The sequence below is a fragment of the Nonlabens sp. MB-3u-79 genome, assembly GCF_002831625.1.
In the GTDB taxonomy this organism is placed as follows: domain Bacteria; phylum Bacteroidota; class Bacteroidia; order Flavobacteriales; family Flavobacteriaceae; genus Nonlabens.
In genome coordinates, this window is the sequence record NZ_CP025116.1 from 2095172 (window position 1) to 2152842 (window position 57671).

Annotated in this window: 58 protein-coding genes (2 of these 58 running past the window's edge); 28 read left to right on the forward strand and 30 right to left on the reverse strand. The window is 36.6% G+C overall.

What is annotated here, in order from left to right; genetic code table 11:
• The 14 genes from CW736_RS09250 to CW736_RS09310 form a co-directional block, all read left to right on the forward strand.
• Positions 1-352, forward strand: partial view of a glycosyltransferase family 4 protein gene (locus CW736_RS09250; protein WP_101013676.1) — the final stretch only. The gene continues 758 nt to the left of window position 1, outside the view; 352 of the gene's 1110 nt are visible here — the last part of the coding sequence; the start codon falls outside the window, past its left edge; it ends in the stop codon at positions 350-352.
• A complete protein-coding gene (locus CW736_RS09255; protein ID WP_101013677.1) occupies positions 349-1497 on the forward strand; it encodes an O-antigen ligase family protein in 1149 nt (382 codons plus the stop codon). The genes CW736_RS09250 and CW736_RS09255 overlap by 4 nt, the downstream gene beginning before the upstream one ends.
• Positions 1487-2593 carry a glycosyltransferase family 4 protein gene (locus CW736_RS09260; protein WP_101013678.1) on the forward strand — a complete coding sequence of 369 codons (1107 nt, stop codon included), beginning with the start codon at positions 1487-1489 and terminating at the stop codon, positions 2591-2593. Before CW736_RS09255 ends, CW736_RS09260 begins: the two co-directional genes overlap by 11 nt.
• Positions 2594-2595: 2 nt before the next feature.
• Positions 2596-3069, forward strand: a complete 474-nt coding sequence (locus CW736_RS09265) for a serine O-acetyltransferase (RefSeq protein WP_101013679.1) — start codon at positions 2596-2598, stop codon at positions 3067-3069.
• A gap of 6 nt (positions 3070-3075) precedes the next feature.
• Positions 3076-4944: an alginate lyase family protein gene (locus CW736_RS09270; RefSeq protein WP_157810920.1), complete on the forward strand. Its 1869-nt coding sequence runs from the start codon at positions 3076-3078 to the stop codon at positions 4942-4944.
• A complete protein-coding gene (locus tag CW736_RS09275; protein ID WP_101013681.1) occupies positions 4945-6183 on the forward strand; it encodes a glycosyltransferase family 4 protein in 1239 nt (412 codons plus the stop codon).
• Positions 6183-6794, forward strand: coding sequence for a sugar transferase (locus tag CW736_RS09280; RefSeq protein ID WP_101013682.1), 612 nt, complete (start codon positions 6183-6185; stop codon positions 6792-6794). The genes CW736_RS09275 and CW736_RS09280 overlap by 1 nt, the downstream gene beginning before the upstream one ends.
• A complete protein-coding gene (locus CW736_RS09285; protein WP_157810921.1) occupies positions 6787-7383 on the forward strand; it encodes an acetyltransferase in 597 nt (198 codons plus the stop codon). The genes CW736_RS09280 and CW736_RS09285 overlap by 8 nt, the downstream gene beginning before the upstream one ends.
• A complete protein-coding gene (locus CW736_RS09290) occupies positions 7383-7928 on the forward strand; it encodes a sugar transferase (protein ID WP_101013683.1) in 546 nt (181 codons plus the stop codon). Before CW736_RS09285 ends, CW736_RS09290 begins: the two co-directional genes overlap by 1 nt.
• 37 nt (positions 7929-7965) lie before the next feature.
• Entirely contained in the window at positions 7966-9108 is a 1143-nt protein-coding gene (locus CW736_RS09295) for a DegT/DnrJ/EryC1/StrS family aminotransferase (protein ID WP_101013684.1), read from the forward strand.
• A 291-nt stretch (positions 9109-9399) separates the two neighbouring features.
• Entirely contained in the window at positions 9400-9576 is a 177-nt protein-coding gene (locus CW736_RS14060; RefSeq protein WP_157810922.1) for a hypothetical protein, read from the forward strand.
• A gap of 68 nt (positions 9577-9644) precedes the next feature.
• Positions 9645-11594, forward strand: coding sequence for a polysaccharide biosynthesis protein (locus CW736_RS09300; RefSeq protein ID WP_101013685.1), 1950 nt, complete (start codon positions 9645-9647; stop codon positions 11592-11594).
• Between the two features lie 20 nt (positions 11595-11614).
• A complete protein-coding gene (locus CW736_RS09305) occupies positions 11615-12397 on the forward strand; it encodes a polysaccharide biosynthesis/export family protein (protein ID WP_232735332.1) in 783 nt (260 codons plus the stop codon).
• Between the two features lie 8 nt (positions 12398-12405).
• Positions 12406-14799: a GumC family protein gene (locus CW736_RS09310; RefSeq protein WP_101013686.1), complete on the forward strand. Its 2394-nt coding sequence runs from the start codon at positions 12406-12408 to the stop codon at positions 14797-14799.
• A 12-nt stretch (positions 14800-14811) separates the two neighbouring features.
• Here the strand turns inward: CW736_RS09310 and CW736_RS09315 are convergent, their stop codons facing one another.
• From CW736_RS09315 to CW736_RS09380, 14 genes are all read right to left on the reverse strand, one after another.
• On the reverse strand, positions 14812-15549 hold the full coding sequence (locus CW736_RS09315) for a tyrosine-protein phosphatase (protein ID WP_101013687.1): 738 nt from the start codon (positions 15547-15549) through the stop codon (positions 14812-14814).
• A 3-nt stretch (positions 15550-15552) separates the two neighbouring features.
• Entirely contained in the window at positions 15553-16935 is a 1383-nt protein-coding gene (locus CW736_RS09320) for a tetratricopeptide repeat protein (protein ID WP_101013688.1), read from the reverse strand.
• 102 nt (positions 16936-17037) lie between these two features.
• Positions 17038-18228 (reverse strand): aspartate aminotransferase family protein, encoded by a 1191-nt coding sequence (locus CW736_RS09325; RefSeq protein ID WP_101013689.1) that lies wholly within the window; start codon positions 18226-18228, stop codon positions 17038-17040.
• On the reverse strand, positions 18218-19927 hold the full coding sequence (locus tag CW736_RS09330; RefSeq protein WP_232735333.1) for an OstA-like protein: 1710 nt from the start codon (positions 19925-19927) through the stop codon (positions 18218-18220). The genes CW736_RS09325 and CW736_RS09330 overlap by 11 nt, the downstream gene beginning before the upstream one ends.
• Before the next feature lie 170 nt (positions 19928-20097).
• The gene (locus tag CW736_RS09335; protein WP_101013690.1) at positions 20098-20868 is read right to left on the reverse strand and encodes a hypothetical protein; all 771 of its coding nucleotides are present in this window, start codon (positions 20866-20868) and stop codon (positions 20098-20100) included.
• Positions 20868-21101, reverse strand: coding sequence for a DUF6095 family protein (locus CW736_RS09340; protein WP_101013691.1), 234 nt, complete (start codon positions 21099-21101; stop codon positions 20868-20870). The genes CW736_RS09335 and CW736_RS09340 overlap by 1 nt, the downstream gene beginning before the upstream one ends.
• Before the next feature lie 2 nt (positions 21102-21103).
• Entirely contained in the window at positions 21104-21919 is an 816-nt protein-coding gene (gene murQ, locus CW736_RS09345; protein ID WP_101013692.1) for an N-acetylmuramic acid 6-phosphate etherase, read from the reverse strand.
• An 87-nt stretch (positions 21920-22006) separates the two neighbouring features.
• Positions 22007-23155: a 3,4-dihydroxy-2-butanone-4-phosphate synthase gene (gene ribB, locus CW736_RS09350; protein ID WP_101013693.1), complete on the reverse strand. Its 1149-nt coding sequence runs from the start codon at positions 23153-23155 to the stop codon at positions 22007-22009.
• A gap of 31 nt (positions 23156-23186) precedes the next feature.
• Complete coding sequence (locus tag CW736_RS09355) at positions 23187-24629, reverse strand: LptF/LptG family permease (RefSeq protein WP_232735334.1); 1443 nt, start codon at positions 24627-24629, stop codon at positions 23187-23189.
• A 46-nt stretch (positions 24630-24675) separates the two neighbouring features.
• Positions 24676-25320: a LolA family protein gene (locus CW736_RS09360; protein WP_101013695.1), complete on the reverse strand. Its 645-nt coding sequence runs from the start codon at positions 25318-25320 to the stop codon at positions 24676-24678.
• Positions 25321-25329: 9 nt separating this feature from the next.
• Positions 25330-27765 carry a DNA translocase FtsK gene (locus tag CW736_RS09365; RefSeq protein WP_101013696.1) on the reverse strand — a complete coding sequence of 812 codons (2436 nt, stop codon included), beginning with the start codon at positions 27763-27765 and terminating at the stop codon, positions 25330-25332.
• Between the two features lie 635 nt (positions 27766-28400).
• Positions 28401-28778, reverse strand: a complete 378-nt coding sequence (locus CW736_RS09370) for a diacylglycerol kinase (protein ID WP_232735335.1) — start codon at positions 28776-28778, stop codon at positions 28401-28403.
• The gene (tpx, locus tag CW736_RS09375) at positions 28779-29279 is read right to left on the reverse strand and encodes a thiol peroxidase (protein ID WP_101013698.1); all 501 of its coding nucleotides are present in this window, start codon (positions 29277-29279) and stop codon (positions 28779-28781) included.
• A gap of 69 nt (positions 29280-29348) precedes the next feature.
• The gene (locus CW736_RS09380; RefSeq protein ID WP_232735336.1) at positions 29349-29795 is read right to left on the reverse strand and encodes a c-type cytochrome; all 447 of its coding nucleotides are present in this window, start codon (positions 29793-29795) and stop codon (positions 29349-29351) included.
• 163 nt (positions 29796-29958) lie between these two features.
• On the opposite strand from CW736_RS09380, the gene CW736_RS09385 reads away from it, so the two are divergent.
• Entirely contained in the window at positions 29959-30897 is a 939-nt protein-coding gene (locus tag CW736_RS09385; RefSeq protein ID WP_101013699.1) for a LysR family transcriptional regulator, read from the forward strand.
• 202 nt (positions 30898-31099) lie between these two features.
• Here CW736_RS09385 and CW736_RS09390 read toward each other — a convergent pair whose 3' ends face one another.
• From CW736_RS09390 to holA, 3 genes are all read right to left on the reverse strand, one after another.
• On the reverse strand, positions 31100-31297 hold the full coding sequence (locus tag CW736_RS09390; protein WP_101013700.1) for a hypothetical protein: 198 nt from the start codon (positions 31295-31297) through the stop codon (positions 31100-31102).
• Between the two features lie 264 nt (positions 31298-31561).
• On the reverse strand, positions 31562-32629 hold the full coding sequence (gene menA / locus CW736_RS09395; protein ID WP_101013701.1) for a 1,4-dihydroxy-2-naphthoate octaprenyltransferase: 1068 nt from the start codon (positions 32627-32629) through the stop codon (positions 31562-31564).
• A 1-nt stretch (position 32630) separates the two neighbouring features.
• Positions 32631-33638, reverse strand: a complete 1008-nt coding sequence (gene holA, locus CW736_RS09400; protein WP_101013702.1) for a DNA polymerase III subunit delta — start codon at positions 33636-33638, stop codon at positions 32631-32633.
• Between the two features lie 33 nt (positions 33639-33671).
• Here holA and CW736_RS09405 point away from each other — a divergent pair, with 33 nt between their 5' ends.
• The 4 genes from CW736_RS09405 to CW736_RS09420 all read left to right on the forward strand — a co-directional run bounded on the left by CW736_RS09405 (position 33672) and on the right by CW736_RS09420 (position 36738).
• Positions 33672-34118 (forward strand): type I restriction enzyme HsdR N-terminal domain-containing protein, encoded by a 447-nt coding sequence (locus CW736_RS09405; protein ID WP_101013703.1) that lies wholly within the window; start codon positions 33672-33674, stop codon positions 34116-34118.
• Positions 34115-35131 carry a glycosyltransferase family 2 protein gene (locus tag CW736_RS09410; RefSeq protein ID WP_101013704.1) on the forward strand — a complete coding sequence of 339 codons (1017 nt, stop codon included), beginning with the start codon at positions 34115-34117 and terminating at the stop codon, positions 35129-35131. Before CW736_RS09405 ends, CW736_RS09410 begins: the two co-directional genes overlap by 4 nt.
• An 81-nt stretch (positions 35132-35212) precedes the next feature.
• Positions 35213-36100: a flagellar motor protein MotB gene (locus CW736_RS09415; RefSeq protein ID WP_101013705.1), complete on the forward strand. Its 888-nt coding sequence runs from the start codon at positions 35213-35215 to the stop codon at positions 36098-36100.
• Between the two features lie 275 nt (positions 36101-36375).
• The gene (locus CW736_RS09420) at positions 36376-36738 is read left to right on the forward strand and encodes a hypothetical protein (RefSeq protein WP_101013706.1); all 363 of its coding nucleotides are present in this window, start codon (positions 36376-36378) and stop codon (positions 36736-36738) included.
• A gap of 182 nt (positions 36739-36920) precedes the next feature.
• Here the strand turns inward: CW736_RS09420 and CW736_RS09425 are convergent, their stop codons facing one another.
• Entirely contained in the window at positions 36921-37544 is a 624-nt protein-coding gene (locus CW736_RS09425; RefSeq protein WP_101013707.1) for a YqaA family protein, read from the reverse strand.
• 164 nt (positions 37545-37708) lie between these two features.
• Between CW736_RS09425 and CW736_RS09430 the strand changes: the two genes are divergently transcribed.
• On the forward strand, positions 37709-39223 hold the full coding sequence (locus tag CW736_RS09430) for a DEAD/DEAH box helicase (protein WP_101013708.1): 1515 nt from the start codon (positions 37709-37711) through the stop codon (positions 39221-39223).
• Positions 39224-39372: 149 nt separating this feature from the next.
• On the opposite strand, the gene CW736_RS09435 is transcribed toward CW736_RS09430, so the two are convergent.
• Genes CW736_RS09435 through CW736_RS09450 form a run of 4 tightly spaced genes read right to left on the reverse strand, consistent with a single transcriptional unit; the run spans position 39373 to position 42543 of the window.
• Positions 39373-40401 (reverse strand): M28 family metallopeptidase, encoded by a 1029-nt coding sequence (locus CW736_RS09435; RefSeq protein ID WP_101013709.1) that lies wholly within the window; start codon positions 40399-40401, stop codon positions 39373-39375.
• A gap of 47 nt (positions 40402-40448) precedes the next feature.
• Positions 40449-41267 (reverse strand): carboxypeptidase-like regulatory domain-containing protein, encoded by an 819-nt coding sequence (locus CW736_RS09440; RefSeq protein ID WP_101013710.1) that lies wholly within the window; start codon positions 41265-41267, stop codon positions 40449-40451.
• 50 nt (positions 41268-41317) lie between these two features.
• Positions 41318-41896, reverse strand: a complete 579-nt coding sequence (locus tag CW736_RS09445) for a non-canonical purine NTP diphosphatase (protein WP_101013711.1) — start codon at positions 41894-41896, stop codon at positions 41318-41320.
• A gap of 2 nt (positions 41897-41898) precedes the next feature.
• Positions 41899-42543, reverse strand: coding sequence for an alpha/beta hydrolase (locus CW736_RS09450; RefSeq protein WP_101013712.1), 645 nt, complete (start codon positions 42541-42543; stop codon positions 41899-41901).
• A gap of 197 nt (positions 42544-42740) precedes the next feature.
• Between CW736_RS09450 and CW736_RS09455 the strand changes: the two genes are divergently transcribed.
• On the forward strand, positions 42741-43154 hold the full coding sequence (locus tag CW736_RS09455; RefSeq protein WP_101013713.1) for a hotdog fold thioesterase: 414 nt from the start codon (positions 42741-42743) through the stop codon (positions 43152-43154).
• A gap of 30 nt (positions 43155-43184) precedes the next feature.
• Positions 43185-44228, forward strand: a complete 1044-nt coding sequence (locus tag CW736_RS09460; protein WP_101013714.1) for a chorismate-binding protein — start codon at positions 43185-43187, stop codon at positions 44226-44228.
• 6 nt (positions 44229-44234) lie between these two features.
• On the opposite strand, the gene CW736_RS09465 is transcribed toward CW736_RS09460, so the two are convergent.
• Positions 44235-44423 (reverse strand): hypothetical protein, encoded by a 189-nt coding sequence (locus tag CW736_RS09465; RefSeq protein ID WP_157810923.1) that lies wholly within the window; start codon positions 44421-44423, stop codon positions 44235-44237.
• Positions 44424-44986: 563 nt separating this feature from the next.
• Here CW736_RS09465 and menD point away from each other — a divergent pair.
• Positions 44987-46657 carry a 2-succinyl-5-enolpyruvyl-6-hydroxy-3-cyclohexene-1-carboxylic-acid synthase gene (gene menD / locus CW736_RS09470; RefSeq protein ID WP_101013716.1) on the forward strand — a complete coding sequence of 557 codons (1671 nt, stop codon included), beginning with the start codon at positions 44987-44989 and terminating at the stop codon, positions 46655-46657.
• A 64-nt stretch (positions 46658-46721) separates the two neighbouring features.
• Positions 46722-47057, forward strand: a complete 336-nt coding sequence (locus CW736_RS09475; protein ID WP_101013717.1) for a DUF2853 family protein — start codon at positions 46722-46724, stop codon at positions 47055-47057.
• A gap of 59 nt (positions 47058-47116) precedes the next feature.
• Here CW736_RS09475 and CW736_RS09480 read toward each other — a convergent pair whose 3' ends face one another.
• From CW736_RS09480 to CW736_RS09500, 5 genes are all read right to left on the reverse strand, one after another.
• Positions 47117-47566: a hypothetical protein gene (locus tag CW736_RS09480; RefSeq protein WP_101013718.1), complete on the reverse strand. Its 450-nt coding sequence runs from the start codon at positions 47564-47566 to the stop codon at positions 47117-47119.
• Between the two features lie 21 nt (positions 47567-47587).
• Entirely contained in the window at positions 47588-48022 is a 435-nt protein-coding gene (locus CW736_RS09485; protein ID WP_101013719.1) for a c-type cytochrome, read from the reverse strand.
• 1203 nt (positions 48023-49225) lie between these two features.
• Positions 49226-50419: a PQQ-dependent sugar dehydrogenase gene (locus tag CW736_RS09495; protein WP_101013721.1), complete on the reverse strand. Its 1194-nt coding sequence runs from the start codon at positions 50417-50419 to the stop codon at positions 49226-49228.
• Positions 50420-50605: 186 nt separating this feature from the next.
• The gene (locus CW736_RS14325; RefSeq protein ID WP_262493797.1) at positions 50606-50734 is read right to left on the reverse strand and encodes a hypothetical protein; all 129 of its coding nucleotides are present in this window, start codon (positions 50732-50734) and stop codon (positions 50606-50608) included.
• Positions 50735-51382: 648 nt separating this feature from the next.
• On the reverse strand, positions 51383-51793 hold the full coding sequence (locus tag CW736_RS09500; protein WP_101013722.1) for a DUF2452 domain-containing protein: 411 nt from the start codon (positions 51791-51793) through the stop codon (positions 51383-51385).
• A gap of 272 nt (positions 51794-52065) precedes the next feature.
• Between CW736_RS09500 and CW736_RS09505 the strand changes: the two genes are divergently transcribed.
• Both CW736_RS09505 and CW736_RS09510 read left to right on the forward strand, forming a co-directional pair.
• Positions 52066-52332: a hypothetical protein gene (locus tag CW736_RS09505; protein WP_101013723.1), complete on the forward strand. Its 267-nt coding sequence runs from the start codon at positions 52066-52068 to the stop codon at positions 52330-52332.
• 33 nt (positions 52333-52365) lie between these two features.
• Entirely contained in the window at positions 52366-53205 is an 840-nt protein-coding gene (locus CW736_RS09510) for a 1,4-dihydroxy-2-naphthoyl-CoA synthase (protein WP_101013724.1), read from the forward strand.
• Positions 53206-53751: 546 nt separating this feature from the next.
• On the opposite strand, the gene CW736_RS09520 is transcribed toward CW736_RS09510, so the two are convergent.
• The gene (locus CW736_RS09520; RefSeq protein WP_101013726.1) at positions 53752-54567 is read right to left on the reverse strand and encodes a sugar nucleotide-binding protein; all 816 of its coding nucleotides are present in this window, start codon (positions 54565-54567) and stop codon (positions 53752-53754) included.
• A 12-nt stretch (positions 54568-54579) separates the two neighbouring features.
• Positions 54580-55662: a glycine cleavage system aminomethyltransferase GcvT gene (gcvT, locus tag CW736_RS09525; RefSeq protein ID WP_101013727.1), complete on the reverse strand. Its 1083-nt coding sequence runs from the start codon at positions 55660-55662 to the stop codon at positions 54580-54582.
• Positions 55663-55806: 144 nt separating this feature from the next.
• Here gcvT and CW736_RS09530 point away from each other — a divergent pair, with 144 nt between their 5' ends.
• Positions 55807-57345, forward strand: a complete 1539-nt coding sequence (locus CW736_RS09530; RefSeq protein WP_101013728.1) for an NAD(P)H-hydrate dehydratase — start codon at positions 55807-55809, stop codon at positions 57343-57345.
• Between the two features lie 187 nt (positions 57346-57532).
• Positions 57533-57671 carry the beginning of an alpha/beta fold hydrolase gene (locus CW736_RS09535; protein WP_101013729.1) on the forward strand. Its footprint extends 647 nt past the window's final position, so the window shows 139 of its 786 coding nt (coding positions 1-139); its start codon is at positions 57533-57535; the stop codon falls past the right edge of the window.

Genomic DNA, 57671 nt, shown 5'->3' on the forward strand with positions numbered 1-57671 from the left:
AAAAGGAAGACAAAAGAAGGAAGAGGTTTACCATACGTTGGCTGAGTCTGATCTTTTCGCCGTTCCGTTTTTATTAGAGGCTTTTGGTCAGATTAATATGGAAGCGTTTCAAGTAGGGGTTCCAACCTTAATTTTGCCTACAGATTATCAAATGTTACTGCATGATGATAGTTATGCCCATATTCCTCTATCTACAAAAGTAAACGATATTTCAGAATCGATTGAATCAATCATCCAGATGCCTGAAATACAAAGAGAACAACTTGCTGTTCATGGAAGAAATACAGTTAGCTCAAAATATGATCGTTCCGTTATGGCAGACTCAATGACCAAAATATTACAAGATTTATGAATAATCTAGATAGGTGGCTGGCAGGAATAGCCGCTACACCTTTATTTATATTATTTTCTGAAGTTCTTGAAGTACCAGCATCAGTTTCAAATGTTTTGTTGCTTGTAGTTCTGGTAATTCCATTTTTTGTGGTTGGTGTTTTTAAAAGAAGATATCATAACTTTGGAAAATATTCTTTTGTAATTTTACTTAGTTTGGTCTTGGTAATCTTCAATATCCTTTTGTCTGAAGATATTAAATTGAGTTTGCAATATTGGATAGTATACCTTGTCTTTACCTATGGATTTTACATCTGGTGGTGCGAAATAGATAGCTCTGAAAACAGAACTTCGATTATTTTAAGACTAACCTCTAGAGTAGGCGTTTATGTTGGAATATCTGCTCTGGTGATTTTAATATTGCTAATGGCTCTTGAAATTAATGACCTAAAGACATTTAACTCATTGGGAATTATATCTGGATCTGCTATTTGTTATTTGTGGTTTGTAAAGGGTATTAAGACCAGATTCAAATGGCTTTTGATAGCTTTTCTAGCGGTCGCTTTGTTTATTAGTCTAAGTAGGAGTAGTCTTGTTTTTACCATCCTAACCATATTTATGGTCGAAATCCTATTATCCAATCAAGGCAAGATTAGAAAGGCGTTCATCGTATTTTCTGGATTAATCTTTGTTTTCTTTTTTTCAGGGAGCTTATTAGACTGGCTTTCACAAAAGGAATTGAGTGGAATTACCTCATTCTCACAAATTCAAAATCTGAATGACGATCGCTCTAGGTTGATTGAAAATTTTATGGAAACCTATGATGATAATTTCTTTACTGGCTATGGAATTAATGTATCTTACCAAGAATTATCATCATGGGATATCGTGGATAACCTTCACGTTCATAACGGTATTCTAGATACCGTACTTCAAGTAGGGATTCCTTTGGCGATAGTTTTCATAGTGTTTTATTTATTGGCTCTGAAACGATCATATCACTTAGCCAGAAATAATAGTTCTTTTGCGGCGATTTTCGGTTTTTTGACCTATTATGCATTCCGAAGCTACGGCGAATCATATTTTATGTTGAACATAGGAAACCCAATGTCAATTTCCGTAATAATATTGGTCTTATTTGTTTTAAACCTAAAAAATGAGAAATAAAAAAATTGCTGTTTTTATGCCGTATGCAAATCCCCATGTAATGGGTTGGCTTATAGAATTGCGAAAGTTTAATCAAGTTATTATTGGAGTTAAAACTTCTGTAAAAGAATTTAGGGAGGGTTATTTTGACAAACAAGACAACTTGGAAAACGTTTTTTACTTTTTTAAAAGAGGTCAAGAAGCACTTTTTTATAAAGAATTAAATCGTATGGATGTATTAATAACCTTAGGGATATTTGATCCATTACTTTTCAAATTACGTCTATCTGCGCCAAGGTTGTCTTCCATATATATACTTTCAGAACCCTATAACCCTATAACTGGGAGGCAGCCGTTATTCATAAGGCGTTTGTTTATTTGTCTGTTCAAGATATTTTATTCTCAGGTAAATATTTTATGCATTGGTGGCGCAGAGGTAAAGAAATACTATTGGAATTTAGGCTTTAAAAACGCTAAATATTTTAATTTTGGTTATTTCCCCGAATTATGTAGTCCCCAAGATTTATTGAAAACAAAAAAAAGAAATTATCACACTACCAATTTTTTATATGTAGGTCAATTAATTGAGCGCAAGGGAATTAATTGCTTAATGAAGGCTATTAATGACTTATCCAATTACACCGAAACAACCGATTGGAGGTTTGATATTATAGGTAATGGTATCTTAGATCAAGAGGTGATTAAGGTAGCCTCATTGTATGAAAATGTCCATTACCATGGTTTAATTTCAGATTTTACTCTGTTAAATGAATTTTACCAAAATGCAGATATTTTAGTCGTACCATCCCTTTTTGATGGTTGGGCTGCTGTTGTCAACGAAGGGATTGCAAATGCTTGCGCTATCATTGCCCGAGACACCGTTTATTCAACTAAATCTTTGGTAGAAAACAAAAAAAACGGTTTTATTTTTGTTGAAGACGATCAATTATTATCATTGCTTTTAATGTATCTGAATGATGATATAGACATTTCTAGTCATCAAACTTACTCTCTTAAAATTTTTGAGGAGTGGAACCACATCAACGCTGCCAGATCGGTAAGCAGATTGATAGATAATCACCCAAATGATAACGATTTACTTTTAAAAGAGCTCTAAACATGCAACCTCAAGTTATATTATATAGGATTGGTAATTTTATTCATAGAAAAGGCCTATTTCGAATTGCGCGTTTGATGGGTTATGTGAATCGTATCATATTTGAGTATTGGCTTCCTAGTTCGGCGAAAATAGGTTACAATGTTAAATTAGGCTATTGGGGAATTGGCGTAGTCGTACATTCTAATTCAGTAATTGTTAATAATGCTACCATAGGGCAAAATGTAACTATAGGGCGTAATTTCGGTGATTCAAAAGTGCCCGTCATAGGTAATGATGTTTACATTGGAACAGGCTCAATGTTGTTTGGAGAAATAATTGTAGGAGATAATGTTATTATCGGTTGTAATTCTGTCGTTAATAAGGACATACCTTCAAATTCAACTGTTGCCGGTAACCCATATAAAATTCTTAAGGAGAACAGAATCGAAAAGTACTATGAATTGGATAAGGTGAGAGCTACAACTTCTAAATAGCTGACGGTGCAAATAAAACTATTTTTCAATTTATTAAACAATATGGGATGGCGCTACATTAACTTCCGTGTAGGGCATTTAATTCAGGTGAAATTAGGATGGTTTCAAAAAAAATTTCCAGCTTCTCCTCCACATAAGAGCTTTATAACTTTGAATGATTGGAAGCAATCCCAAATTCCTTTTCTAATTAATTCCAAAGAGGCTATTGAATTAGATAAAAATCTATCTGAAAGTTTAGAGTCTCGCTTTCGCGAAAGCTTAAAAAACAACATCACCTTTTTTAATAGCCAGCAATTTCAATTGGACAAAGAAACGCAATGGTCTGTTAATCATAGCAATGGGTATAAGTATGATGTAGATAAGCATTGGTCGAAAATACCAGATTTATCTAAGGAAGCAGGAGATATCAAGTTTGTTTGGGAGAAAGCTAGATTCTCCTACCTATATGATATCTTGAGATACGACCACCACAGTGCATCAGATCAATCCAGCTTTGTACTTAGTGAAATAGAAGACTTCATTGATAGCAATCCTATAAATTTAGGACCACAATATAAGTGCAGTCAAGAAATAAGTTTACGTATTCTGAACTGGACCTATGCGATTCATTTTTACAAGCATAGTGAGGCATTAACACCAGTTTTATTTGATAAAATTATTAACTCTATATACTGGCAACTTCATCATGTAAGGCAAAACATTCATTTTTCACGTATTGCCGTACGCAATAATCATGCGATAACAGAGTCATTGATGTTGTATGTATCAGGTTTGCTTTTTCCTTTTATACCAGAGAGCCAAAAATGGAGTAAAGAGGGCTTAAAATGGTTCGAACAGGAAATAGACTACCAGATTTATGAGGATGGTACCTTTTTACAGTATTCTATGAATTACCATCGTGTGGTTGTTCAACTACTGACATGGGCGATACGTTTGAACGATTTAAATGGGTTACGCTTTCGCGAAAGCGTTTACACAAAAGCACAGAAATCACTAGACTTTCTTGATGCCTGCCTTGATGAAAATTCTGGCACCTTACCTAATTATGGCAGCAATGATGGGGCTTTGTTTTTCAAATTTACCGATTTGGATTATCGCGATTATACGAGTCAGTTGGATGATTTAAGAATGGCGATGCACAACGAGGCGGTGCTACCATCAGAAAGTTTTGCTTGGTATGGAATGAGTGATCCTGCAATTATAGATCGTCCACAACCCGAACTAGCCTCTTTTGATATAGGAGGATATTATATTATAAATGAAAATAAGGTAAAGACTTTTATACGTTGTGGAGCTTATAAAGACCGACCAGCACAAGCAGATAATCTACATCTAGATATATGGGTAAATGGGATTAATTATCTATGGGATAATGGTAGTTATAAATACAATACGGAAGATACGTATATCAAACATTTCACTGGTACAGCAGGTCATAATACAGTCACCATAAATGACAACGACCAGATGTTAAAAGGGGGGCGTTTTATATGGTTTCACTGGATTAAAAAAGCACAAGCATCACTAACAAAGAACTCCAACTATATTTTTGACGGTAGTATTGATGCTTATAGACAGCTGGGAACGATCAATCATAACAGAAGAGTTGAAAAAACGCCAGGTATATTAGAATGGAATATTACAGATAAGGTTAGCAGCAATCAAAATCAGGAGATAAAACAACATTGGCATATAAACCCCCTTGTTCAAGAATCTATTACCTTTGTAGCGATAGATGCAGAAGGTAAAGAGTTGCTACCTACTGTTGAAGAAAAATGGCACTCCAGTTATTATGGTATTAAAGAAAAATCAATGGCTCTTTCTTTCTCAACATTGTCAACATCTATTAGTACTCAATTAATAATCAAAGCATAAATGCGCATATTACTTATACATCAGTACTTTTTAGAAAAAAATGATGGTGGAGGATCTAGATTCAATGAGATGACGCGCACATGGGCAATTCAAGGTCATACGGTTACCGTACTAGCAGGAATGGTTCATTATGCAACAGGGGAAAAAGCACCTCAATATAAAGGCAAGTTTACCCTCCATGATTATCAGTTTTATGATGGGGTTGATGTCATGCGGTGTCATGTTTCGGAGACTTATAACAGTAGCTTTCTAGGCAGGCTATGGGCTTATTTTAGTTTTGTTTTTAGTAGTGTTTATGCTGGTTTATTTAAAACAAAAGGGAAGTTTGATGTGATACTGGTTACGTCACCACCATTATTTGTTGGTATTACGGCATATGTTTTATCCATTTTTAAAAGAATTCCTTTTATGTTTGAAGTTCGTGATTTATGGCCAGAAAGTGCTATAGATACCGGCGTCCTTCAAAATAAAATCATTATCAAATTTGCTTATTGGTTTGAAGCATTTATATACAGAAAAGCAAAATTAATTAATGTGCTTACCCCAGCCTTTAGAACGAAACTCATTGAAAAAGGAGTTTCAGAGCAAAAAATTATTTTTATTCCAAATGCAGCTGATTTCTCATTGGCAGAAGCGGTTCAAAAAGATTTTAACGCTCAAGAATTTAAAGAAAGCCTTGGACTTACTGGTAAATTTGTAATTACCTATGTGGGGGCTCATGGAGTGGCTAATCACTTGATACAACTTCTAGATGCAGCGGAATTTCTGAGGGATACAAATGTGGTTTTCCAATTGATAGGTTCTGGGATGCAAAAACAAATGCTGATAGCTGAAAAAGAAAAACGTCAATTAGATAATGTTATATTTAGAGAGCCAGTTGCAAAGGCAGAAGTATTTAAATACATATTAGCGTCAGATATGGGAGCTTCTGTATTAAAGAAGGTGGATACATTCAAGACCATTTATTCTAATAAGACCTTTGATTATATGTCTTGTAAAAAAGCTACCTTACTAGCCATTGACGGAGTAAGTAGGGAACTCATCAATGAGGCTAATTGTGGAGTTTATGTGGAGCCCGAGAACCCTAGCGCGATTGCAGCTGGAATACGCAGGGTTTTAAATGACCCAAATAAACTTATAGAAATGGGAGAAAATGGTTATAACCACGCCTTGCAAAATTTTGACAGGAAAGTCTTAGCATCTCGTTATCTAGATCATATGAAAACAGTTATCAAATAATGTATAGATATTTTTTAAAGCCTCTATTAGATAGTTGTATCGCTTTGGTAGCGTTTATTTTTTTGCTTCCAGTTTTTATGGTGGTCTTTGTTTTTTTATTGATTACAAATTCAGGTTCTTCATTTTTCTATCAATTACGTCCAGGAAAGCACGGAACCATTTTTAAAATAATCAAGTTCAAAACCATGAACGATAAGAAAGATGTAAACGGAAACTTGTTAGCAGATGATCAACGGCTTACTAAAGTCGGTCAAATAATAAGAAAAACTTCCTTTGATGAAATCCCTCAATTACTTAATGTCATTAAAGGCGATATGAGTATTGTAGGTCCCAGACCTTTATTGCCTCAATACCTTAAGCTTTATTCCAAACAGCAAGCAAGACGTCATGAGGTAAAACCTGGTATTACGGGATGGGCACAAGTCAATGGGCGTAATGCCATCAGTTGGGAAGAGAAGTTTCAACTGGACGTATGGTATGTAGAACACCAATCATTTTTATTAGATTTGAAAATCATTTTTAAAACTTTTAAAAAAGTGTTTGTTTCAGAAGGTATAAGTCAAGAAGGTCAAGCTACTACTACATTTTTTAAAGGCTCCTCTAATGAATGATATATATATTTATGGTGCAAGTGGGCATGGAAAGGTAGTACTGGATATAGCACTTAATTTAAATTTAGCAATAGCAGGATTTGTTGACCGTAATCCATTGTTAAGTAAGTTTGAAGGCTATGAAGTAATTAAATCTGTACCCTCAAAAGCCAACTATATAATCGCCATAGGCGATAATTCCATAAGACAAAAGATAGCTCAAACAAGTTCTGGCGATCTTTTACCAGCTTTAATACATAAGCATGCCATCATAGGGGGGAACGTTCTTTTAGGACAAGGAACAATGGTTGCTGCAGGAGCGATAATCAACCCTAGTGTGATAGTGAAGTCAAATTGTATTATTAATACGGCTGCGGTTATAGAACACGATTGTGTTATAGAAGACTTTGTTCATATATCTCCAAACGTTACCTTATGTGGTTCTGTAATTGTCGGGAAAGGAACACATGTAGGAGCAGGTGCTGTCATTATTCCAGGTGTTAAAATAGGAGATTGGTGCACTATAGGAGCAGGTACCGTTGTAATAAAAGATATTCCAAACGGCGCAACCGTTGTTGGTAATCCAGGGCGTATTATAAAATCTATTTGATGCCTATCAAATTAAATAGCATTCTGGCACTTCTTTTATTAATCATCCTATTCCCGTTTTTGTGCTTTGCTACCTTACTTGCAGGAATATCAACAAAATATTTTGGACTATACACTCAACAGCGCATAGGTCAATACGCTAAGCCATTTACCATCTACAAACTCAGAACCATGCAAGATGGTAAAGTGACCAGAATGGGTAGATTTCTTAGAAAGACTAAAATAGACGAGCTGCCGCAATTAATCAACATCCTTTTAGGCGACATGTCTTTTGTAGGGCCACGTCCAGATGTTCCTGGATACTATGATCAACTTATCGGAGATGATAGAAAAGTACTAGAGCTAAAACCAGGCTTAACCAGTCTTGCGGCTATTAAATACCGTAACGAAGAAGAACTCCTTAAAAACCAAAACCATCCTTTACTTTATAATGATCAAATCATTTTTCCAGATAAAGTAAAAATGAATTTAGAATATTTAGATAAGCGCAGCTTTTTTTATGATATGAAAATCATACTTCTTACGGTGAAATCTCTTTTCAGGTAAATAGGTATCAACTACCTTTACCAAATAAATTACAATGATGTCTTTAGATAAAATATGGCTTTCTTCACCTCATATGGGAGGAACGGAGCGGAATTTCGTAACCGAAGCTTTTGATACCAATTGGGTCGCCCCATTAGGGCCAAATGTTACAGGATTTGAGAAGGACCTAGAAGCCTATCAAGCAGAAAACACTCATGTTGCGGCACTATCTAGTGGAACGGCAGCGATACATTTAGCATTGATCCAAGCAGGAGTAGGACCTGGTGATGAGGTGATTTGTCAAAGCTTTACCTTTTGTGGTACGACTAATCCAGTACAATATTTAGGAGCAACCCCTATCATGATAGACAGTGAAGAGCAGACTTGGAACATGTGTCCAGTCGCCTTAAAAGAAGCCGTAGAAGACCGAATCGCAAAAGGTAAAAAACCCAAAGCTATTCTTGCCGTACATTTATATGGGATGCCTTATAAAGTGGAGGAGATCCACGCTTTCGCGAAAGCGAAACAAATACCAGTTATAGAGGATAGTGCCGAGTCTCTAGGCAGCACCTACAAAGGACAGAAGTGTGGGACTTTTGGTGATTATGGAATCTTGAGTTTTAATGGGAATAAGATCATCACGACTAGTGGTGGTGGCGCGATGGTTTGTCCTACTAAAGTGGTAAAGGATAAAACTATATTTTTAGCCACACAGGCACGTGACGAAGCGCCTCATTATCAACATAGCGAACTAGGCTATAATTATCGTTTAAGTAACATATCTGCTGGCATAGGTCGCGGGCAAATGGAAGTACTGGACAAGCATATAGATTTACGTCGAGCAATGAATAGCTTTTATCAAGAGTTGTTTAAAGATATAGCTGGAGTTCGGGTACATGTAGAGCAAAATGCAGCTATTTTTTCCAATCACTGGCTCAGCGCCATATTGGTAGATCCTTCAAAAACGGGAGGCATCACAAGAGAAGATATCAGACTCGCATTAGAAAAAGAAAACATAGAATCCAGACCTTTATGGAAACCTATGCATTTACAACCCCTATGCAAAGACTTTCCTTACTATGGAGGTAAGATTTGTGAGACCCTATTTGAAAACGGATTGTGCCTGCCGTCTGGGTCTAATCTCACCGATCAGGATCGAGGACGTATCGAAAAAGCGATCAAACAACTATTTAAAATTTGACATAATGATTATAATGAGTTACTACCAGTTGATTTGATATACAGTCCTGCACCAAGAAGCAGCAGAAACCGAGGTAGGCCTTCGCATTATTGTTGAAGTCAGAAGTAGCGCACCAACTGGAAACATTGCGGTTGGTAACGACGAATGTGGACTATATTCTTCGTTTATCGATTAAATCGGCTGAAAATCGAAAATAAAATAAATATATTTGATTAATGTTGGTAAGTAGGTTATGTTAGCTGATCTGACAGTCAGGAGGATCTGAATAAAAATTTAAATTAAAAATAAGTTATGCAACTTAAAAAAACGATGTTTGTATTAATTGCCCTTTTGGCATTTGTTAGTTATGCAAATGCACAACCAGGTTTCGATCCAGATGTAGAAGATGTAGCACCCATTCCAGGTTTACTCTTAGCTGCCATAATAGGTCTTGTCATAGGCGCAAGAAAAATATACCATAAGAAATAAAATTATTTTATTTTAAGGGCAATGTACATACATTGCTTTTTTTTTTATGCTACTTTTACATCGGGGAAATGAAAACAGAATACTTCAGAAATAGAGTCGCACAAATATTTTGGAATGGAGATAATTCTCTTCAATTCAAGAACTTAAGGTATCTGCCACGTTGGGTGGTGGTGGCCATAGATTTGTTATTGGTGATGATCTCCTTTTATTTTTCATTTCTGGTAGTTGACAATATCACTTCTACGTTTTATAATGTGCTATCGATTTATCAGCAAGCCGTATTTATAATTCTTGTTTATGTAGCTTCTTTTTTTACGTTCAGCACCTATTCTGGTTTGATCAGGCACAGTACCTTTGTTGATATTTTTAAAATTGTTGTGGCCTGCGCATCAGCCATGTTAGTTTTGATAGCAGTCAATTACAGTTACTATTTTGTTTATGGCCAAAAGGTGTTTTTAATGCCATTTCTGATTGTCAATATGACGATCTCTTTTATCACACTTTTGTCCTTTCGATTGTTTGTAAAAAGGGTTTATTCTTTTGTTTCCAAAGGCAAGCAGAAAAGCTATAACGTTCTTATTGTAGGAGTTAACGATGATAGCATCGCACTTGCTGAGGCATTGACCACATCAAAAAATCAAAACTTCAATCTGGTTGGTTTTATATCTTTTAAAAAAGACCATCAGCGCATCAAGATTCTTGGAAAACCTATCATTAAATACGGGAGCACCTTTTATGATAGAATTGCTCCCATGAAAGTGACAGGAATGATCATTGCTGGTTCTCAATTATCGATCAAGCAAAAAAATGAGTTGGTAGATAAAGCACTGGCTAATAATTTGAAAATATTTAATGTGCCTGATATCACTCAATGGACAGATAAGGATGATGTTACTTCTAAAATTAAGGAGATACAAATTGAGGATTTGTTAGAAAGAGATGCCATACATTTAGAAGATTCTGAGATCTCTAATTACCTGCAAAACCGTGTGGTTTTGATTACTGGTGGTGCAGGATCTATAGGAAGCGAAATTGTGCGACAGGTATCTGGCTACCATCCCAAAAGCATTCTTGTTCTTGATCAAGCAGAATCCCCTTTATACGATCTGGAGTTGGAGTTAAAAGAAAAATTTCCAAGCATATCTTATCAAGTAGTTTTAGCCGATGTAAGGCGGAAAGATCGATTGGAACAAATTTTTAAATCTAACGATATCTCGGTTGTTTTTCATGCCGCTGCCTATAAGCATGTTCCTATGATAGAAAAGAATCCTAGAGAAGCCGTTTGTGTCAATATTTTAGGTACTGTAAATGTAGCAGACCTTTCGGTAGCTTATGGTATAGACCGTTTTGTAATGGTAAGTACTGATAAAGCGGTCAATCCAACGAACGTGATGGGGGCGAGTAAAAGAGCGGCCGAAATATATGTGCAATCTTTACAACAAAAATCTGAAGGGGACACCAAGTTTATTACCACTCGTTTTGGAAATGTATTAGGATCTAACGGATCGGTGATTCCGTACTTCAAAAAACAAATTGAAAGTGGTGGTCCTGTAACAGTAACACATCAAGACATCATCCGTTATTTTATGACCATTCCAGAGGCCTGTCAACTGGTTCTTCAGGCAGGTACTATGGGTAAAGGAGGGGAGATTTTTGTTTTTGATATGGGGAAACCCATAAAAATTATGGACCTGGCAGAACGCATGATCAAACTTTCTGGCTTCCAGCCTTATGAAGATATTGATATTAAAATTATTGGATTACGGCCAGGAGAGAAGTTGTACGAAGAGTTGCTGAGCGATACCTCTACCAGCATGCCTACGCACCATCAAAAAATAATGATAGCAAAAGACCAAGCTATTTCTTATGAAGATGTTTTAAACCATATCATTGAAATAGCTGCAGCAGCACAGCACGAGAATGATGTTTTTGTAGTCGGTAAAATAAAACAACTCGTACCTGAATATATTAGTAAAAACAGCGTATTTGAGCTATTAGATCAAAAAGTTAATCTGTAGAAATCCCTACCTTTGCCCACATGAAAAATAAATTATTTAAAGCGGGGCTGTTAGTCCTTTGTGTCACTTTGCTGTCTTCTTGTGTGTCGAAGAAAAAGATACTATACTTGCAGGATATTGATACCTCATTAACTACAAATGAGCTCAATTATAAGTCTTTAATTAAGAAGGATGACATTCTTAGAATAACGGTTACCAGCGAAAACATGGAACTCGTTCAACCTTTTAACCAATTTATTGGTCCTACAAACCAAGGTAGTTTAAATGGAGCAGGGCAACAAGGACAGTTATTTGGTTATTTAGTAGACAATAATGGTGAAATTGTATTTCCACTCCTAGGAAGTATTATAGCTGCTGGGAAAACCAGAGAAGAAATTACGGAGTTTTTACAGTCTGTATTGCGTGAAAAATTTGTAAAGGATGCGGTGGTGGACGTAAGAATCGTCAACTTTAAGGTAACGGTTTTAGGGGAAGTAAATAATCCGGGCACCTTTAACCTAGATTACAACCGTATTACTTTACTACAAGTTATAGGGCAAGCAGGAGATTTAACCATTTATGGCAATAGAAAAAACCTTACTATTTTAAGAGATCTGGATGGAGTGCAAACTTCTCATAGAGTAGATTTAACGAATTCAGATTTTATAGATTCGGAGTTTTATTATTTGCAGCAAAATGATGTGGTAGTTGTAGAGCCTAATTATGCACAAGTGCAGGCAGCTGGCTTTAATAGAAACGCTTCTCTTTACGTTTCGGTAGCCTCTGTCTTAATATCTCTAATTGTTATTATATCAAGAAACTAATAAGCTATATGAATAATTCAAATTTTGAAGCTGATACAAACCTTTCTTTAAAAGATCAGATATATCAATACTTAAGACATTGGCCTTGGTTCCTCCTAAGCATACTTATATTTTTATCTCTAGGTTATGCATATTTGAGATATACGACCAGACAGTACCAAGCATCTTCAAAAATTTTAATTAAAGATACCGAAGGTGGAGGTGGCCTTTCAGAATTTTCGGCTTTAGGGGATTTAGATGTACTAGGAGGTTCATTTAACTCTGTAGAGAATGAAATGCAAATACTCCAATCCAATAGATTGATCAACCAAGTGGTGGAACATTTGGATTTGAATATCGTCTATTCTAGAATTGGTAACATTAAATCTACCAACATTTATAAAAACAGTCCGATAAAAGCCACTTTACTCGATAAAACGGTACCTGAATCTATGTTTCTAACCGTAAGGAATATAGACAGTCAGACTATTGGAATAAAGTATTTAGATGGTGATTATACCAATTACTCTTATGGATCGGAGTTTGAAATAGACGGTGTAAAACTTTTGATATTACCTAAATCTATACTAAAGTCATCTGGTAAGGAAGAGAAGGCAGAAGAGAGTGCAGAATGGGACGAGATCTCGATTACTATGGAGCCTAAGGCTAAAACCACTAAGTCAATTGTATCTAAGCTCCAAATTTCAAAAATTGACAAGAGAGGAAGTGTATTGGAGTTAAGTTTAGTTGATCCGGTCAAAGAAAAGGCAGAAGATATATTGGATAACCTAGTGGTGGTTTTTAATGAGGATGCTATTAAAGATAAGAATGAAGTTTCTAGAAATACGGCTCGATTTATTGATGAGCGCCTAGCAGCTATCAGAAAAGATTTGGACAGTTTAGAAAGAGGAATACAACGTTTTAAAACATCAGAGAGTGTAACTGATATTATAGCAGAGGCTACTCTTAATTTAGAATCTTCGTCCAGTATAGGAAGAGAGGTTGTCGTGGCGGGAACTCAGCTAAGGCTAGCCAAACTGATGAAAAGTGAAATAGACGTAGACTCTTTCAATTTTATCCCTCAAAACATGGGACTGAAAGATGTGGATCTGGAACAAATAACCTCCACCTACAATACACTTTTACAAGAGTACCTCAATTTTAAAGAAAATGCGACCTCAGAAAACCCAGTCCTTAAAAGGCTAGTGGATCAACTCAATAGTTTAAAGCAATCTATAATCCTTTCTTTAAACAATATCATCAATTCAATGAGCATTCAACAAGAAAGTCTTAATAAAGAGCTCAACAAAGTCTCAGGGAAAATAGCTGATGTTCCAGAAAATGAAAGAGTCAATAGAGATATAGAAAGAGATCGTGTGGTCGTAGAGGCTGTTTATTTATTGCTGAATGAGAAGAAAGAAACTACTGCCATCTCTCTTGCAGTGACCGCACCTAAGGCAAAAATTGTTGACTACGCATTAGCATCTGCAACCCCTATTTCTCCAAAACCGCAAATAATTTATCTAGCTATGTTGGTATTGGGTTTACTGCTTCCCGGAGCCTTAGTCTATGGGCGATCTATTTTTTACAATAAAATAGAGTCAAGAAAGGATATCGAAAAAAACCTACCTAATATTAATATACTAGGAGAAGTCCCTAAACTCGATAAAGACAGTAGCGATTATATACAATTGAACGATCGATCTGTTTTAGCAGAATCTTTTAGAATCCTAAGAACCAACCTTCAATACAAACTAAATGCTGTCAATCATGACAACACTAAAGTTGTTTTGGTCACTTCAACAGTTAAAGGTGAAGGAAAAACCTTGGTAGCTTTTAATCTTGCTAATACGTTTTCTTACAGTGGCAAAAAAGTGTTATTAATAGGAGCAGATATCAGAAACCCTCAACTACATCGATACTCTGATACAATGTCAAAAAGGACTCCAGGGGTGACAGAGTATTTGACTGATGACAGTTTAAAATTAAAAGACCTGGTCATTACCTCTTCAGTAAATAAAAATTTAGACATCATTTTGTCGGGGGCTATACCGCCTAATCCAGCAGAATTATGGATGATGGATAGAACCAAAACCTTATTTGATGAAGCTAAAGAAAACTATGATCTGGTCATTGTCGATAGTGCACCTACCATATTGGTAACAGATACCTTGCTCATCAATAAATACGCTGATGTTACTACTTATATCACACGCGCTAATTATACGGACACTTCTTTATTAGAATTTGTTGCTGATACTATTAAAGAAGGCAAATTGAGTAATGTGGCTATTGTAGTTAACAACGTCAAACTCGCTAACTTTGGGTATGGTAATAAATATGGCTACTCTTACGGTGAAGAAAAAAAGACCTTATGGAGTTCGTTTAAGAGTAGATTTGAAGAGAAACGAACTTTCGAGTAAAAGGCTTTCATTTTAAAGATCAAATACAAGCTTGTGGTTTTCCACAAGCTTTTTTATGGACGGAATTTTCTTTTTCTTTATCTTAATTTCCTTGATTTTTTCTATGTGAGACACCTTGTGAGCATCAGTTCCTAGGTATTCATACATTCCTTTATCCAGAAGGGATGTCGCTTTTGTAAAAGCTTCCTCTCCATAATGACCAGATAAGGAGAGCAAATTGAGTTGTAGTTCAAATCCGCGCTCTTTTAAATCCTTAAGATCATCTATTGATTTTATATAACGATAACGTTCTGGATGGGCCAGTATAGGAATCAAAGCTTTTTGGCACATTTTAAATACCAACTCTTCCAATTGATCAGGACGTTGGAAATAAGACAGCTCTGTAAGCAGGTAGTTCTTGTGAAGACACAGGTAGTTGTTTTTCTCTATAATTTGATCAAACTGCCCATCCATCATATATTCTGAAGCAGTATTCAAGATAAAGCCTTTGGCATTTGTTGCGGCTAACGCTAACTTTGTTTCTTGGAAATTAGCAGTGATTTTAGCTACATCATTATTGTAATAATCTTCCATGGTATGTGGCGTAGCAATAGCGTTCTTTATACCTATAGCTTTCATGGCTTTAATCATCTCTAAAGTAGTCTCTAGATCAGGTGAGCCGTCATCCATTCCAGGTAAAAGGTGGTTGTGAATATCAGTAATGCCATCTAGTAGATCTACCAGATACACGGATTTATTAAAAAAAATCATGAATTAAAGTTTTAGAAGTTGTTGTACTTCTTGCATTTCATATTCTACTGGAAATAATTCTTCCATGATAATAATGTATTCAGAATTTCTTTTTAAAGAATTTTGTAAATGAAACTTTCCTTTTAAGAGATCTCCTTTTTTGAAGTAAAGACCTGCGAGTCTATATTCCAGCTCCACTTCTTCGGGATAGAATTCTAAGCCGCTTTCTATATTAGAAATGGCAGTATTTATTTCACCTAGGTGAAGAAGTAAGTCACCTCTATTGATCCAGGTAGAAAGCTCATAATTACCTAGCTCTATAGCTCTGCGATAGCCGTATTCGGCTTCCTCTACAAAATTAAGCCTTCTATTGATAGAAGCATACTTGGTCCAATACAGCGCATTATCTGCATCTGTTTCTGTTGCTTTTTCTATATAACTGAGTGCTTTTTGAAAATCCAGCCTTTTGGTGTAAAAGCTTACTATAGATAACCATCCTTTATCAAGCAATGGATCTTCCTTAACGCATTGTTTGAAGTACTTGATTGCCTTCTCGTCAACGCCTAATTTTTCAAAACATTTCCCCAACCTTAAATAGGCAAATGAAGTAGGGTCGTCTAGTGTAAGTGTAATTTGATAATTTTCAATGGCTTCGTTATACCTGCCTAACTTTTCAAGGACTTTACCTTTTTCTAAGTATGCTCCCACAAAAAAATCGTCAGAAATAATAGCAAATTCAAATGCTGAAAGAGACTTTTCATACATTTTTAAGTCAAAATATTGTTTACCTACTTGATGCCATGCCACCTCACTATAAGGATTCTTATCTAGAAATAGATTTAAGAAGTCTATAGCTTGTTGGTGTTCTTGTAAAAAATCAAAACAATATATGATATTGTAAAGAGCCGAGTAGTCGGTATCGTCCAGCTCTAAACACTTCATAAAATTCACCTTGGCGTTAGAGTAGTCTTCAATAAAAAGAAACTCCATACCAATTAAATTATAAACATCGGCTTGGTCCAGTGTGAGGTCTAAAGCTGTTTTAAGCAGCTCTATAGCCTTATCATGGCGTTCGGTCTTTGAAAAGATATTAGCCTTTTGAATATAGATTTCAGAATTTTGTGGCTCGATTTCAAAAAGCTCATTGAGCACTTGCTCTGCTTGAGAAAACTGATCGTCAAATATATATACCTCTGCTTTAAAAAGTTTTAAATTAACAGCAGTTGGATGCTGAGAAATACCTAGACTTATGGCTTTACGAGCCAATGCCATTTTACCTTCTTCGAGGTAATGTTCAATTATTTGATCAAACTCATCACTGTCAAAGAATCCAACTTCGTTAGATTTCAACATGAGTTCAAATTTTTTGATGCTTAAATCTCCATCACTGTTTAAATCAAAATGCATACACAGAATATTAAGAATTCTTGTTTTACTAAGTTCAATTTTTTTGCCAAAGTCTCCGCAAAAACAAGATATCTCTTGTCAACAACTTATAAACAGGTTGTTTTATATCTGTCGGTCATAAAATTCTTCGGTGACTTCTAGTAGTATTCTACACGCAAAATCAATTTCAGAATTGGTAATCGTATAGGGCGGAGTTATTCTTATAGCTCGTTTTTCATAGAGTAATAAAAAGAAGATAACACCTCTGTTGCGGCACTCATCTACTATTTGTGTCGTGAACTTATCGTCTGGGAGTAAGGCTAAAAGCATCAATCCTTTACCTCTTACCTCTAGAATATTTTTGTGTTGTAAGCTTTCGCGAAAGCGAGATTCCTTATCACACATCTCTTCCATATAGTTACCCCGTTCTATTTCTGTAAGTGTGGCAAGTGCCGCTGCGGCGATGACAGGATGACCTCCAAAAGTCGTTATATGGCCCAACATAGGCGATTGCTTGAAGTAAGACATATGTGCCCTGCTCGTCGTTAAAGCCCCAATAGGAAGACCGCCAGCGAGGCCTTTACCTGTGATCACCATGTCTGGAACGATCTGGTGTTGCATAAAATAAAACATACTTCCGGTGCGACCTATCCCAGGTTGGATCTCGTCTATAAGGAGTAAAGCGCCCATTTCTTTGCAACGTTTACTTAACTCCTGCATCCAAATCTTGCTCGGAATCTTAAATCCTGCGCCACCTTGAATACTTTCTATAATGACGGCAGCAGTAGTTGTCGTAATCAATTTCAGGTCTTGCATACAGTTGAAGTTGATATGCGTAATGTCGGGTAGTAAGGGCCTATAAGGAGCTTTACGCTCTTCATAATCCATAAGACTCAGGGAGCCCATTGTGTTACCGTGATAGGCTTTTTTCATTGCGATAATCTGAGAACGCCCCGTCACACTGCGAGCTAGCTTTATGGAAGCTTCAATAGCTTCAGTACCGCTGTTAACCAGATAGGTAGTTTCTAATGGGTCGGGTAGCAGCGATGCGATTTTCTTGCACAATTGTACCGCTGGTTCTTGAGAAAACTCTCCATAAACCATGACGTGCATATAAGTGTCGACCTGTTTTTTTATTGCTTCTGTGATGACTGGATGGCAGTGACCTAGTGGCAGCGCACTAACACCTGCAACCATATCTAAGTATTTATGACCTTGTTTGTCATAAATATAATTTCCTTTTGCACGATCTATTTCTATTCCAGGAGCAAAAGGAGTTGTCTGTGCCTGATAATGGTAAAAATCATCCTTCATTTCCTGCTTTCTTTTTTCTAATATAATCAGGGGTGTCTGTAGCTCTTGTTTTTAAATCCTTTTCTTTTAATCTGGAATTTTCATTGATCTCAAACTTTTTGTCTTGTTTGAAAAAATCTTCTTCTATTTGGGGTAAAGGGATTCCTTGAATAGGAGTGAGTACTGGAGCTGGTTTTCCTTTAAACAGGTCTTCCTTTGTTGCTATCATTTCATCCCCGCGCCAGATAAAACCTCTTAAGGTACGAGCATTCTCAGGCAGCTCGTCTGGAGGGTAGGTGATGTCTTCTACATTGTCCAGGTTGGTTATAATAGACATCTCTTTATTGTCAAAGAGTATTTCCATTCTTCCACTAGTTCCTTTATTAATTCCTATAAGTTGCTGTTCTTCATTACGAGAATAAACAAGATTTTCTACATTTTTATTGACGTTAACCACCTCAAGTTCGCTGGAATCATTAAACTTTCCAAGCAGTTCTTTTCCTTTGATCTGGTTAAAACCACCACTACTATCTTGATCGATAATAAAAGCGTTGTAGAACACGCGCAAACTATCGAGTTTCTCCGTTTTAGTATTGCTTTGAATATGTATGCTGTCCCCTGTCAGCTGGCTTTTGCCACTCCATAAAACAGGTTGTGTAATCATCTTAGTAAGTCCGGTACTTTGTCTGGTAATAATAGAATCACACCTGCCACTTAAATCACTTTTAAAAAGCCTGACATCATAAAAGCCTCTTACAATTCTATCGTCTTCTGGGCCGGTGACCATCAATTTATCAGCATGTATATAAACACTGTCTTGATTTTGAATAGAAATAGCAACAGCTCTCTTGGTGATGAAAACGGAGTCTTTTGCCCGATAAACCTCCGCATAATGGCCTTTTATGACAGACTTATTTATGGTATCGGTCACCACTATATTGTTGGTTGCACTGGCAAACGACCTTGCTCTATTAAAGTACAAGCTGTCTCCAGTTACTGTACGGTTATTGTAATCTATTCTAGAGTTTTTTATAAAATAACCTTCATCTGCTCGGGTATCATAAAAACCTCGTTCGCAATAAACGGTACTTGTTTTTCCTTTTATAGTGGAGGGTCCATACATATAGGTATGTCCTGTTTCGGTATAAAAATTAAGGTGATCACTGTCTATGGTATATTCTGGATTGGTCACTTTTACATTTTCGAGAAATTGATATCTTTTCTCGGCAATAAAATAGCGTCCTATCCTGCTTTTTAGGGTACTAGCAGTATCTGTTACAGTACCACCGCTTCGGTAATACGCCTGTTGTTTGGCACGATCAAAAAATAAGCTGTCTGTTTTTAAAGTAGTTCCAGGGTTTTTCATATCCACATTGCCACTGGCAAAAGCAAACTGCGTCTTACCATTATATTCTGCTTTTTCAGAACTCATTCTTATAGAATCGCCTTGATTCATACGAACATTTCCGAAAGTTCTTATAAAATTATCTTGCCTATAAAAAACAGCACGATCACACCACATTTGAATTCCTTTGTGTTGCACATAGACTTGATTCTTACCGGTTCCAGCATAAACAACGCCTCCAGGAAAAAGCTCTTCATTTATTTGACTAAAACCCCCACCAGCACTAGTCACCTTAATCAAGGAATCGTTTGTTTGCGTCTGACCTATACATAGGCACACATTACATAAAACAAGAAGCCAAATTAAATTTTTCAAATAGGTGGTTTTTCTGTGTTCAAAATTACAAAATTGACGACTACAAATCAGATAGGAGGCGACAGGGAAATATAAGCATTATATAGACTTTGATTTTAATCTAAGCAGATCAAAGCATACTTTAAAAATCAAATTAGATAAAGATCAATAGTTGTAAAATCTGTATACTTTTATTTGGAACTCATGAACCAAGTATCTGGCTTGGTTGTTAGTTTTTCATTAAAAACACTGGATTTTGAAATGGTTCTTGTTCCTATAGCGCTTTGCGTCAACTCATTGATTTCGTAACCTATCAAATTCCAGCCTTTATTTATCTTAAGATTATAGTCATCAGTTCTTTGGTAGATTTCCTCAGTACCGTCTTCAAATAAATTTTCAGTGGCCAAAGAACCTTTTATAGAAAAAGGTTCTTTGGCGTAGATGTAATAATAAAGATATCCGGTTTCTGGTAAAGCATCCTTAGTGCCGATTACATATTTTAGAAAATTCTGACTGGAAGCAGGATAGATATAGCCACTTCGATTGGAACCGGTGACTTCAAATCTATAATATTTACCAGCGAAAGCTAGTTTCACCTCTTTTCCCGTAAATGATAAACCATCAGCGTTAGGAAAGCTTTCTAATGCTGTTGAATACTTGAGTTCATATGCTGCAATTGGGGAAGAGTTATAAGCTTCGAAAGCTTTTTCTGTTGTTTGATCAAAATCTAAAGGCAGTTCGATTTTAAAACTTCCATCTTCGTTTAATACTCCTCCAAATGAGGGCTCAACAAAGTATCCCATAATATTAATACCTCCGGTTATTCCATTTGGGTTTTTGACTTTATTTTCTAAAATAAGGGCAGTAGTTGAACTGGTTTCTTCAGGCAGCTCTTTTTTGTCATTTGACGTTTTGCATCCCACTAGGGTTAAAAAGAGAAAAAATAATAGAGACTTGTACATTATCTGGTTTTATTAGATTTGAACATGGAATCTAAAATCAAATTGATTCCTTGAAAAATTAAAACAACCGCTAGGATGGCAAAGGCTATTCCCGGCATTAAAAATATAATAGGATGCTCTGATCCAGCTCCTTTATAAATAAGAATAGGGCCAGCAAAAAGGAATAAAACACTTATAGCGAGTCTTTTAATTCCTTTTACGAGAACTTCTCTGTCAGTTGATGTTTGTTCCATAGTTAACAAATTCCTTGTTGAGCAATTGCATTTCTTACACTACCGTGATCGAGTAGTAATTGTCGTGCTATCTCATATTCAACTCCAGTCGCTTCCATAATCATACGTGTTCCACGATCTACGAGTTTGTTATTACTTAACTGCATATCGACCATTTTATTACCCTTTACATGACCTAATTGTATCATGACACTAGTGCTTATCATATTGAGAATCATTTTCTGAGCTGTTCCAGCTTTCATTCTACTACTGCCGGTTACAAACTCTGGACCTACAGTAACAACAATTGGAAAAGAGGCTACTTTATCCAACGGGCTCCCTTCATTGCAAGTAATGCATGCCGTAGTGATGCCCATTGTATTGCAATGCTCTAATCCACCTATAACATAAGGAGTAGTGCCGCTAGCAGCGATGCCTATGACCACATCATTTCGATCGATATGAAAGTTTTGCAAGTCTTTAAAAGCTTGTTGAGAATCGTCTTCAGCATTTTCTACAGCTTTTCTTATTGCTAGATCACCACCAGCTATAAGGCCTATGATTTTATCATCCCTTACACCAAAAGTAGGAGGGCATTCACTGGCATCTAGTATTCCTAGTCGACCACTGGTTCCTGCACCTATATAAAAAAGTCTACCGCCACTAGACATTTTCTTAACGATAATAAGTACTAAAGCTTCTATTTTAGGAATCACTTTCTCCACTGCGGTCGCCACAGTTTGATCTTCCTTATTGATGCTTTCTAACAATTCTCTGGTACTCATCTTTTCCAGATCATTGTAATAAGAATCTTGTTCTGTAATTTTTTTGAATGCCATAAGAATCGTTTCACTGTAGTTACCACAACGGATGTGGTACCAACTTTTTATTTTTTATAAAAACAAGAAAGAGGAATGAATAATAACCTAATAGGAAACAGTGTCGACAATCTCTAGTCCGTAACCTATAATTCCTATGCGCTTGCTTTGCTCAGAATTAGTCATCAACTTGAGTTTGTAGATCTCCAGATCATGAAGGATTTGGGCACCTATACCGTAGTCTTTGTTGTCTAAATTACGTCTAGGTGCTTTTACACCTCCATTTTCTTGAAGGTCTTTAAGTTCTTCCAACCTGCCCAGCATATTTTCTGGTTCAAATTGCTGATTGATAAAAACGATAGCGCCTTTTCCTTCTTTGTTTAAAAGATCAAACATCGCATCTATTTTACGGTCCGCATTACTCGTTAGTGTAGAGAACAGATCGTTATTTACCTGCGTAGAATTCATACGGGTAAGTACGGGCTCTTCTTTTTCCCAGTCGCCTAAAGTTAAAGCAATATGAATCTGATTATTAGTCGTTTGTTGATAGGCGCGCAGTCGGTATTCGCCAAAACGCGTCTTTAACATAAAGTCTTCTTTCTTAACGATAAGACTATCGTGCTTCATACGGTAAGCTACAAGATCTTCAATAGATACCAGTTTGAGATCGTGTTGTTTTGCCACTTCTACAAGTTGAGGAAGACGGGCCATAGTCCCGTTTTCATTCATGATCTCTACAATAACTCCTGCAGCTTCATGACCAGCAAGTCTTGCAAAGTCTATAGCAGCCTCTGTGTGACCAGTTCTTCTCAACACACCACCATCTTTTGCTCTTAATGGGAATATATGACCTGGTTTACTGAAGTCATGAGGTTGTGTGTCTTTGTTAATGATCGCTTGTATGGTTTTTGCTCTATCACTAGCACTTATTCCTGTAGTTACTCCATGACCTCTTAAATCTACAGAAACAGTAAAGGCTGTCTCCAGAGGATCAGAATTATTAGTGACCATCATGGTAAGTTCTAATTCTTTACATCTCGATTGTGTAAGAGGAGCACAGATTAAACCACGACCATGAGTAGCCATAAAATTGATCATTTCTGGAGTGACAGATCTTGCACTAGCCAGAAAATCACCTTCGTTCTCACGATTTTCATCATCTACCACGATGATGACTTTTCCATTTCTAATATCTTCTATAGCGTCTTCAATACGATCCAACTGTATAGCTTTTGAAGTTTTTTCTTCGGTAATCATAATCCTTAATCCTTTGTTACAAAGATAAGGATTAAGCCGTTGCACTAGGAGATTTTGGGTGTTTTTTAAACTTTGCAAAGAGCTTGGTAAAGCTGAATTCGTTACTAAAGATTCCTTGATCTGTGGTGGCTCTGTAGGTAAGGTAAATTCCTATAGGAAAAATAATAAATGTACTCATCCATGCTCCAAGCCAGGCGGGGAAAGCATCTTCAGCAGCAGCTTTTTCTGCAAAAATACCTATAAAGTGATAGGTCAGAAAAAATAAGGTAGCTATTACGAGGGGCAATCCCATACCTCCTTTTTTTATGATGGCTCCTAATGGTGCACCAATAAAAAACAAGATGACACAGGCAACTCCTAAAACATATTTCTTATGAATCTCTATCTCGTGTTTTGCCAGCCTAGATTTTTCTCCTTTTATTTGTGACACTCGATTTTGAACAGCGGCTCGCTGACTGCGCATTTTAGAGGTAGCCACATCTAAAGCTCTACGTTGGTCAAATATTTTCAGGGAAGTTAATAGGTCTTTAGGGGTCTCTTTTATGGTGTCTAGCTCCACTCTATTATCTAATACACTGGGGGACCAAGTATGATGTTGGTTGTTTCTATAGATTTTGTAATTGTTTGTTAGTGCTAAAGAAAAAGTATCGATGCGATTGTAGAGTTCATTAATATTAAGCATTCTATGATTATCAGTGACGGATTCTTCACTGAGATCTACTTTATTCAATTGGGATACATCAATATTTAGCGTGTAACTGTCAAAATAACTTTTTACAAATGGGGAACTATTTGCCTTTCTTGGCTGGGTGAGGTATAAGTCTTCATAGTAATTGCCTTCTTCTAGAACCAGCTGTATCACGTTAGACTTTAAAGAACTTTTTAACTCCCCTCGTTTGCTTTTTATAACCGTGTAATTACCGTTTTTACTAGGGTTCTTTTTATGTATGATGACATCGTTCAAGAATTCACCGTTTTCGCCAGACTTTTTGGCTACTTTAATATTGATATCGCCTAATTGATTGAAGGTACCCTCACTTATCGCCATAGCCGGTTTCATCTTAGCAATATTACCACGCAAGTTTCTTTGTTTTAAATACCCCCAAGGAATAACAGAATTAGCAAACAGAAATGAGGTAATCCCGATCCCTAGAATAACAACGGTTAGCGATCTCATGGCTCTTTGCAGAGAAATACCATTAGACTTCATTGCCGCAAATTCATAGTTCTCTGCCATACTCCCAAAAACCAAAATCGCCGCCAGTAATACACTTAAAGGTAGTGCGATAGGCACAGCTACTGGAGTAGAGTAGTAAAGAAATTTTACAATCGTTATCACGTCTAGGTCTTTTCCTGCCAGCTCTTTAATGTATAACCATATCGCTTGTAGAATAAGAATAAACATTAACACAACAAAGACGCTTAAAAACGTCTTTATGTATTGAGTCAATATGTAACGATCTAATATCTTCAAATTATATCGAGTAGTAAAGGTTCAAGTAATTCATGATAAATGGAAATTAGTTCATTTCTTGAATAACCCAATTTTGATATTGAGACGCATCAAAGGTAAAGGAGCTCTTAGGTAATGGCTCGTTTGTTTTTAAAGATTTCAAAGTAAATGTAGCTACAGTTCCAGAGTTTTCTGTGATGATCGCTTTTTTGATATGCTTTGTATTTACATCTATTCCTAATAAAACACTCTTGTATTCAGAATTAGATTTAATGGGCGTTAATTTTATAAATTGTATTTTTCTTCCGCCTTCGTTTTGAATGATATCCCATTTTTTGGTGTATCCTTTCTCATAAAAAGTAAGGATGTTAGAAGGAGTGATCATTTGATTCCCATTTGTACTCACTTTAGAAATCGTTACCTGCTGATCTTCAGAATTAACAGCATATTGCTTTTTACCATCAAATATGTAGGTAGTTCCTAAAAAGTTGACATGGTATTTTTGACCAGCCATCGTTGCATCACCTTGCACATCCATATCAGTGCCGGATTTAGGATTCCTGAAATTTCCTTTATAGGTGAAGGATACGTTGTTGTAGGACTTGAATTTCTGTGCTACTTCATGGAGTAATTTATCTGCTTGAGCGTCTTGTGCTGTTGCCGCTTTCGCGAAAGCGAAAACCATAAAAACAGATAGGATATAATTTTTCATTGTGTGACTTTAATTGTTGCTTTCTTCATTTAAAAATACTTCTAGAGAGGCGAGATCTGGAATTATAACTTGTCTCGCTTTACTTCCTTCAAAACCACCTACAATACCAGCCGCTTCCAGTTGATCGATAATTCGACCAGCACGATTGTAACCCAGTTTCAATTTACGCTGCAATAATGAGGCGCTACCTTGCTGGGCAATGACTATAATTTCTGCAGCTTCTTTGAATTTTGCATCTCTCTCTTCTATATTATTATCAATACCTATGCCACCCTCTTCACCTACATACTCCGGAAGTAAATGTGCATCAGGATAAGCTTTTTGTCCACCTATAAAGTCTGTTATTTTCTCTACTTCTGGAGTGTCTACAAAAGCGCATTGAATCCGTATCAATTCATTTCCAGCAGTATACAGCATGTCTCCTCGACCTATCAATTGGTCTGCGCCACCGCTGTCTAGAATGGTACGAGAATCCACTTTTTGCATTACTCTAAAAGAAATTCTAGCAGGGAAGTTGGCCTTTATCATACCTGTAATTACATTAACTGAAGGACGCTGCGTCGCGATGATCAAGTGAATCCCTATGGCACGAGCGAGTTGCGCCAGTCTAGCAATAGGAGTTTCTACCTCTTTACCAGCGGTCATGATCAAGTCAGCAAACTCATCTACTACCAGTACGATGTAAGGCAAGTACTTATGACCGTTTGCAGGATTGAGTTTACGCGCTTTAAATTTAGTGTTGTATTCTTTGATATTACGACACATCGCATCTTTAAGAATATCATAACGCTGATCCATCTCAATACATAGACTATTCAAGGTGTTGATCACCTTAGAATTGTCAGTGATAATAGCCTCTTCACTGTCCGGTAATTTGGCCAGATAATGTCTTTCTATTTTGTTGAACAAAGTCAATTCTACTTTTTTAGGATCGACGAGTACAAACTTAACTTCGGCAGGATGTTTAGAATAGAGTAGGGAAGTAAGAATCGCATTCAGACCTACAGACTTTCCTTGTCCTGTTGCTCCAGCCATAAGCAGGTGAGGCATTTTAGCAAGGTCAACTACAAAGGTTTCATTAGATATGGTTTTTCCAAAAGCTATGGGTAATTCCATTTCGGCATTTTGGAACTTTGGTGATGCAATTACAGATCGCATGGATACTATAGATGGGTCTCTATTAGGCACTTCAATACCTATGGTTCCTTTTCCTGGAATAGGAGCGATGATACGTATCCCTAGAGCAGCCAGAGATAAAGCAATATCATCTTCTAAGTTTTTAATTTTTGAAATTCGTATTCCCGCTTCAGGAACGATTTCATAAAGTGTTACGGTGGGTCCTACGGTAGCACTAATCTTTGCGATACCAATTTTATAGTTCTTAAGAGTTTCTACAATACGGTCTTTATTGACTTGCAGTTCTTCTTCATTAATGGTAATGGTTTTTCCTTTGGTATAATCTTTTAAAAGATCAATAGGCGGGAATTGAAAATTGCTCAATTCTAAAGTAGGATCAAACTCGCCAAAGTCCTCTACTAGTTTAGAGGCCTTACTATCAATCATCTCTTCTTCATCGATGATTTGCTCGATTTCCATTCCTATATCGTTCTCATCTTTTGGAGCAACGGTTTTTTTAAGGACTGGTTCTGATGCAATCTCTTCCTCTGGAATAGAGATTTCCATAGGGCTTTCTGAAAGATCTAAAGAAGAGTCAGGATCTGCTTCCGTTTCATCATCATTTCCAGAGCTACCTTCCAAAGTTGCTTTTTTCCAATCACTTTCTTCATCTGTAGTTTCTATATCTTCAAAACCTTCTTTAACTTCAGATGCTTTCTTAGAAAAATAAGCACTGATGCGTTCTGGAGTTAATTTTAGTCGCAATACCAAATAAACAATAGCAATAAACACCATCACGAGTATGGCACCTAGCAATCCTAAATAATCTTGTAGAAAGTCATTGAGTTCATAGCCTACTTTCCCACCCAATAAGGTATTGGTTTTATGAAAAAAGCCGAAAAAGACAGAAGTCCACACCAGCAATAAAAGTCCCCAAAACCATAGATTGGAAATCCGCTTTCGCGAAAGCGAGAACGCACTATTACCGCTAGCAAATAAAAATATCCCAGAAATAATAGTGAGTATCGCAATAGAAAAGGCGGGGATTCCAAAACCTTTATAGATAAAAACATCTCCTAACCAGGCACCCAGTTGGCTGATCCAGTTCTTAGTTGGTGTGGTGCGCGCTCCTAATTCCTGTAACACACTTTGATCTTGCGTTCCTGTAAATAAATAAGAGATAAAAGAAAAAAGCAATAGCAAACCTATTACTACTAGCGCACTTCCTATGATTACTTCTTGTAATCTATTAAGCTTTAAACTAGGTAGCTGTAATGGCTTTTTAGTTTTTGCAGTAGTTTTCTTGGATGTAGTTTTTTTACTCGTCATGTGTTATAGTGAACGAGCAAAAATAAGAATATTGCGCGGTAATGAAGTTAGTAGTTGTTAGTTATTAGTTAACAGAGCTATTATCGGTTTAAATACGAAGAGTTTTTGAAAAAACGGCTTAATCTAAAGTATCGATTTTAGGCATGAGGTGATGGTTATGAGGGATTTGGTTTTTCAATTAAAAAAAAGCCGACTTCAGTCGGCGCAAATAAAAAGAACACCTCAGGTGACACAACAATTCATAGGGGCAGAATTCATTCCGCTCTTCAGTCGGCGCAAATAAAAAGAACACCGCAGGTGACACTACAATTCATAGGGGCGGAATTCATTCCGCTCTTCTTCAGTCGGCGCAAATAAAAAGAACACCTCAGGTGACACAACAATTCAAAGGGGCGGAAATCATTCCGCCCTTCTTCAGTCGGCGCAAACAAAAAGAACACCTCAGGTGACAAAACAATTCAAAGGGGCGGAAATCATTCCTTAAGAATTACATACAAATCAATTTAATAAAGCATTTCCCTTTTTTAAAGGGAAAACAGAGCTTGTGCCGATGAATATCGGTATTGACAACGATCTTGGCTATGCCAAGAGAGCAACCAAAAGGGTTTTGCGGTTGCCTTAAAAAAAAGTCTTTTCTATTGAAAAAGTTGTTGAATATAAGGAACATAAATAATCAATCCCACAACGCTAGAAGCGATGGCGGTCATGACAACAGCGCCTGCAGCTATGTCTTTAATGTGACCTATTTTCTTATGAAAATCAGGATGAATAAAGTCGGCAATAGCCTCTGCGGTAGTATTCATGCCTTCAAGGCCCATGATGAGCCCAATACAAAGGGTTTGTGCGATCCATTCTGTAGCACTAATCTCAAAGTAAAAACCCGCAATAGTCATCACTATGGCTATTGCGGCTTGGACTTGAATACTGGCTTCGGTGCGTAGAAGGGTCAGGGCTCCCTTGGAAGCGTATCCCATAGCCTTCCATCTACCCCTTAAGAATTTAGTAAAGTTCAATTACAAAAGTGTTTTAAGAGCTTCTAGATAGTTAGGTTCATCTGCAATTTCTGCAACTTGCTCGTTGTAGATCACTTTTCCTTCTTCATCAAGAACAACTACTGCTCTAGAGTGAAATCCTGCAAGGGGACCAGAGGTCATGGTCAATCCGTAATCTGCTCCAAAAGAACCTTCAATAACATCACTTAGGTTTTCTACATTTTCCAGTTCTTCATCACTAGCAAAACGCTTTTGTGCAAAAGGGGTATCTCTTGAAATACACAAAACCGCTGTGTTATCTAGTTGTGTAGCTCTTGTATTAAAGTTCTTTACTGATGTAGCACAAACGTCTGTGTCAATACTAGGAAAGATGTTCATGATGACACGTTTTCCTTTGTAGTCTTTTAAAGAAGCTTCAGATAGATCTGTTTTTTTTAGTTTGAAGTCAGGTGCCTGAGTTCCTACTGCTGGAAGAGTGCCGCTGGTGGAGATTTCATTTCCTCCTATAGTGATAGTTGCCATGGTGTTGGTTTTAAATTTAAAAGTCAAAGTTACAATTAACCTTAAGATGCTTTTTTAATGTCTTGTTAATTATTTAGGCAGCTCCACCCATGACAGGATAGCGTCTACATCTTCAGTTGAAAGTTGAGGGAACGCATTCATATTAGATTGCTTGTACTCCTTATAAATGGCAACTGCTTGCGCATCCCCAGATTGGATCATCGCTGTACTGTTATAGACCCAGGTGTAGATCCATTCCATCTCTCTACGCTGGGTGACGCCATGTAAAGCCGGTCCTACTGCTTTTTTATATTTTTTATGACAAGAAGCGCAATTGGCGTTAAAAATGGACTTTCCTAATTCTTGTTGTTCTGTTAAGGCTATTTTTGGAGTGCTGTCAATTATTTCAACAGGAGCTTGAATCGCATATCGTTGCTGCTTATGGGCCACTAAAAATGCAGTACAAAAAATGACTGTAATCATTGCGAGAATAAGTCCAGAAATGATACCTAGGGAACGAGAAAGTTCGTTAAACATACGTAAAGGATTTTATAAGTTTTATTTGTGCTAAGCTCGCTTTCGCGAAAGCAAACCAACTCTTATAAATATAATATCCAAACCTTATTTTATAAAATAAATACTCACTTATCGCAATAGATAAATCCAATGACATGCCTTATTTTTGTAGAAAATATCTATCATGACAATTACACAATTAAAATATGTACTTGCAGTTGCTCAATATCAAAATTTCACCAAAGCAGCAGATAAGGTTTTTGTTACTCAGCCTACGCTCAGTATGCAGATTCAAAAACTGGAAGATGAGCTTGATGTACAAATATTTGATAGAAGTAAAAAGCCTATTGAGCTTACAGAAACAGGAAGAAAAATAGTGAATCAGGCACGTAATATTGTGAATGAAAGCGATCGCATTCAAGATATTGTAGATCAGGAAAAAGGTTTTATAGGTGGCGAATTTAAGATAGGAGTTCTTCCTACCGTCATGCCTACTTTATTACCGATGTTTCTAGCTAATTTTGTAAATAAATATCCTAAAGTAAAACTGCGCATAGAAGAACTGACAACAGAAAACATTATTGAAAGTCTCCAAGACGGAAGTATAGATGCAGCGATTGCCGCTACACCTTTAAAGAACGATATGATCAAAGAGCGGGTTTTATACTACGAGCCTTTTGTAGTTTATGATCCGAGGTTATCTGGGAAGCCCAATACAAAAATCAAGGTAGAAGATATCAATGTGGATGATTTGCTTCTTCTGGAAGACGGACATTGCTTTAAAGACAGTATATTGAATTTGTGTAGATGTTCCAGAGATACAGGTAGAGAGCGTTTTATGTTAGAAAGTGGTAGTTTTGAAACCCTTATAAAACTAGCTGATGAAGGGCTAGGAATGACCTTGCTGCCTTATTTAAACACTATGGATTTGTCAGAGCACAAGAAAGAGAGTCTTAGGTATTTTGAAGACCCGTCACCAGCACGTGAAGTGAGTTTAATCTATCATAAAAGCGAACTCAAAATTCAAATTATAGAGGCGTTAAGAACTGTTATTGCGGGAGTTGTTAAAGGAGCGATCGCTTTTCAAAATGTACAAATAATAAGTCCGCTTGCGGGAAAGTAATCTAAAAGTAATGTATTAAAAGACGGAAACAATAAACGAATAACAGGATTAAATTTTTCTTCTAAATTAGTCAAAGAGGAGCCACGTATATACACATGAAATCCAGATACAATAGGCTGCTTTAATTTGTATAATAAAAAAAAAGGATGTGAAATGGGTTTAAAATCCACTTCACATCCTTTTTTAATTCATTTTTGAATAGCTATGCCTTTAACAAAGGCACGCAAGATCCTAACTCTGGATTTTGCAAAACTAGTTGCTTGACCCAGATTTCTAATTCTTTAATTTCAAAGGGTAATAAACGACGAACTGCTTTTTGTAATTCCTTGCAAAATAGAGTAGGGTCGAAACTCACTTTCTCGAGTATCATTTTAGTATACTCAAACATAGCTCTAGCCATAATTTTCAAGATTTTTAGTTAAGTAGTTTTTTTTAATTAGTAAGCCCTTTAAAATGAAGTACTAAAAATACATCATAATCATGATAATTACAAGGTTTGAAATTCAAAATACTTCAGTTTTAACTATAAAAATGCTTCTATATTTCGCAAATACTGATTCACAGTGATTTAGTATCAGGTAAATTATGTTTAAATATTACTATTTTATATCGACAAAAGGTTGAACAGTCGAACAGGCGCATATTGATCCATTCTAGAATAGTATTAGGCCAAAATCCAAACACTAACCACACAAAGGATCGCAAAAAAGAATGTGGATAAAGCCACCTTTTTTAACTCAGGATCCAGTAGGGCTGGAGATTTGGTTCTTTTTACTTTGAGTAAATGCACAAATAAAGGGATGAAGGCAAGTAAGGGTAGAAAGATTATTATACTTGGACTTTCTATTTTACGATTCCATAATTCGTCTGAATAATGCACAAAGAAAAATGAAATAGTGGATATAAATGCGATACTTACGAAAGCAATATGCAACATCTTTGCTTTAGCCAGTCCCATCTTCACCACAATCGTATTCTTTCCCGCTTTTTTATCACTCTCGATATCTCTCATGTTATTCAAGTTGAGAACGGCTACACTTAATAAGCCAATTGTAATTGATGGAAAGATCATTTGCCAATTCACGACTTTAGTAATTAAATAGAAAATTCCCATCACACTAACGGGGCCAAAAAATATAAAAACAAATACATCGCCCAGACCACGATAACCATAAGCGTTATCTCCTACGGTATATCTAATCGCTGCCCATATGGCTGCAATTCCCAATGCTAAAAAGAACAAGGAAATTAATAAACGGTCTATTCCTAGACTTACATATATAAGGAGTATCGCGCTTATTAATGTAAGAATAGCCGTGATGACCATTCCACGTTTCATTTCTACAGGAGAAATAATACCGCTTTGTAACGCTCGCATAGGACCTATACGGTCTTCATTATCGGTTCCCTTAACACCATCTCCATAATCGTTGGCAAAATTGGACAGGACTTGAAAACCTAGAGTTGTGATTAAGGCTAGAATTGGAATTAAGAAATTGAAATCACTTAGATACAAGTCAAGAACCTCTGAAATTTCGTTTCGTAAATTATTCGACAGCTGGTTATAAACTTTTTCTTTTTGTAAGTTTTCTAAGGTAGACTTAGCTAATTTTCCTTGATATAAACCCCAATAAGCATAAGCACTTCCCACTAAAATACCACTGATGCTCAAAGGCAAGGTTCTTAATCTCGCAGCACTGATCCAGGCTTTTAATTTGCTTGCTTCGGCCATTTTATTTAGACATGATATTTACCATGGCTTCTTTTAAAAGATCAGCATGCGCCGCTTGATGTGTTCCTACACCTTTTGATTTCACGTCCATATCTCTTATAATCTTAATCGCACGACTGCAATATTTCATAGGGTAGTTTTTTGCAGCTGTAATAATTTCTTGAACAAAAAACGGATTCACCCCAGCAGCTTTTGCCACCGCTTGCGGGTTCATGTCCTTTAAGGTGTGTACTTTTAATAATTGAGTGAAAAAGCTAAACAATTGAGCTGTAGTAAGCACCAACGGGTTTTCTTTAGGGTTCTCTGTAAAATAGTTAATGATTTTGTGCACCTTTACCACATCTCTTTCCCCTAGCGCTTTGCGCAGTTCAAAATTATTATAATCCTTAGAAATACCTATGTTGTCCTCGATGACTTGAGGAGTAATAGCATGCTCTTTGGAATGAACTAAAGCTAGTTTAGAAAGCTCGTTATTTATTTTACCAAGATCAGTTCCTAGAAACTCTACCAGCATTCTTGTGGCGTTAGGATCAATCTGATAGCCCATTTCTTTGAGTCGGCCAGTGACAAAAGCAGGAACTTTATTTTCATAAAGCGGCTTGCTTTCCATGTAAACCGCATGTTTCTTCAACAGTTTAGTAATCTTGCTACGGCCGTCAGGAGTTTTGTATTTGTAAGCAAAAACAAGAATCGTGGTGGGTTGAGGTTGCTCAATATAGCTTTCTAGTTTTGCCAATTGCTTCACTAGGTGCTGCGCTTCTTTCACGATGATGACTTGGTAATCTGACATCATAGGGAAGCGTTTTGCATTTTCCAGCACTTCTTCCATGGTGGTTTCTTTTCCATAAATCACCATTTGATTGAAGCCTTTCTCGCCTTCATCCAGTACGTTATCTTCTATATAATCACTAACTTGATCTATAAAATAAGGTTCGCTGCCGCATAAAAAGTACACAGGCGCATATTTTTTTTGCTTTAAGGAAGCTAAAATGTTTGTGACATCACTCATCGAGAGCTGTTGTTGTTTTTGTAATATTGTGCTATGAAGCCATTGCGACTACCAGCTGGAAATTTCAGAGTCAAAAGTACTGAAAAAGGACGTGCTATCTTTGACCAAATCAGGAAAAAGTTTGTCATTTTGACACCAGAAGAATGGGTGCGGCAGCATGTTGTTTCATTTTTGCTTTCGCGAAAGCGGATCCCGCAGCATCTCCTCAACATAGAAAAGCAATTGATCATCGCTGGAACAACTAAACGATATGACATTATCAGTTTCAACACCGATGGCTCTATACACCTAGTGGTAGAGTGTAAAGCGCCAAATATCAAGATTGATCAGTCGGTTTTTGATCAAATAGCCAGATATAACTTAGCTTTAAAAGCCGATTATTTAATGGTTACTAATGGCATGGAACATTATTTTTGTACCATGGATTATGAAAATAAATCCTATCATTTTATCCCAGACCTACCAGAATACGTTTTATGAAAATAGGAATTGTCATATTAAATTGGAATGGAATTGAGTTGCTCAAAACCTACTTACCTAGCGTGGTGCAACACAGTAAAGAGCATGTTGTTTATTTGGCAGACAATGCTTCCACAGACGCTTCGATAGAATGGACGGCAACCAATTATCCAGAAGTAAAGATTATTGCTATGGAGCAAAACCTTGGTTATGCAGGTGGCTATAATACAGCTCTTAAAAGTGTTACTGAAGAAGTGGTCTGTTTATTAAATAGCGATGTAGCAGTTACATCAGGATGGTGTGATATTATGGTTGCACGATTTGAAAAAGATCCAAAACTGGCTGCATGCCAGCCTAAAATTCTCGATGATAAAAAGAAAGAGTTTTTTGAATACGCCGGCGCGGCTGGTGGATTTATCGACCGTTATGCCTACCCTTATTGTAGAGGTCGTTTATTTGACAGTATAGAAAAAGATAGAGGTCAGTATAATGATGTGGTCGATTTAGACTGGGCGAGTGGTGCCTGTTTGTTTCTAAGGAAACAGGCCTATTTAAAGGTAGGTAGGCTAGATGAAGATTATTTTGCTCATCAAGAAGAAGTAGATTTATGCTGGAGATTGCGTCATGCGGGTTTTGTAATTAGTTACGAGCCACAATCGGTCGTGTATCATTTAGGAGGAGGCACGTTGAACAATTTAAATCCGCGTAAGTCGTTTTATAATTTTAGAAACTGCTTGTATAATATTGTTAAGAATGATCACTCCAGTTTATGGTTAGGAGTTTTGGTTATGAGAATGTTGTTAGATGGAATAGCGGCACTAAAATTTCTTAGCAATCTGAAGCTTGCTCATTTTTCGGCAGTACTGCATGCCCACTTTTATTTTTATATGCATTTGGGATCACTTTTAAAGAAAAGAAAAGAAATAAAAGCATTTGCAAAAGTTGGGCAATTAAAAAATAACGATTTAAGCATTGTATATCAACACTTTATAAAAGGAATAATGAATTATCAAAAGTTAGGTAAAATAACTTAAATCCTTGTTAAGAATCCTCTCTTATTGCAGTATATTATTAATTTTGGTAAGCTATTTAACAAATTAAACAACAATAATAAAATGAAGAAAATATTTTTAATGTTACTTGCAGGTGGACTTTTAGTTTCATGTGCATCCAAAAAGGATCTTGAAGCAGCGCTTGCAAAACAAATAGAAACTAAAGAACTATTAGATACGGCAACAGTGAAATTAAACGCTTGTCTAGCAGATGAAAGAGCAGCAATTGCTCGGATTGAAGGGTTTAAAGATCAAATAGAATCTCTTAAGAATTCCAATAGTGCACTTTTGACTAACCAAGGAGATCTCGTAATGCTTTCCACACAAGGAAGCCGTAACCTAGAACGTTCTCTAGAAAGCATGAAAGAAAAAGACTTGCAAATAAGATCTTTAAACGATGCGATTACTAAAAAAGACAGTGTAACTCTTGCATTAGTGACTAGTTTAAAAAGCTCCTTAGGTAACTTACAAGATGAAGATATAAGTGTCAATGTAGAAAAAGGAGTGGTGTATATCTCTATCTCTGATAAGTTACTATTTGCTAGTGGTAGTGATAAAATTAATGCAAAAGCAATTGCTGTTTTAGGTAAAGTGGCTAAAGTAGTAAATGACAAACCTGAAATAGAAATCATGGTAGAAGGTCACACAGATAACCAATCTATCTCTTCAGCAAAATTTACCGATAACTGGGCCCTAAGTACTTCTCGAGCAAATGCAGTCACTAGAGTTCTTCAAGAAGACTTTAAAGTAGCTCCAAAACGTATAACCTCTGCTGGAAGATCTTTTTATATTCCTGTTGCAACTAACGATACACCTGATGGTCGTGCTAAAAACAGACGTACTAGAATCATAGTTCTTCCTAAACTAGACCAGTTCTTTGATATGGTTGAAAAAGGAATGGAACAAGCAAAAGAAAATTCTAAAAAAGAAACTAAAGTGAATAAGAATTAGTAATTCATTCATTTTAAATGTAAAAAGCACCTGCGAGAGCAGGTGCTTTTTTTGTTAGCGGATTTATTTACGTGTATAAATTCAAGCTCCGATAATATACCTTAAATAAGGTATTTCGGTTATCGAGTTTTCGTTATATTTTGTATTAAAATATACATTATAAAAATTTTATTTGAAATTTCTAAAACCCCTCTTTTTTTTATTAGCTAGTATTATTTTTTTTACAATCATACGCACAATCTGATTTTGAAATTAGAATTGCGCAAAATTCTTATGTGAATGACTATGCAGCTCCATCAGATTATATAGGAAATGATAATGTTACTATTCATGAAAATGTAATAAGATATGATAGTAGCAATGGTTATAAAATGTTTTTGAGGTTTTACTTTACCGCTAAAAAAGTTGTTGCTGATAATTGTCGTACATATTACAACGTAAAGAGAAGAGGCTACGTAGCGTTTACCGATGTTCATAGAGTACACAATAATGGAAAAAGGATCATATTAGAAATGAATTCCAATGGTTATGCAAATAAGGTCAAGGTACCACCTGAGAGTTGGACAGAAATGATTAAAAATAAATCAGATTTTTCAATCACAGTTGAGGATGACGAAAAGCCAGAAGAAATTTTATAAATCCTTAAGATGCTGACTACATATACAAGATACAGAGTGAAAAAGTAAGTTTAAAGCTTACTAAAGATTAATAGAGGCTCTCAATTTTCAACAATTGAGAGTTTCTTTTTTTATAGTTTTTAAACTTTTGCTAGATACCAAGAAGTTTCTCGCTTTCGCGAAAGCAAACCTCATATAGAATCCTAAACTAAAGAAAAAATAGCTGCTCCATAAATAGCAAAACGTACGAAACGCAATAGACCTATGAGAACCCAATCCTTAACGGGGTAACGCAACATTCCAGCGACCAGGCTAGCCATAGAAAAAGGCAATGGAAGTAAAGCTCCTACTGCTATAAGAACGCCTCCCCATTTTCTTGCCATTATGAGTTGTTTGGCCATTTTTACTTCAAGATAATTGTGTAAACTAGGTATTCTCAAAGCTCTTCTACCGATCCAGTAAGAGGTGAAACCACCTAAATAAGAAAGTAAAGCGATAAGAAATAAGTTAAAAATAGGAGTGCTGGTTTCTCCTGCCCAAGCAATGAATAACTCAGGAGGAATCAATCCCAATGCTGTTTCTGACATATAGAAAAAGGCTAGAACTCCGTAGTCTGGTAATTCTTCAACAGCAAGCTCAAGAAGTCCCATCAAACCATCGTCATGAGCAAAGTGAATAATAGCTAGAATTGCAACAACAACTAAAACTGGAGGCATGGATTTCTTGATACTATCTGCTACAAAACTGTAAAAGCCTGTAAGCTTGTAGTATTTATGAGCACGATCAGGTCGAAACCAAGGTTTTTTATTTGTCGTTGAGTGTTCCAAATTAATTTACGTTGATTTACAAAACTACCACTTAAACGCATTTTAGTGCGTTAAATTCTTATCAATAAAAATTATATCAGATTCTTAACACCAAACAAAGGTTAATACCTTTAAAAAAGGCCTATTTTTGCAAATCTCAAAAATGGAAATCCAGAGCAATGTCAATGAAAAATGAAACTGAAATTAAATCTTTATACGATTATCAAGAACGCGATCTGGAAGCGGTTTTTGAACGTATCAACAATCAACCAGACGATTATAATCTGTTGTACCAACTGCCTACTGGTGGTGGGAAAACAGTTATTTTTTCTGAAATGGTACGTAGGTATATAAGAGAAACAGGAAAGAAGGTGGTGATATTAACCCACCGTATTGAGCTGTGTAAGCAAACCTCCAAAATGCTTAATGGTTTTAATGTAAAAAATAAGGTCATCAATTCTAAAGTAAAAGAACTCGATGATCAGAAAGACTACGATTGTTTTGTTGCAATGGTAGAAACCTTGAATAATCGTATTCAAGATGACAAACTTGAACTAGACGATATAGGTCTTGTTATTATTGATGAAGCACACTATAATAGTTTTAGAAAGTTATTTAAATACTTTGATCACTGTTTTATGTTAGGTGTGACAGCTACACCATTGAGTTCCAATTTTAAGTTGCCTATGAAGGATAACTATAAAGAACTTATAGTTGGAAATAGCATCACCTCTCTTGTAGAACAAGGGTTTCTTGCTCAAGCAGTCACTCATACTTACGATGTAGGCTTAAGCGGACTCACTATAGGTATGAATGGAGATTATACCGTTAAGAGTAGTGAGAAGCTCTATACAGCGGTAACTATGCAGGATAAGCTGGTACAATCTTATAGTGAGGTAGCTAAGGGTAAAAAAACCTTAATCTTTAATAACGGTATTAGAACAAGTATTGAGGTAGAGGATACCTTTAGACGTGCAGGAATAGAGGTGAGGCACTTGGATAACACCAACACCAAGGAAGAACGTAAAGAGATCCTCAGATGGTTTAGAGATAAACCAGATGCTGTGCTTACCTCTGTGAGTATTCTTACCACTGGTTTTGATGAACCTAGTGTGGAATGTATTATTTTAAATAGAGCTACTAAATCGCTGACACTTTACTATCAGATGATAGGTCGTGGTTCTCGTATTTTAAAAAATAAAAAGGAATTCCAAATTATCGATTTAGGTAATAATGTGGCTCGTTTTGGTTTGTGGAATGAACCTATAGACTGGCAGCAAGTATTTAGATCCCCAGATTTTTATGTAGAAAATATTGTTTCTGATGATGAGATAGAACGCAACTTTGTTTACAAGATGCCAGATACCACCAAAGCAGAGTTTCCCAATACAAAAGACTTCACCTTTGATATCAAAGGAGCTTATAAACGTATTACTAAAGAAAACAGGAAGTCCAAAGATGTACTTGAAGAATCTATCGCACAACACGTGCAATGGTGTGTGGAGAATAGTGAAGATGTTTTTGATGCTCGTATTCTTGCAAAAATGCTTAAAGAAGATATCAAAGACCGTATCAGAAGATATGCCTACTGTATCATTAACAACACTAATAACTATAAAGACTGGTTAGAAGAAGATTATTACCGTCGTTTAAGAATGGCGATACAACAGGAGTTTGCGGGTATAGAATCAGATTTATAACGATCATACTTCCGCTTTCGCGAAAGCGAGACCAGGCTCAAAAAAAGGAGGTAACCATACTGCCTTTTTTGTTTCCCAAATGGAATCTTAAGAAAAAAAGCGCCAACCGAGAGGTTAGCGCTTTTTTTAATTTATAATAGAAATACCGCTTATTTAAGAGCAGGACGTTTATCTGCATTTGCTACATCCCATGCAGTAGCAAATATCAATTTTATTCTTCTTTGGTACAATTCGTATTCAATTTTGTCTGCCGTGTCAGTAGCTTTGTGGTAGTCTTCATGAACCCCGTTGAAATAGAAAATTACAGGAACATTGTTTTTAGCAAAATTATAATGATCACTGCGGTAGTAAAAACGATTGGGGTCGTTTTTACCGTTATAGGTATAGTCCAACCTCATGTTTACTGATTTTTTATTTGCTGCTTCAGAGATGTCATGCAAATCCTGAGAAAGCATATCGCTACCTATCAGATAAACATAGTCTGGGTTGTCTTTTTGGGCAGGGTCTATACGACCTATCATGTCTATATTAAGATCTGCTATGGTATTCTCCATAGGGTAAACTGGGTTATTAGCATAATAATTACTCCCTTTAAGGCCTATTTCCTCTCCAGTAACGTGTAGAAAAAGGATAGATCTTCTAGGTCCATAACCATCATTTGCTGCTTGTTTAAAGGCTTCTGCTATTTCTAGTAGTGCTACGGTGCCACTACCGTCATCATCAGCGCCATTAAACACTTCACCATCTTCCATACCAACGTGATCTAAGTGGGCAGAAATAACTAAAACTTCATCTGGAAATTCTCTTCCTTCTATGTAAGCTAACACATTTTCAGAGGAAAGCTCTGGTTTTCCAAAAGCTTTTCCAGGAACTACTTGAAAATACTCCCCATAAGCAGCGCCACCAGGAACTCCCATTTTTTTGTACTGATCTCTTAAATAATTAACGGCTCTTTTCTGTCCTGGGCTACCGGTATAACGGCCTTCCATTTCATCACTGGCATAATAATAGAGTTGTTCCTTTAATTCTTCTATGGTAATGGTGTTGGCATAGTCCATTACCTTTACTTTAGAATAATCTAGTACGGACTTACTAGAGGTAGCTTCAGTAGCATCTTTACTTGGTTTACCATCTTTACCTTTAATCCCTTTACATCCTACAAGTAGGCTGAGGGACATAGCTGTTATTATTATGTATTTAAAATTCACTGATTACTTAATTTAAGTTATTTTTTATTTTTGTCTTTAGATGTCTTTAATACCTTGTATTCTTCATAGCATTCACTTATAGCGTCTAGAATTTGCAAATCGTTTGCTGTTTCAATAAACTGCTTGGAATACTGACAGTTTCTTAAAATCGCATCTATATCGACTTTGTCTAGTTGCAATAAATTCATAAGTGTTTCTCGATCGTATTTACTTTGTAATAAGTTTCTGATTTCGTCTTGCTCTTTTATCCGACGTAATTTACGCATGGAATTTCCTTTTTTACCAAAGGTATTGTATAGGAAATCAGCGGGATTAAAAACACTTTCCAGCACTTGCGTGATGGCACCTGGTTCACTGTCACCAGCTTCGTAACCTTTAGGTAAACCACTTATTTTATACCTTCTAGTCGCGTAGATAGGAGCGCGTTTAGCGTCTATTTCAAGAAAACCTGTTAATGAAGTCTCTGTAACAGTGACTTCATCTAGCGCAATTCCTTTTTCGGTCATGGAGATCGTGACATCACCAAATTTCAGCCAGTCTTCTGTAACTCTTACATTGATAGTTTCAAAACCTAAATAAGATAAATAAAGGGTGTCATTTACTTTGGCAGCAATTTGAAAGAGACCTTCTTTAGTTGTTGCGGTTCCTTTGATTTGATTAAGATTCAAAATATTGACATTCTCTAAGATAGAGTTGTTTTTGGCGTTGAGGACTTTACCTTTTACAATGGGGGCAACAGTCTCGGCTTTTTTCGTTGTTTCCTTTTTTTCTTGAGCCTTACCCAGTGTAATGAACAAGGAAAAAAAGACTAGAGTAATGTAGTAATGTAATTTCATATGTATGTTTAAAAATAAGCTAAAGCACTTATCTAATAGGGTTTTATAATTTAATTAACTTCTTTCAAATAGTCAATAAGCTTGCGCAATGCCTTTGCTCTATGGCTTATAGCGCCTTTTTCTGTTAGTGACATTTCTGCAAAGGATTGATCAAAACCATCTGGCTGGAATATAGGATCGTAACCAAATCCTTTATCACCTTTCTTCTCTTTTAAAATGCTTCCTTCACAAATTCCTTCAAATAATGTCTGGCTATGGTTCAAATCTAAGGCAATAGCCGTAACAAATCGTGCAACTCTATGGTTATTGTCTGTTAACTTTTCTAACAACAAATTCATATTGTCCTCACTATTCTTTTGTTCCCCAGCATATCTGGCACTATAAACTCCTGGCTCACCGTCTAATGCATCTACGAGAAGCCCTGTGTCATCTGCAAAGATGGGCAAGTCAAACCTGGCTTTTAAAAACTCTACCTTTTGAATAGCGTTTCCAGAAATGGTGCCTGAGGTTTCTGGTATGTCTTCCTCAAAACCCAAATCTTGGAGACTTATCAATTTGATATAAGAAGGCATCAGTGCTTGCACTTCTATGAGTTTATTTTGGTTATGTGTGGCAAAAATAATCTCCATAATTATAAGGTTTTAGCGATTTCTTTAATAAGTGGCACGTGAACCACATGTTTTATTTCAGGTCTATACAGCTCACAATCTGTACCAAAAAGAAGGTCTATTTTTTCTTTTTCTCTTTTTATAATGGACTCATTAGAATATTCATCCTTTGTTCCAGCGATGTGTATAAACCTAGAACAATACTTTTTAAAATGTACGCCATCCTCTGATGTTAACTCCTTAGGAATACTACCACTGTGTAAAAGGAGTGCTTTAACAGGGTGATGGTAGCTCTTTAAAAAGCGTGTTGCAATAGATACTCCTTGCGAGTAACCGAACAAAACCATACGCGAGTCTCCTACTACATTTTCAGCAGTTAGTACTGTATTAATATAGTCTAGGTTATTGTTCATTTCTTGAGTCGTATCAACCATGGTAAGCCAGCAAGCACCTACATGTTTGAAATCAGTTCCAATATATGATTTTGAAGGTGCTTGAAGCACGATTACATAGTTGTCCTGAGCATTAAGGCCTTCAAAATAGCGTTTGAAATAAGTAGATAAATACCCTAATCCATGAAAGCAAATCCAGATATTCTTTGTCTTTTCGGTGAGTTCAAAAAGAGTTTCGTAAGAATTAGTATGTGTATAGGAAACTGTTTTTACCATTATGGTACTATTTATCTTTTGAATTTATGGAAGTAAAAAGTTCTTTTTACTTTCTCTGTTTGCATCATAAAAAAAACTCCAGCTAATGTTTTATTTTTCGTTTTTGTAAAGAAAATTGCCTTTGCAGACATCTTCTTTTCAGGAAATTCAAACAATAAACTAGTATTCTTTAACTATAACTTATTTTTGGTAAAGATATGGACAAAGAAAAGATACTACAGCGTTGTAATGCCATTTGCCGCAATACGCTAATGGAAACCCTTGATATTGATTTTGTAAACGTAGGAGAAGATTTTTTAACTGCTCGAATGCCGGTTACTTCAAAAGTGCATCAACCAGATGGAGTGCTTCATGGAGGAGCTAGTGTTGCTCTTGCAGAGTCGGTTGGGAGTGCTGCGAGTTATTTGTTTTTAGACACAGATAATTTTGCCATTCGCGGACTAGAAATTAGTGCCAATCACACCCGGTCCAAAAAGGACGGACACGTGTTTGCAACGGCTCGTTTCTTGCACAAAGGCAGGACTACTCAGCTGTGGGAAATCAGAATTACAGATGAAGAGAATATGCTCATTTCTATCTGTAAACTGACGACTATCGCTTTGAAAAAATAGCACATTTTTTAACCTTTATTTCTATACCGCTTGCGCGAAAACTTACTCTTATACCTAGCAGATTTACTTGAAAAAAAATTACCGTTCTTGTTATTGAGAACGGCAAACGATCGCCGTGTGCGCGTTCTCTCACAGCGAGATCAAAAATGGTTTAAAACAGCACCTGACAACATGACTTATGGTGTTTTTTCTAAATTTCAAAACACAGAAGATCAGGTATTTATTTATGCTGAAGAAGATCAATACTTTACTATTGAAAAACGGCAATTAAAGGCTGTAGGGCAAATGAACACGACCTATTTAGTTGATGAAGTGGAGCAAAACCGTTATGTGAAACTCGTTGAAAAAGCAGTAAGTGTGCTGAAAGAAACCAGTATGAAAAAGGTGGTGCTTTCGCGCAAACAACGTTTCACTAAAAAAGCTTCAGACTTAGAGATTCTCTTCAATTTATTAGATAAATATACAGAAGCTAATTGTTACTTTTTTTATCATCCTAAAGTGGGAAAATGGATGGGTGCCACACCAGAAATATTAGTCTGTGTAAATGACGGAAAACTACAAACGATGTCACTTGCTGGAACGGCTATTTATATAGAAAATGAAGTACACGATTGGGGTAAAAAAGAAATTGAAGAACAAGAACTGGTCACTGATTTTATCATCAATAACCTTAATAAAAATGGAGCCTTTGACATTCAGAAATCAGAAGTAAAAACAGTTCAAGCTGGAAGTCTTATTCATTTAAGTACGGATATTACTGCTTCTGTATCTATGGATGATAAAAGTAATTTTATAGATGCTTTGCATCCTACACCAGCAGTTTGTGGAATGCCTAGGAATCAAGCATTGGAATTTATTTTGCGGAATGAAAACTATGACCGTTCATTTTATACAGGATATTTAGGTGTGGTGGACCAAAATACAGCAAACTACTTTGTGAATTTAAGGTGCATGCAGCTTTATGATCAGGAGGTAGACATTTATGTAGGTGGGGGGATTACCGCTTTAAGCGATCCGAAATCAGAATATGAGGAGACTGTGAATAAGCTACTGACTATGAAAAAGGTATTGTAAAGTTAATTAAAGAATACTTCTAAAAGCAGTACGTAATAAAGTAGTTTTAAATCCTACGGCTTGTCCTTGCTCCTTATTGTTTTCATTCCAAGATTTCATATAATTAGAACCTCTTCTTATCCCAGATTTTACAAATAAAGCAGATTGGTACAACCCTACGAACGAATAAAAAATAAGATATTTAAATAGGATCATAGGTGGTGCTGTTTTTATTATCATTTAAATATCGACATAATATTTCAAATAATCTATTTGGATTTTTAAAAACTTAGGACAAAGTTTTAAAAGAAAGATAAATAAGATGAAATGCGTATTTGAATAGTCAAGTAGTCAGTTAAGATGCTTTTTATCTTCGACATCATTTGCTCATTTTACCCAACAACTGACGTTAAAAACCTTACGAAATCGAATATTCTTGTTTTTGTAGCTTTTAAAATGGCAGGCTTCTAAAAATTATTTTAATTCATTAAGAACTTGATAATAAGAGATGAAGTAACTTCCTGGGCCCTGTTATTTATTTTTACAATTTTTATTGGGTCATTCCTATGTTTTATAAAGCAAATTTTGAGATGATAAGTACTGTATCGTAAAAATGAAATAGCAGACTAGAATAACACATATAATAGCACCCGTTTTTTTTCAGAAGTATCAAGGCAAAGAGCCTCTAATTACGCTTCTTCATTAAATATTTATTCGGTATCGTAAGAAGCTGTTAAGGAAGTTGGCTACACCGTTTTTCGCGATTATCTTTGTACTATATGTATCCAGAAATTCTACATGCACAGCAGGTCATTCTTTTATTCCAAGAAAGAGGTATCAAGAATATTGTTATTTCCCCAGGTTCTAGAAATGCACCTTTAACTATAGGTTTTTCAGAAAACGATTTTTTTAATTGTTATAGTATTGTAGATGAGCGTTGTGCAGCTCATGTAGCTCTGGGAATAGCTCAGCAATTGCAAGAGCCAGTAGCGGTACTTTGTACAAGTGGTAGTGCTTTGTTGAATTATTATCCAGCAGTTGCTGAAGCTTTTTATTCAGAAATACCACTTATAGTTCTCAGCGCAGACCGGCCACCACATAAAATAGATATAGGTGATGGACAGACCATTAGACAACAACATGTGTATGCAAACCATATCTTATACGATACGCAGTTAGAAATTATAAAGTCTATTGATGATAAAGAGGGCATTGCAACTAATGAGCGATTGATTAACAAAGCGATCAATACTTCGATCTCACAACATGGTCCGGTTCATATCAACATACCTTTTGAGGAACCGCTATACAATAGAGTCGAAGCTCCTTCACTTCAAGTAAAAGTAATAGACTTGTTAAAAGACGAGTCCAGTGCCATTCCAGATAGCTTTATAGCCCAATGGAAAATGGCCAAAAGGAAGCTCGTCATTCTAGCAACACTAAACCCGACGGTGTTCAATAAGGAAGATCTAGATGTATTGACTAGTGATCCTAGTGTCCTCGTGATGAGTGAGGTGAGTAGTAATGTGGTGCATGAAAAAGTAATCTGGGGAATTGACACCCTAATTGCTCCTTTAGAGAAAGAAGATGAGCAAATACGAGACCTTCAACCAGATCTTGTGATCACTATAGGTGGCATGATCGTTTCTAAAAAAATAAAACAATACTTAAGGCGTTTTGAAACTAAAGTACATTACCACGTAGGGAAACGTCGCGCGTACGATACGTTTTTTAAACTTGCTGGTCATATCAAGGTCAAACCACAAAAATGGATACACCAGTTGCCTTCGGTTTATGTAGAAAGTGATTATCAAAAAAGATGGTTGCAGCATTTCCATACGTATTTAGTCAAGAGAGAAGATTATTTTGTACAAATGCCTTGGTCTGACTTTAAAGTATTTGAGTTGGTATTCCCGAGTTTGCCAGATGGTATTGTTTTACAGTTAGGAAATAGCAGCACGATAAGGTACGCACAACTCTTTCAGATGAATGCTACGCATACTGTTTTTTCTAACCGTGGTACCAGTGGAATCGACGGAAGTACAAGTACGGCTATAGGAGCAGCTATGGCCATTGATCAACCCGTGGTTTTTATTACAGGCGACCTTAGTTTTTTCTACGATTCCAATGCATTATGGAACAACTACATTCCTAAAAACTTTAAAATAATCCTTATTAACAATTCGGGTGGTGGGATTTTTAGAATTTTGCCAGGACATAAGAATACTAAGGAGTTTGATACTTATTTTGAGACAGAACACCAGCTTACTGCCCAACATCTTTGCAAGATGCACGGTGTGAATTATGAAAGTATTAGTGAGGAGTCCGCTTTCGCGAAAGCGTCCAAAAAACTATTCTCTAACAATGATCAACCACAATTATTGGAACTATTTACACCTCGAAAAATAAATGATACGGTGCTTCTAGATTACTTTAAATTTTTAAAATAGATTTTATTCCTATATCTTTAATGCATACATTCAATTAGATAACTTAAAATTAAAGGTTAAGGTTATGAGTAAATTTGATGAAAGAATAGAGAAATATATTGCAGCTTACAAAGAAAAAGTAGGTGGACCATTAAATGAAGAATTGCTTAGAGAAGTAACTAAAGGTTTAGGTCCATCGATTTATAACAAAGATGCTGAGACTGTAAGCGCTGAACCTTCAGAGATGCAACGCGTAGTGGATAATTATTTAGTAAAGAAATTGGGTCTTTCTGGTAATGCATTGATGGCATCTGTTGAGGCTGTTATGGAAAAGTATGGTAGGAGTGAGCGCGCTAAGTACCGTGCTTGTATTTATTACATGCTTTGTGTACACCACGGCAAGGAGTCTGTTTATAACTAAAATTCTTTAGATGACATTAAAAATCCCATTTCGGTTTTACGGAGAGGGGATTTTTTAGTTTAGAGAATCACTAGAATAGATGGATTTTCTTTTTTAAAAGTATGGAAATCCTTTTTTAAGGAGTTAGAAAACTTGTTTTGTTCCATACAAATCATGTGAAGCGATGTTGCTGTTTGCATCCATTCTAGAATAGCTTTGCCTGCGGGATCATTTATATCGCAACCTACCAACCCTATTTCTTTAACTGACATGGGTAAATGATTCATGATGGCAATTATACCTTTATCGCCTATTTGATTGTTATAACTCAAACTGAAAGAATTTAAAGTACTGGTAAAACTATCTTCTTTTTTAAGAATAGCAGCAATATCTAGTGCATCTTGGGTTGTGAATCCTAAGTTTCTAAGGTGTAAACTTCGATCAAAAGAATTTTTTCCTAGGCTTAGCGCTTTGTTAAGGCACTTTGTAGTTCCCTTCTCTTTTAAAAAGTCAATGAGCTTATGAAACATAGGTGTGATTCAGTAAAAAAATTACTTTTTTACAGCCTTGACTTCCTCCTCGGTAACCACTTCACCGCTATTCCAAGTTTGAATGGTGTAATTCATTACATCAGCTACTTCTTGGTCGTCTAAGCCAAGAGGGAGCATAACATTATTGTACTCGGCTCCATTGACAAGAATTTTACCTTTTAAACCATATTTTATCGCATGAATGCTCTCTATACGCTTGTTGATTAACCAGTCGGACGGATTTAATGGAGGGAAAGCTCCTGCGACTCCTTTTCCATTGGGTAAATGACACGTCACACAAAGTTCGCCGTAGATCTCTTTACCACGAGACACACTTTGCTCTAGTGGAGTTTTTTGTACCGCATTTGCTGCATAGTTGCCTGTGGACTCTTTCTTTTTGTCATCTCCACAACTGCTAAAAACAATTGCTACGGCTAGTATAAATAGATATTTCATAATTCTTTGATGTGGTTTAAAAATACAAAGCAATCTGTAAATGAAATGGTTTAATGTAGAATAATTTATGGGTTAAGTGGTGTCCTAGAATTTCAACAATAACAGACACTATGTTTATCGCAGCAGGCGGAATGAATTCCGCCTCTGGGAATCTATTTTGTCGCCTCACGGCCTTTTTTTTATTTAGCGGACTGAAGTCCGCTTTTTCAAGGTCAAGGTCAAATTCAGATAGAAACCTCACCCTTTAGGGCTGGGAAAAGGTTTCGATATTTTACATGTACATTGCAGCAGGCGGAATGAATTCCGCCTCTGGGAATCTATTTTGTCGCCTCACGGCCTTTTTTTTATTTAGCGGACTGAAGTCCGCTTTTTCAAGGTCAAATTCAAATTCAGATAGAAACCTCACCCTTTAGGGCTGGGGAAAGGTTTCGATATTTTACATGTACATCGCAGCAGGCGGAATGAATTCCGCCTCTGGGAATCTATTTTGTCGCCTCACGGCCTTCTTTTTATTTAGCGGACTGAAGTCCGCTTTTTCAAGGTCAAATTCAAATTCAGATAGAAACCTCACCCTTTAGGGCTGGGGAAAGGCTTCGATATTTTACATGTACATCGCAGCAGGCGGAATGAATTCCGCCTCTGGGAATCTATTTTGTCGCCTCACGGCCTTTTTTTTATTTAGCGGACTGAAGTCCGCTTTTTCAAGGTCAAGGTCAAATTCAGATAGAAACCTCACCCTTTAGGGCTGGGGAAAGGTTTCGATATTTTACTTGTACATTGCAGCAGGCGGAATGAATTCCGCCTCTGGGAATCTATTTTGTCGCCTCACGGCCTTCTTTTTATTTAGCGGACTGAAGTCCGCTTTTTCAAGGTCAAGGTCAAATTCAGATAGAAACCTCACCCTTTAGGGCTGGGGAAAGGCTTCGATATTTTACATGTACATTGCAGCAGGCGGAATGAATTCCGCCTCTGGGAATCTATTTTGTCGCCTCACGGCCTTCTTTTTATTTAGCGGACTGAAGTCCGCTTTTTCAGTTCAAAAAATTTATTTTCCATTTTCCATTTTCCTCATTCCTCATTCCACTTTCCACTCTCCACTTTTCACTTTTCACTCTCCACTTCCCACATTCCATAAACTTAAAGACTCACATCTCACAGCTCACATCTCACCACTCAACGACTCAACGACTCACTACTCACCAACTAGCGAACTATCCTAAAAATCCCTTTTCCTTCCACACCTATATAAATCATTCCATCCGGGCCTATTTTTACATTGCGCATACGACCTAAACCGTCTACTAGTTTTTCTCTTTTGGTAACACCTTGGTCGTCTACATAGAGCATTTCTAGGTATTGAAATTTTAAGGAGCCTACTAAATAGTTGCCGTTCCAGTCTGCATAAGCAGCATTATCAAGAATAGCAAAACCACTAGGCGCTATACTAGGTACCCAATAATAGAAGGGTTGCTCCATTCCTTCTTTGGCAGTGCTTTCTGCAAACTCACCACCACCATAATTCTCTCCGTAGCTGATCACTGGCCATCCGTAATTACGTCCGGGTTTTATAAAGTTAATTTCGTCACCACCTTGAGGGCCGTGTTCATGAGCGATGATTTGGCCTGTCTTAGGGTGCGCCGTCATTCCTTGCGGATTTCTATTTCCATAAGTAAAAGCTGCGGTTTTAGCTCCAGGAACATTTACAAAAGGATTGTCTGTTGGAATACGTCCATCGTCATGTATCCTATAGATTTTACCACCATCTCGCTTTAAATCTTGTGGGTTGATATCTCGTTCTCCACGTTCACCAACAGAGAAATACAAGTAACCTTCTGGATCCCATGCAAAGCGACTGCCAAAATGTTGTCCTTTTTTTGTGTTGGGAGTTGCTTTGTAGAGTACTTTAAGATCTATCAATTCATCATTTTTTAAAATGGCACTTGCAATTGCGGTATTCCCTCCCGAGCCCTCACCTTCAGAGCTGGCATAGGAAATATAGATCCTGTTGTTTTTTTTAAAATCAGGATGTACAGTCACATCCAGCAAGCCACCTTGACCGCGTAAGTACACTGCAGGGACTCCAGATATTTCATGTGATCTATTACCGTCAAAGCGGTATAATTTACCTTCCTTTTCTGTGTAGATCAAATCGCTATTAGGCAACCAAGTCATACCCCATGGATTAGTAAGGTCTTTTACAATTGGTATTATTGTATAGTCCTTTTGATCTTCTATAAGAGGAATGTTTTGAGCAGAAGGAACTTGTTGATTGCTTTCAAAGAAAGAAGGAGCATCTTCTAATGTCTGATTAACCGAGAGATCTTCAGTAGAGTCAGAGTTATTCTTACAACCGATGCTTAGAATGATCAAAAGTAGAAGTGGAGAAAATCGTTTCATGATCTGTTATTTAATTTAAAAGTAAATCTTCGACAGTCACAAAACAATAATAAAATGATAAATCCCTTAGCGTTCACTAAGGGATTTATCTGTTTTTGGTGGTTATTAAATTTAAGTGTCTTTTATAAGGAGTAGGGTAGAAGGCTAATTCAAAATAGCTACTGTGTTGAAAAAACACTGTTTCTCCTAGCATAAAAAGAAAGTTCTACTGGCTTCCATGTCTTCATTAAAAGGAAGATTTTCATCTGTAGAGCGATTTCTGGAAAGCATAGGAAAATCGGAGTTCAAGGCTAAAATTTTTATTGAGGTTTTCATGATTGATGTTTTAAGAATTGTTATTTATTTTATCTGTAACGACGTCTGGAGTTCCATGTATCTGAAAAAGTAGCTGCGTTACTTGTTCTGTTGTTTGTCTCTTGGTTTCCGTTTAAAAATCCTATTGAAGCTTTCATAATGTTTTATTTTTGGGTTATACTTAATAGACGATCACTCTTTTCAATTGTTACAGTTAGTTTTATAATTATTTTGAGGTATTTTATTAATTAACTGATGTTCAGAGTATTAAATTGCTAATTATTTTAGCAATAAAAATAAAAAAGCGATTATTATTAGTAAATAATCGCTTTTATGAGGGGTGTTTTGTTGTTGTATAGGGTCAAATTTGTATCAACTACTACTTTTTATTAAAATTTAAGGAGGTAGAACAACAGCTTTGAATTTAATATATCTTCCATTGATTAAGCTATTGTATCATATGATCACGAATCCTAAACCCTTATCCTATGCTTCCTTATGAGTTGGGAAAAGTGATAATAGCTTGTCTCTGGATAAAGAGCTCTTATGAGCTGCTGTTTACCGACAGGATTCTTCAAGAATGAATTTTTAAAACTATAGAGGTACCTACAGTTCAGTTAAAAAGAGGCAAGAGGATTAAAAGATAGATGTACTATTAAATAGCAAGGCTTATGATCCTATTTCCTCCCATAATTTTTCAGAAGTAAGTCTATAGGTACCTACAGATTCCCAAGTACATTCTTCTGGAGAAATGACAGATAAGAAGGGAAGTCCATCTTTACGTCCTTTGTATAAGTGATAAGTTTCTCCTACGATAGGTTCAAAAGAGAATTTAGCTCCGTAAACAAGTTGGTTGTCCTCGTATTTTTTAACCATGGCTTCGTATTGCGCTTTGAGTTGGTCAAATTGGGATTTGATCTCATGGTTGACCTTGTTGATATTGGTCTGTTTCCACGAGGTAATATCTGGAGTAGTGATTTTAGGAGCCGCGACACCACTGGAATAAGGAAGAAGTGCGGCATTATAAGTACCTGTTTCTTCATCGTAAACTACGTAATCTGGCTTTTTCTTTTCACTCATTTGGCAAATTTACAAATTGATAGCTTTTTTTGTGGAAGATTAACATGATTTTCTTAAACAATATAATTAAGGCAGGATGAAGGGTCTCGATTTGAATAATTTATCATTCTACCAAATTACGAATTATACCTCTATATTACTTTAATTGCTGCCATACCTAAAGCATTCATCCACCGTGTTAAGATCTTGAAGCAAGATCAGTTATTTTGATTTGATGTGATCTCGCTTTCGCGAAAGCGTAACAAATATCATCTTATTGCAACTAATTAACTATGACAAACGAAATTAACTATATAGACTTTGAACCTAAAGTAGCTCATAAAAGTTTCTGGAAAGGGAATAATTACGAATCTACTAAGGTGGTTATGGAACGCGTGAATGAATGGGTACGCAAGAATTACAACTCAAAAATTATAAATGTAGAAACACTTCTTGTTCCAGTTTCTGGACATAATAAGAAAGAGCACAATGCCAAAAGACTGAACATGCAAGGTGGGTATGTTTATATGATTGAGGTGGTGAGAGTATGGTATCAATAGGATAGATCTTATATTTGCTACAAAACTGATCTTATGTCCATACCTTGGAAAACTGCTATAGAATTTGAAGATATCACTTATAAAAAATCTAATGGTATCGCCCGTATTGCATTCAATAGACCTGAGGTGCGCAATGCCTTCAGGCCTAAAACTGTGAGCGAACTCATCAAAGCATTTTATGACGCACAAGAAGACCTCTCTATAGGGGTAGTCGTGCTGACTGGTGAAGGACCTTCAAAAAAAGATGGTGGTTGGGCTTTTTGCAGTGGTGGAGATCAAAATGCTCGCGGACACGATGGTTATAAAGATGATTCTGGAACTGGGCGTCTTAATATTCTAGAAGTACAACGCATGATACGTTTTATGCCTAAAGTGGTCATTTGTGCCGTGCCAGGTTGGGCCGTAGGTGGTGGGCATAGTTTACATGTCGTTTGTGACATGACCATAGCGAGTAGAGAACATGGGGTGTTCAAACAAACAGATACTGATGTAGCCAGTGTAGATGCTGGTTATGGAAGTGCATATCTCGCAAAAATGGTGGGTCAGAAAAAAGCACGTGAGATTTTCTTTTTAGGCCGCACCTATTCTGCTCAAGAAGCCATGGATATGGGAATGGTGAATGCTGTAGTACCTCATGATGAACTGGATCAAACCGCATATGATTGGGGACAAGAGATCCTTAAGAAATCTCCAATAGCTATAAAAATGGCAAAATTTGCATTAAACGCTACTGATGATGGTATGGTAGGTCAACAAGTTTTTGCTGGAGAAATGACGCGATTGATCTACATGACCGACGAGGCAAAAGAAGGAAGAGAAGCCTTTTTAGAAAAGCGACCGCCTAATTGGGGGAGTGATCGTTATATACCTTAATTTTTAGTTTTCAGTAGGCAGTATGCAGGTTGATTTGCTCGCTGCGCTCGCAAATGTGAGTAGGCAGTATTTTATAATGGTAACTTTGGAAATTATTTTCCGCACTTGATGCAGAATCCTTTACAGTTCCCGAGAGTTTTAAGGGGAGTTTCCCCCTTTCTTGCATCCGACGAGTGCAACGAGAGGAATGCATAATGTCTTCCCTATACTTAGCTTGTCGAAGTAATGACCATGAGGCAATAAAAGAAAGAGCAACGCGATTCAAAGCTATTTTTCCCTTTGGGGAAATGTCCGCGGGACAATGGGGCTTACGATGCTGGAATGATCGGAAAGTCGATGGATTGAACTTCCGCACTTGATGCGGAGTCCTTTGCAGTTCCCGGTATTTTTTTGACGAGGTTTTCCCTTCTTGCATCCGACGAGTGCAACGGGAGGAATGCATAATGTCCGCAGGACAATGGGGATTGCGATGCTGGAGTTATTTAGAGATCAAAATATCGCAGTGTTATACGACCTCGCTTTCGCGAAAGCCTCACCCACATAGATCTACATCACCACACTACTTTTTACCACATCTTCTATATTGAGTTGTAAATGTTTAGGCAACATATTGTCCCTAGGTAAAACAGCAAGGTGTCGGTCTTCGTTGGAATCAAAAACCTGTTTCAATAAGGGCTGTGGATAGCCTAACTGTTCACAAATATCTTTGATGAGGTCTATATGATGTATGAGGTTATTACTGCCTAGATGAAAGATGCCACGTCGTCTTCTATTGATAATATAATGCAGCTGTTGTACTAATTTGTTAATATGGGTAGCATTGATCACCACATTAGGAAAAACATCCATAGCTTGATTTAATTGAAGCTGGGCTTTTAGTTCATTAATTCGAGGAGAGCCTGCACCGTAAATCATAGGAATGCGGCATATCACATATTTAGAAACAGGCTTGCGCAGTAATTCGTTTTCAATTTTAATTTTAAACCTTCCATAAATACTTTCAGACAGTGTTTTGTCGTATTCGTAACTAGGGTAATTAGTGAAACGATCAAAGACATTTGCGCTGGATAGAAAGATTAGCTTACAGTCATTCTTTTCTATATAATCTGCAATTTCAAAATGCATGCGCACCAGACTAGTAACATTTCCCCTTAGGGCTGTTACTATAAACTTCGGTTTGAGATTATTTAAAAGTATATCGAGACTTTCCATTTCATAATCAAACTGATGAAAATGCTTGTTTTTTTCAAAAGCAGCATGATCCGTTTTGAAAGTTGCATGTACATCAAAAAAGGGTACCAGTTCTTTATAGAGTGCATTACCTATAAAACCGCTACCGCCTAAAATTAAAATTCTACTCAAAAATAAATCTGTTTACTTTTTATAAAAAGGCAATTTAACCACAGTCGCAGAAACTAACTTTTTCCTAATTTGTATGTAAATTTCACTTCCTGGAGCAGCAAAAACAGGGGGTACATATCCCATTCCTATACCTACACCCATAGAAGGAGACATAGTTCCACTAGTAACTATACCTAGATCTTTCTGGCTGCTGTCTTTTATTTCATAACCACCGCGAGGTATCGCTCGATCATCCATTTCAAAGGCAACTAACTTGCGGTCTACACCATTTTCTTTATTTTTTTGGAGTTGCTCATAATTGACAAACGGCTTGGTGAATTTAGTTACCCAGCCTAGTCCCGCTTCAAAAGGAGAAGTGGTTTCATCTATGTCGTTTCCGTAAAGACAGTACCCCATTTCTAGACGTAAGGTATCTCTTGCGGCAAGTCCAGCGGGTTTTATTCCAAAACTTGCCCCTGCTTCAAACACTTTTTTCCAGATTTGTTTTGCATCACTATTTTTACAATAGATTTCAAAACCGCCGGAGCCAGTGTAACCAGTGGCACTAATGATAACGTGCTCAGCACCTGCAAAATCTGCTACTTCAAAATGATAGAATTTTATAGCACTTAAATCTACTGAAGTTAGCGATTGCATCGCTTCTACAGCTTTAGGACCCTGAATAGCAAGGAGCGAGTAATCCTCAGACAGATCTCTTATGTCTGCATTCATGATGTTATGCTTAGAAATATGAGCCCAATCTTTATCTATATTAGAAGCGTTTACAACAAGAAGATACTCGTCTTCTTTCATTTTGTAAACCAACATGTCATCTACTATACCTCCAGTTTCATTAGGTAAATACGCATATTGAGCTCTACCTATAGTAAGTTTTGAAGCATCGTTTGAAGAAACCCTTTGTACCAACTCTAAAGAATTAGGACCACTGATCAAAAATTCTCCCATATGAGAAACATCAAAAACACCTACATGTTCTCTGACGTTTTGGTGTTCTATATTCACACCTTCATATTGAACAGGCATATTATAGCCAGCAAAAGGAACCATTTTTGCTCCTAATGATTCATGAATAGAGGTAAGTGCCGTATTTTTCATCTGTTGATTTTTATAAGGTCAAATGTAGAGTTTTCCCATTAAAACTTCCTAGTTTTTAGGCATTGCAAATTGCTAACTAATTCACAAACCTAAGAAGGGGTATTATTTTGATTTAATTAAATTGCACTATATAAAACGGACCTATTGAAAATTCTAAGCGCACAACAACTGGCAGAGGCTGATCAGTCGACAATTAGCAAGCAGCACATATCTAGTAACGACTTGATGGAACGAGCAGCCACAAACGTTTTTGAAAGAATTCACCAACGATTAAATGCAGCTCCAGTTCCTGTAAAAATATTTTGTGGCATAGGTGATAATGGAGGGGATGGTCTTGCTATCGCTAGACTGATGATGGAGCAGGGTTATCAAGTAACCGTTTATGTAACCAATTGCAGTAAAAAAAGATCGCCTGACTTTTTAGTGAACTATAATCGGATAAAAGAGGTAGCTAAAGACTGGCCCATATTATTGAGTTGTAAAGATGATTTTCCAAAGATAACACCACAAGATATTGTTATAGATGCCATTTTTGGAACAGGAATCAACAGAGCTTTAGACGGTTGGATGGCCGATTTGATCCACTATTTAAATGACTCTAAAGCCTTTAAAGTAGCTATCGATTTACCTAGTGGTTTGTATGCAAATACAGCTCATCAACCAGACGATGCTATTCTAAAAGCAGACCATACCTTTACATTTCAAACACCCAAACTATCGTTTTTTCTTCCTGAAACGGGAAGCTATGTAGGTAGTTTTGAAGTAATCAATATTGGGTTAGATCCAGAATACTTGATGGAGGTTGCTCCTCTAGCAGAGTTAATAGACCGAGAAGCGGCTCAAAACAGGTATAAGCCTCGGGAGAAATTTACTTATAAAGGTGATTATGGTCACGTACTTACTTTTGCTGGTAGTAAAGGTAAAATGGGTGCGGCGGTTCTTTGTGCGGGTGCTGCTATCAATTCTGGTGCTGGAAAGGTAACGGCCTATCTTCCAAAAGAGGGAAATAATATTTTGCAGACTTCCTTGCCAGAAGTAATGACTTTGCAGAGCGATGGAAATGACTTTATTACAGATTTTAATCATAATTTGAAGGCGACTGTTTTGTGTATTGGCCCTGGAATAGGAACAGAGAAGGATACGGTTTCCGCTTTCGCGAAAGCGATACAACAACAAACAACACCTATAGTCGTAGATGCAGACGGTATAGTCATCCTAGTCCAATACCCAGAATTATTAAAAACACTGCCTAAAGACTCTATCTTAACTCCTCATGATGGGGAGTTAAATTTACTTATCGGTGATTGGAATAATAGCTACGAACGACTTGAAAAAGTAAAAGAATTTAGCGATAAATACCATTTAATTATGGTATTGAAAGGTGCGCATACCCAAATAATATCGGGGTCCGATCTATTTATTAACGATACAGGTAATCCAGGAATGGCCACTGCCGGTAGTGGAGATGTTTTAAGTGGCGTAGTTGCTTCTTTTCTAGCGCAGGGATATGATCCAATTACAGCAGCTATTTTCTCTGTTTATATACACGGAGCAAGTGGCGATCTTGCAGCACAGACTTATGCTCATGAAGGTTTAAAGGCATCTGTGATATCAAATTTTATTGGCCCTAGTATACTTCAATTGTTTAGAAATCCACCGGAGGAGCAGCAGTCACAACAATAATTATATATAGTTTCTTCCTTTAGGATGTGATGCTTATTGTAATGATTCTATATTTTAAAACAAAAGTCAGGCGTGTCATCACCTAAGATCAATAGGCTTTATGTGTATTTGATGCTTTTGAAAAGCATCTTTTGTTCCGGTAAATTTAAATTGTAAATGCGATACGAGTATATTTGCATAAGATCCTATGCTACATTATTATACATATTTAAACGAAAACACCACTAAGTGGGTAAGCTTTGTGCATGGCGCTGGTGGAAGTAGTTCTATTTGGTTTCGTCAAATAAGAGCTTTTAAAAAAGAGTTCAATGTTTTGGTATTAGACC

Coding starts and splice junctions, on each gene's coding strand:
- murQ (WP_101013692.1), bottom strand. CDS start 21,919: ATGGCATTCAAAAAAATTACAGAACAAGATTCTTATTACAATGATCTG.
- CW736_RS09450 (WP_101013712.1), bottom strand. CDS start 42,543: ATGGTAAAAACAGTTTCCTATACACATACTAATTCTTACGAAACTCTT.
- CW736_RS09415 (WP_101013705.1), top strand. CDS start 35,213: ATGAAGAAAATATTTTTAATGTTACTTGCAGGTGGACTTTTAGTTTCA.
- CW736_RS09485 (WP_101013719.1), bottom strand. CDS start 48,022: ATGAAATATCTATTTATACTAGCCGTAGCAATTGTTTTTAGCAGTTGT.
- gcvT (WP_101013727.1), bottom strand. CDS start 55,662: ATGAAAAATACGGCACTTACCTCTATTCATGAATCATTAGGAGCAAAA.
- CW736_RS09430 (WP_101013708.1), top strand. CDS start 37,709: ATGAAAAATGAAACTGAAATTAAATCTTTATACGATTATCAAGAACGC.
- CW736_RS09465 (WP_157810923.1), bottom strand. CDS start 44,423: ATGATCCTATTTAAATATCTTATTTTTTATTCGTTCGTAGGGTTGTAC.
- CW736_RS09285 (WP_157810921.1), top strand. CDS start 6,787: ATGAATGATATATATATTTATGGTGCAAGTGGGCATGGAAAGGTAGTA.
- CW736_RS09325 (WP_101013689.1), bottom strand. CDS start 18,228: ATGAAGGATGATTTTTACCATTATCAGGCACAGACAACTCCTTTTGCT.
- CW736_RS09280 (WP_101013682.1), top strand. CDS start 6,183: ATGTATAGATATTTTTTAAAGCCTCTATTAGATAGTTGTATCGCTTTG.
- CW736_RS09405 (WP_101013703.1), top strand. CDS start 33,672: ATGAAGCCATTGCGACTACCAGCTGGAAATTTCAGAGTCAAAAGTACT.
- CW736_RS09260 (WP_101013678.1), top strand. CDS start 1,487: ATGAGAAATAAAAAAATTGCTGTTTTTATGCCGTATGCAAATCCCCAT.
- CW736_RS09510 (WP_101013724.1), top strand. CDS start 52,366: ATGTCCATACCTTGGAAAACTGCTATAGAATTTGAAGATATCACTTAT.
- CW736_RS09380 (WP_232735336.1), bottom strand. CDS start 29,795: ATGTTTAACGAACTTTCTCGTTCCCTAGGTATCATTTCTGGACTTATT.
- CW736_RS09265 (WP_101013679.1), top strand. CDS start 2,596: ATGCAACCTCAAGTTATATTATATAGGATTGGTAATTTTATTCATAGA.
- CW736_RS09475 (WP_101013717.1), top strand. CDS start 46,722: ATGAGTAAATTTGATGAAAGAATAGAGAAATATATTGCAGCTTACAAA.
- CW736_RS09385 (WP_101013699.1), top strand. CDS start 29,959: ATGACAATTACACAATTAAAATATGTACTTGCAGTTGCTCAATATCAA.
- CW736_RS09360 (WP_101013695.1), bottom strand. CDS start 25,320: ATGAAAAATTATATCCTATCTGTTTTTATGGTTTTCGCTTTCGCGAAA.
- CW736_RS09365 (WP_101013696.1), bottom strand. CDS start 27,765: ATGACGAGTAAAAAAACTACATCCAAGAAAACTACTGCAAAAACTAAA.
- CW736_RS09435 (WP_101013709.1), bottom strand. CDS start 40,401: ATGTCCCTCAGCCTACTTGTAGGATGTAAAGGGATTAAAGGTAAAGAT.
- CW736_RS14060 (WP_157810922.1), top strand. CDS start 9,400: ATGCAACTTAAAAAAACGATGTTTGTATTAATTGCCCTTTTGGCATTT.
- CW736_RS09320 (WP_101013688.1), bottom strand. CDS start 16,935: ATGCATTTTGATTTAAACAGTGATGGAGATTTAAGCATCAAAAAATTT.
- CW736_RS09315 (WP_101013687.1), bottom strand. CDS start 15,549: ATGATTTTTTTTAATAAATCCGTGTATCTGGTAGATCTACTAGATGGC.
- CW736_RS09445 (WP_101013711.1), bottom strand. CDS start 41,896: ATGGAGATTATTTTTGCCACACATAACCAAAATAAACTCATAGAAGTG.
- CW736_RS09505 (WP_101013723.1), top strand. CDS start 52,066: ATGACAAACGAAATTAACTATATAGACTTTGAACCTAAAGTAGCTCAT.
- CW736_RS09410 (WP_101013704.1), top strand. CDS start 34,115: ATGAAAATAGGAATTGTCATATTAAATTGGAATGGAATTGAGTTGCTC.
- ribB (WP_101013693.1), bottom strand. CDS start 23,155: ATGATTACCGAAGAAAAAACTTCAAAAGCTATACAGTTGGATCGTATT.
- CW736_RS09275 (WP_101013681.1), top strand. CDS start 4,945: ATGCGCATATTACTTATACATCAGTACTTTTTAGAAAAAAATGATGGT.
- menA (WP_101013701.1), bottom strand. CDS start 32,629: ATGGCCGAAGCAAGCAAATTAAAAGCCTGGATCAGTGCTGCGAGATTA.
- CW736_RS09305 (WP_232735332.1), top strand. CDS start 11,615: ATGAAAAATAAATTATTTAAAGCGGGGCTGTTAGTCCTTTGTGTCACT.
- CW736_RS09290 (WP_101013683.1), top strand. CDS start 7,383: ATGCCTATCAAATTAAATAGCATTCTGGCACTTCTTTTATTAATCATC.
- CW736_RS09480 (WP_101013718.1), bottom strand. CDS start 47,566: ATGTTTCATAAGCTCATTGACTTTTTAAAAGAGAAGGGAACTACAAAG.
- CW736_RS09340 (WP_101013691.1), bottom strand. CDS start 21,101: ATGGAACAAACATCAACTGACAGAGAAGTTCTCGTAAAAGGAATTAAA.
- CW736_RS09300 (WP_101013685.1), top strand. CDS start 9,645: ATGAAAACAGAATACTTCAGAAATAGAGTCGCACAAATATTTTGGAAT.
- CW736_RS09440 (WP_101013710.1), bottom strand. CDS start 41,267: ATGAAATTACATTACTACATTACTCTAGTCTTTTTTTCCTTGTTCATT.
- holA (WP_101013702.1), bottom strand. CDS start 33,638: ATGAGTGATGTCACAAACATTTTAGCTTCCTTAAAGCAAAAAAAATAT.
- CW736_RS09455 (WP_101013713.1), top strand. CDS start 42,741: ATGGACAAAGAAAAGATACTACAGCGTTGTAATGCCATTTGCCGCAAT.
- menD (WP_101013716.1), top strand. CDS start 44,987: ATGTATCCAGAAATTCTACATGCACAGCAGGTCATTCTTTTATTCCAA.
- CW736_RS09295 (WP_101013684.1), top strand. CDS start 7,966: ATGTCTTTAGATAAAATATGGCTTTCTTCACCTCATATGGGAGGAACG.
- CW736_RS09500 (WP_101013722.1), bottom strand. CDS start 51,793: ATGAGTGAAAAGAAAAAGCCAGATTACGTAGTTTACGATGAAGAAACA.
- CW736_RS09390 (WP_101013700.1), bottom strand. CDS start 31,297: ATGGCTAGAGCTATGTTTGAGTATACTAAAATGATACTCGAGAAAGTG.
- CW736_RS09310 (WP_101013686.1), top strand. CDS start 12,406: ATGAATAATTCAAATTTTGAAGCTGATACAAACCTTTCTTTAAAAGAT.
- CW736_RS09255 (WP_101013677.1), top strand. CDS start 349: ATGAATAATCTAGATAGGTGGCTGGCAGGAATAGCCGCTACACCTTTA.
- CW736_RS09335 (WP_101013690.1), bottom strand. CDS start 20,868: ATGTACAAGTCTCTATTATTTTTTCTCTTTTTAACCCTAGTGGGATGC.
- CW736_RS14325 (WP_262493797.1), bottom strand. CDS start 50,734: ATGAAAACCTCAATAAAAATTTTAGCCTTGAACTCCGATTTTCCTATG.
- CW736_RS09495 (WP_101013721.1), bottom strand. CDS start 50,419: ATGAAACGATTTTCTCCACTTCTACTTTTGATCATTCTAAGCATCGGT.
- tpx (WP_101013698.1), bottom strand. CDS start 29,279: ATGGCAACTATCACTATAGGAGGAAATGAAATCTCCACCAGCGGCACT.